The 57,671-nt window shown below is 71.7% G+C and carries 47 protein-coding genes (1 of these 47 running past the window's edge); 28 read left to right on the forward strand and 19 right to left on the reverse strand.

What is annotated here, in order from left to right; all coding sequences use genetic code 11:
• The 7 genes from DEJ32_RS10750 to DEJ32_RS10780 form a co-directional block, all read left to right on the forward strand.
• The coding region (locus tag DEJ32_RS10750) for a glycine cleavage T C-terminal barrel domain-containing protein (protein WP_110901292.1) at nucleotides 1–805 on the forward strand (805 nt) is incomplete at its 5' end.
• Between the two features lie 4 nt (nucleotides 806–809).
• Nucleotides 810–1,187, forward strand: a complete 378-nt coding sequence (gcvH, locus tag DEJ32_RS10755) for a glycine cleavage system protein GcvH (RefSeq protein ID WP_110890319.1) — start codon at nucleotides 810–812, stop codon at nucleotides 1,185–1,187.
• A complete protein-coding gene (gene gcvP, locus DEJ32_RS10760; protein WP_110901293.1) occupies nucleotides 1,184–4,123 on the forward strand; it encodes an aminomethyl-transferring glycine dehydrogenase in 2,940 nt (979 codons plus the stop codon). Before gcvH ends, gcvP begins: the two co-directional genes overlap by 4 nt.
• 375 nt (nucleotides 4,124–4,498) lie before the next feature.
• Entirely contained in the window at nucleotides 4,499–6,127 is a 1,629-nt protein-coding gene (locus DEJ32_RS10765; RefSeq protein WP_181419407.1) for an ABC transporter substrate-binding protein, read from the forward strand.
• A 231-nt stretch (nucleotides 6,128–6,358) separates the two neighbouring features.
• A complete protein-coding gene (locus DEJ32_RS10770; RefSeq protein ID WP_110823666.1) occupies nucleotides 6,359–7,288 on the forward strand; it encodes an ABC transporter permease in 930 nt (309 codons plus the stop codon).
• On the forward strand, nucleotides 7,278–8,228 hold the full coding sequence (locus DEJ32_RS10775) for an ABC transporter permease (protein WP_110823667.1): 951 nt from the start codon (nucleotides 7,278–7,280) through the stop codon (nucleotides 8,226–8,228). Before DEJ32_RS10770 ends, DEJ32_RS10775 begins: the two co-directional genes overlap by 11 nt.
• A complete protein-coding gene (locus DEJ32_RS10780) occupies nucleotides 8,225–9,970 on the forward strand; it encodes an ABC transporter ATP-binding protein (RefSeq protein WP_110890317.1) in 1,746 nt (581 codons plus the stop codon). The genes DEJ32_RS10775 and DEJ32_RS10780 overlap by 4 nt, the downstream gene beginning before the upstream one ends.
• A gap of 181 nt (nucleotides 9,971–10,151) precedes the next feature.
• On the opposite strand, the gene DEJ32_RS10785 is transcribed toward DEJ32_RS10780, so the two are convergent.
• The 3 genes from DEJ32_RS10785 to DEJ32_RS10795 all read right to left on the reverse strand — a co-directional run bounded on the left by DEJ32_RS10785 (nucleotide 10,152) and on the right by DEJ32_RS10795 (nucleotide 13,178).
• Nucleotides 10,152–10,700, reverse strand: a complete 549-nt coding sequence (locus tag DEJ32_RS10785) for a PH domain-containing protein (RefSeq protein WP_110901294.1) — start codon at nucleotides 10,698–10,700, stop codon at nucleotides 10,152–10,154.
• 175 nt (nucleotides 10,701–10,875) lie between these two features.
• Nucleotides 10,876–11,355, reverse strand: coding sequence for a peroxiredoxin (locus DEJ32_RS10790; protein WP_110823670.1), 480 nt, complete (start codon nucleotides 11,353–11,355; stop codon nucleotides 10,876–10,878).
• 143 nt (nucleotides 11,356–11,498) lie between these two features.
• Nucleotides 11,499–13,178, reverse strand: a complete 1,680-nt coding sequence (locus DEJ32_RS10795; protein ID WP_110901295.1) for an ABC transporter family substrate-binding protein — start codon at nucleotides 13,176–13,178, stop codon at nucleotides 11,499–11,501.
• A 144-nt stretch (nucleotides 13,179–13,322) separates the two neighbouring features.
• Between DEJ32_RS10795 and DEJ32_RS10800 the strand changes: the two genes are divergently transcribed.
• Genes DEJ32_RS10800 through DEJ32_RS10810 form a run of 3 tightly spaced genes read left to right on the forward strand, consistent with a single transcriptional unit; the run spans nucleotide 13,323 to nucleotide 17,525 of the window.
• Entirely contained in the window at nucleotides 13,323–14,306 is a 984-nt protein-coding gene (locus tag DEJ32_RS10800; protein WP_110823988.1) for an ABC transporter permease, read from the forward strand.
• 1 nt (nucleotide 14,307) lies between these two features.
• Nucleotides 14,308–15,318 carry an ABC transporter permease gene (locus DEJ32_RS10805; protein ID WP_110901296.1) on the forward strand — a complete coding sequence of 337 codons (1,011 nt, stop codon included), beginning with the start codon at nucleotides 14,308–14,310 and terminating at the stop codon, nucleotides 15,316–15,318.
• A 26-nt stretch (nucleotides 15,319–15,344) separates the two neighbouring features.
• Complete coding sequence (locus DEJ32_RS10810; protein ID WP_110901342.1) at nucleotides 15,345–17,525, forward strand: ABC transporter ATP-binding protein; 2,181 nt, start codon at nucleotides 15,345–15,347, stop codon at nucleotides 17,523–17,525.
• Between the two features lie 75 nt (nucleotides 17,526–17,600).
• On the opposite strand, the gene DEJ32_RS10815 is transcribed toward DEJ32_RS10810, so the two are convergent.
• The 4 genes from DEJ32_RS10815 to DEJ32_RS10830 form a co-directional block, all read right to left on the reverse strand.
• Nucleotides 17,601–17,903, reverse strand: a complete 303-nt coding sequence (locus tag DEJ32_RS10815) for a hypothetical protein (protein WP_146234138.1) — start codon at nucleotides 17,901–17,903, stop codon at nucleotides 17,601–17,603.
• A 41-nt stretch (nucleotides 17,904–17,944) separates the two neighbouring features.
• The gene (locus tag DEJ32_RS10820; RefSeq protein WP_146234139.1) at nucleotides 17,945–18,613 is read right to left on the reverse strand and encodes a hypothetical protein; all 669 of its coding nucleotides are present in this window, start codon (nucleotides 18,611–18,613) and stop codon (nucleotides 17,945–17,947) included.
• A 5-nt stretch (nucleotides 18,614–18,618) separates the two neighbouring features.
• The gene (locus DEJ32_RS10825) at nucleotides 18,619–20,442 is read right to left on the reverse strand and encodes an alpha/beta fold hydrolase (protein ID WP_110901299.1); all 1,824 of its coding nucleotides are present in this window, start codon (nucleotides 20,440–20,442) and stop codon (nucleotides 18,619–18,621) included.
• 167 nt (nucleotides 20,443–20,609) lie between these two features.
• A complete protein-coding gene (locus DEJ32_RS10830; RefSeq protein WP_110901300.1) occupies nucleotides 20,610–21,362 on the reverse strand; it encodes a CPBP family intramembrane glutamic endopeptidase in 753 nt (250 codons plus the stop codon).
• Between the two features lie 172 nt (nucleotides 21,363–21,534).
• Between DEJ32_RS10830 and typA the strand changes: the two genes are divergently transcribed.
• The 7 genes from typA to DEJ32_RS10865 all read left to right on the forward strand — a co-directional run bounded on the left by typA (nucleotide 21,535) and on the right by DEJ32_RS10865 (nucleotide 29,639).
• Nucleotides 21,535–23,457 (forward strand): translational GTPase TypA, encoded by a 1,923-nt coding sequence (gene typA, locus DEJ32_RS10835; RefSeq protein ID WP_110890310.1) that lies wholly within the window; start codon nucleotides 21,535–21,537, stop codon nucleotides 23,455–23,457.
• A gap of 133 nt (nucleotides 23,458–23,590) precedes the next feature.
• Nucleotides 23,591–24,784 carry an amidohydrolase gene (locus DEJ32_RS10840; protein WP_110901301.1) on the forward strand — a complete coding sequence of 398 codons (1,194 nt, stop codon included), beginning with the start codon at nucleotides 23,591–23,593 and terminating at the stop codon, nucleotides 24,782–24,784.
• A gap of 68 nt (nucleotides 24,785–24,852) precedes the next feature.
• Entirely contained in the window at nucleotides 24,853–25,398 is a 546-nt protein-coding gene (locus DEJ32_RS10845) for a hypothetical protein (protein ID WP_110890308.1), read from the forward strand.
• Between the two features lie 60 nt (nucleotides 25,399–25,458).
• Nucleotides 25,459–26,685 (forward strand): PIG-L family deacetylase, encoded by a 1,227-nt coding sequence (locus DEJ32_RS10850; protein ID WP_110901302.1) that lies wholly within the window; start codon nucleotides 25,459–25,461, stop codon nucleotides 26,683–26,685.
• A gap of 38 nt (nucleotides 26,686–26,723) precedes the next feature.
• Nucleotides 26,724–27,038 carry a ferredoxin gene (gene fdxA / locus DEJ32_RS10855; RefSeq protein ID WP_110823681.1) on the forward strand — a complete coding sequence of 105 codons (315 nt, stop codon included), beginning with the start codon at nucleotides 26,724–26,726 and terminating at the stop codon, nucleotides 27,036–27,038.
• A 5-nt stretch (nucleotides 27,039–27,043) separates the two neighbouring features.
• Nucleotides 27,044–28,162, forward strand: coding sequence for a succinyldiaminopimelate transaminase (dapC, locus tag DEJ32_RS10860; protein WP_110901303.1), 1,119 nt, complete (start codon nucleotides 27,044–27,046; stop codon nucleotides 28,160–28,162).
• 178 nt (nucleotides 28,163–28,340) lie between these two features.
• Nucleotides 28,341–29,639, forward strand: coding sequence for a citrate synthase (locus DEJ32_RS10865; RefSeq protein WP_110901304.1), 1,299 nt, complete (start codon nucleotides 28,341–28,343; stop codon nucleotides 29,637–29,639).
• Nucleotides 29,640–29,748: 109 nt separating this feature from the next.
• On the opposite strand, the gene dapD is transcribed toward DEJ32_RS10865, so the two are convergent.
• Nucleotides 29,749–30,723 carry a 2,3,4,5-tetrahydropyridine-2,6-dicarboxylate N-succinyltransferase gene (gene dapD, locus DEJ32_RS10870; protein WP_110901305.1) on the reverse strand — a complete coding sequence of 325 codons (975 nt, stop codon included), beginning with the start codon at nucleotides 30,721–30,723 and terminating at the stop codon, nucleotides 29,749–29,751.
• Nucleotides 30,724–30,855: 132 nt separating this feature from the next.
• Here dapD and dapE point away from each other — a divergent pair, with 132 nt between their 5' ends.
• The 3 genes from dapE to DEJ32_RS10885 all read left to right on the forward strand — a co-directional run bounded on the left by dapE (nucleotide 30,856) and on the right by DEJ32_RS10885 (nucleotide 33,459).
• Nucleotides 30,856–31,938, forward strand: a complete 1,083-nt coding sequence (dapE, locus tag DEJ32_RS10875) for a succinyl-diaminopimelate desuccinylase (protein WP_110901306.1) — start codon at nucleotides 30,856–30,858, stop codon at nucleotides 31,936–31,938.
• On the forward strand, nucleotides 31,935–33,182 hold the full coding sequence (locus DEJ32_RS10880; RefSeq protein WP_258369013.1) for a hypothetical protein: 1,248 nt from the start codon (nucleotides 31,935–31,937) through the stop codon (nucleotides 33,180–33,182). The genes dapE and DEJ32_RS10880 overlap by 4 nt, the downstream gene beginning before the upstream one ends.
• 106 nt (nucleotides 33,183–33,288) lie before the next feature.
• Nucleotides 33,289–33,459: a DUF3117 domain-containing protein gene (locus DEJ32_RS10885; RefSeq protein WP_017887054.1), complete on the forward strand. Its 171-nt coding sequence runs from the start codon at nucleotides 33,289–33,291 to the stop codon at nucleotides 33,457–33,459.
• A 229-nt stretch (nucleotides 33,460–33,688) separates the two neighbouring features.
• Here DEJ32_RS10885 and DEJ32_RS10890 read toward each other — a convergent pair whose 3' ends face one another.
• Nucleotides 33,689–34,321, reverse strand: coding sequence for an O-methyltransferase (locus tag DEJ32_RS10890; RefSeq protein WP_110823687.1), 633 nt, complete (start codon nucleotides 34,319–34,321; stop codon nucleotides 33,689–33,691).
• A gap of 63 nt (nucleotides 34,322–34,384) precedes the next feature.
• Here DEJ32_RS10890 and DEJ32_RS10895 point away from each other — a divergent pair, with 63 nt between their 5' ends.
• Complete coding sequence (locus tag DEJ32_RS10895; RefSeq protein ID WP_110890303.1) at nucleotides 34,385–34,756, forward strand: twin-arginine translocase TatA/TatE family subunit; 372 nt, start codon at nucleotides 34,385–34,387, stop codon at nucleotides 34,754–34,756.
• 22 nt (nucleotides 34,757–34,778) lie between these two features.
• Here DEJ32_RS10895 and DEJ32_RS10900 read toward each other — a convergent pair whose 3' ends face one another.
• From DEJ32_RS10900 to DEJ32_RS10910, 3 genes are read right to left on the reverse strand one after another with little or no spacing between them, the layout of a single operon-like run.
• Nucleotides 34,779–35,939, reverse strand: coding sequence for an Mrp/NBP35 family ATP-binding protein (locus tag DEJ32_RS10900; protein ID WP_110901307.1), 1,161 nt, complete (start codon nucleotides 35,937–35,939; stop codon nucleotides 34,779–34,781).
• On the reverse strand, nucleotides 35,932–36,444 hold the full coding sequence (locus DEJ32_RS10905) for a DUF1003 domain-containing protein (protein WP_110823991.1): 513 nt from the start codon (nucleotides 36,442–36,444) through the stop codon (nucleotides 35,932–35,934). Before DEJ32_RS10905 ends, DEJ32_RS10900 begins: the two co-directional genes overlap by 8 nt.
• Nucleotides 36,445–36,490: 46 nt before the next feature.
• Nucleotides 36,491–37,822, reverse strand: coding sequence for a magnesium transporter MgtE N-terminal domain-containing protein (locus tag DEJ32_RS10910; RefSeq protein WP_110823690.1), 1,332 nt, complete (start codon nucleotides 37,820–37,822; stop codon nucleotides 36,491–36,493).
• 92 nt (nucleotides 37,823–37,914) lie between these two features.
• Between DEJ32_RS10910 and DEJ32_RS10915 the strand changes: the two genes are divergently transcribed.
• The gene (locus tag DEJ32_RS10915) at nucleotides 37,915–39,213 is read left to right on the forward strand and encodes a general stress protein (protein WP_110901308.1); all 1,299 of its coding nucleotides are present in this window, start codon (nucleotides 37,915–37,917) and stop codon (nucleotides 39,211–39,213) included.
• Between the two features lie 300 nt (nucleotides 39,214–39,513).
• On the opposite strand, the gene DEJ32_RS10920 is transcribed toward DEJ32_RS10915, so the two are convergent.
• Entirely contained in the window at nucleotides 39,514–39,987 is a 474-nt protein-coding gene (locus tag DEJ32_RS10920) for a GNAT family N-acetyltransferase (protein ID WP_220032820.1), read from the reverse strand.
• 10 nt (nucleotides 39,988–39,997) lie between these two features.
• Nucleotides 39,998–41,482: an aminopeptidase P family protein gene (locus tag DEJ32_RS10925; RefSeq protein ID WP_110901309.1), complete on the reverse strand. Its 1,485-nt coding sequence runs from the start codon at nucleotides 41,480–41,482 to the stop codon at nucleotides 39,998–40,000.
• Nucleotides 41,483–41,658: 176 nt separating this feature from the next.
• Between DEJ32_RS10925 and DEJ32_RS10930 the strand changes: the two genes are divergently transcribed.
• The gene (locus DEJ32_RS10930; protein WP_110823693.1) at nucleotides 41,659–42,531 is read left to right on the forward strand and encodes a PHP domain-containing protein; all 873 of its coding nucleotides are present in this window, start codon (nucleotides 41,659–41,661) and stop codon (nucleotides 42,529–42,531) included.
• 148 nt (nucleotides 42,532–42,679) lie between these two features.
• Here DEJ32_RS10930 and DEJ32_RS10935 read toward each other — a convergent pair whose 3' ends face one another.
• On the reverse strand, nucleotides 42,680–44,203 hold the full coding sequence (locus tag DEJ32_RS10935) for a DEAD/DEAH box helicase (protein ID WP_110901343.1): 1,524 nt from the start codon (nucleotides 44,201–44,203) through the stop codon (nucleotides 42,680–42,682).
• Between the two features lie 87 nt (nucleotides 44,204–44,290).
• Here DEJ32_RS10935 and DEJ32_RS10940 point away from each other — a divergent pair, with 87 nt between their 5' ends.
• Nucleotides 44,291–45,001 carry a ferritin-like domain-containing protein gene (locus tag DEJ32_RS10940; protein ID WP_258365742.1) on the forward strand — a complete coding sequence of 237 codons (711 nt, stop codon included), beginning with the start codon at nucleotides 44,291–44,293 and terminating at the stop codon, nucleotides 44,999–45,001.
• Between the two features lie 93 nt (nucleotides 45,002–45,094).
• On the opposite strand, the gene DEJ32_RS10945 is transcribed toward DEJ32_RS10940, so the two are convergent.
• Together DEJ32_RS10945 and DEJ32_RS10950 are read right to left on the reverse strand one after the other, a co-directional pair.
• Nucleotides 45,095–45,391, reverse strand: a complete 297-nt coding sequence (locus DEJ32_RS10945; protein WP_110823694.1) for a hypothetical protein — start codon at nucleotides 45,389–45,391, stop codon at nucleotides 45,095–45,097.
• Between the two features lie 11 nt (nucleotides 45,392–45,402).
• Nucleotides 45,403–45,627, reverse strand: coding sequence for a DUF3107 domain-containing protein (locus DEJ32_RS10950; protein ID WP_110823695.1), 225 nt, complete (start codon nucleotides 45,625–45,627; stop codon nucleotides 45,403–45,405).
• 131 nt (nucleotides 45,628–45,758) lie between these two features.
• Between DEJ32_RS10950 and DEJ32_RS10955 the strand changes: the two genes are divergently transcribed.
• Nucleotides 45,759–48,914, forward strand: a complete 3,156-nt coding sequence (locus tag DEJ32_RS10955; RefSeq protein WP_181420655.1) for a UrvD/REP family ATP-dependent DNA helicase — start codon at nucleotides 45,759–45,761, stop codon at nucleotides 48,912–48,914.
• Nucleotides 48,915–49,006: 92 nt separating this feature from the next.
• On the forward strand, nucleotides 49,007–52,249 hold the full coding sequence (locus DEJ32_RS10960; protein ID WP_258369015.1) for an ATP-dependent DNA helicase: 3,243 nt from the start codon (nucleotides 49,007–49,009) through the stop codon (nucleotides 52,247–52,249).
• A gap of 24 nt (nucleotides 52,250–52,273) precedes the next feature.
• Here the strand turns inward: DEJ32_RS10960 and DEJ32_RS10965 are convergent, their stop codons facing one another.
• Entirely contained in the window at nucleotides 52,274–53,272 is a 999-nt protein-coding gene (locus DEJ32_RS10965) for a phosphotransferase (protein WP_110890474.1), read from the reverse strand.
• Nucleotides 53,273–53,353: 81 nt separating this feature from the next.
• Here DEJ32_RS10965 and nudC point away from each other — a divergent pair, with 81 nt between their 5' ends.
• Entirely contained in the window at nucleotides 53,354–54,289 is a 936-nt protein-coding gene (gene nudC, locus DEJ32_RS10970; protein ID WP_110823697.1) for an NAD(+) diphosphatase, read from the forward strand.
• Nucleotides 54,286–56,031 carry an ATP-dependent helicase gene (locus tag DEJ32_RS10975; protein ID WP_181420656.1) on the forward strand — a complete coding sequence of 582 codons (1,746 nt, stop codon included), beginning with the start codon at nucleotides 54,286–54,288 and terminating at the stop codon, nucleotides 56,029–56,031. The genes nudC and DEJ32_RS10975 overlap by 4 nt, the downstream gene beginning before the upstream one ends.
• 869 nt (nucleotides 56,032–56,900) lie before the next feature.
• Here DEJ32_RS10975 and DEJ32_RS10980 read toward each other — a convergent pair.
• Nucleotides 56,901–57,671: the 3' portion of a zinc-dependent metalloprotease gene (locus DEJ32_RS10980; RefSeq protein ID WP_110823700.1), read on the reverse strand. Its footprint extends 666 nt past the window's final position; the window shows 771 of its 1,437 coding nt (coding positions 667–1,437); its start codon lies beyond the right edge, outside the window; the stop codon is at nucleotides 56,901–56,903.

A 57,671-nucleotide genomic window follows, 5' to 3' on the forward strand; every position in this document is an offset into this window, starting at 1 on the left:
CCGCACCGGAGAGGACGTCTTCCTCGTCGTCGCGAACGCCGGCAACCGGGACGTCGCCGTCGCGGCCATGCAGGACCGTGCCGCCGGGTTCGACGTCCTCGTGACGGACGACTCCGACCGGACGGCCCTCGTCGCGATCCAGGGGCCGGCCGCAGCGGGCACGCTCGACGCCCTCGTCGTCGCCGACCGTCTGCAGCCGGAGTCCCCGCTCGACGAGCTCCGGTACTACCGCGTCCTGCACGCCCTGTTCGACGGCAGCGAGGTGCTCATCGCCCGCACCGGGTACACGGGCGAGGACGGCTTCGAGCTGTACAGCGACACCGAGGTCGCCCCGGCGATCTGGGACGCCCTGCTCGCCGCCGGGGCCGAGCGCGGGGTGGTGCCCGCCGGGCTCGCGGCGCGTGACACCCTCCGCCTCGAGGCCGGCATGCCGCTCTACGGCCACGAGCTCGACACCTCGGTCCGACCCGCACAGGCCGGACTCGGCCGGGTCGTCGCCACCTCGGGGTCCTTCGTCGGCGACGCCGGCGTGCAGCCGGCCCCCGACGCCCGCGTCCTCGTCGGCATCGTGATGGAAGGACGCCGTGCTGCCCGTGCCGGGTACGACGTCCTGCGCGACGGGGTCGTCGTCGGCACCGTGACCTCCGGCGCGCTCTCGCCGACGCTCGGCCACCCGGTCGCGATGGCGTTCGTCGACCCGGACTGCGCCGACGGGGGACAGGTCCTCCACATCGACGTCCGTGGCACCGCCATCCCCGGCACCGTGACCGCGCTCCCCTTCTACCGCCGCGCCTCGAAAGGCTGATCCCATGACCGACCAGACCGCACTGCAGTACACCAAGGACCACGAGTGGATCCTCGTCGAGGGCGACGTCGTCACCGTCGGCATCACCGACCACGCGGCCGAGCAGCTCGGTGACGTGGTCTACGTCGAGCTCCCCGCCGTGGGCACCACCACGACCGCCGGCGAGCAGCTCGGTGAGATCGAGTCCACCAAGAGCGTCGGCGAGCTCTTCGCCCCCATCGAGGGCGAGGTCGTCGAGGTCAACGAGGCCGTCGTGGCGACCCCGGACACCGTCAACCACGACCCGTTCGGCGCCGGCTGGCTCGTCAAGCTCAAGGTCGACGGCACGTCGTTCCCCGAGGACCTCATGGACCACGACACGTACCGGGCCTCGATCGCATGACCGCGGACCAGGACCGCACCACGTCGACGAACCTGCAGACCACCTTCGCCGACCGCCACATCGGCACGACGTCGGCCGAACAGCAGGCCATGCTCGACGTCGTCGGCCAGCCGTCGCTCGACGCCCTCGTCCGGGCAGCCGTCCCCGAGTCGATCCACGCCGCACCGGTCGCGCACTCGAGCGTGCCGACCGCGGTGGGGGAGACCGAGGCGCTCGCCGAACTGCGGGCCGTGGCCGGGCGCAACACCGTCCGCCGGGCGATGATCGGCCTGGGCTACTCCGACACGCACACGCCGGCGGTCATCCAGCGGAACGTGCTCGAGAACCCGAGCTGGTACACGGCCTACACGCCGTACCAGCCGGAGATCTCGCAGGGCCGGCTCGAGGCGCTCATCAACTTCCAGACGATGGTGTCCGACCTCACCGGCATGGCCACCGCGGGCGCCTCGATGCTCGACGAGGGCACGGCCGTGGTCGAGGGCATGCTCCTCGCCCGTCGCGCCTCGAAGGTGAAGGGTGACGCGTTCCTCGTGGACGCCGACCTCCTGCCGCAGACCGCCGCGATCCTCGGCCACCGCGCCGAGGCGGTCGGCATCACCCTGCGGTCCTTCGACGCCGCGGACGGCCCCACCGACGAGCAGCTCGACGGTGCCTTCGGCGTCGTCCTGCAGTACCCCGGCGCCTCCGGCCGGATCGTCGACCCGAGCCGTACCGTCGAGCGCGTCCACGCGGGTGGCGGCATCGCCGTCGTCGCGGCGGACCTGCTCGCGATGACGCTGCTCGCGAGCCCCGGTGACCTCGGTGCCGACGTCGCGGTCGGGACCAGCCAGCGCTTCGGCGTCCCGCTCGGGTTCGGCGGACCCCACGCCGGGTACCTCGCCGTCCGCGCGGGCCTCGAGCGTCAGCTGCCGGGCCGACTCGTCGGGGTGTCCTTCGACGCCGACGGCAGCATGGCCTACCGGCTCAGCCTCCAGACCCGCGAGCAGCACATCCGCCGCGAGAAGGCGACGAGCAACATCTGCACCGCGCAGGTGCTGCTGGCGGTCATGGCGTCGATGTACGCGGTCTACCACGGGCCCGAGGGCCTGCGGTTCATCGCGTCCCGGGTGGCCCGGACGGCCACGGCCCTCGCCGACGTCGCCCGCGCAGCCGGCGCCGAGCTCGTGCACGACGCCTTCTTCGACACCGTCACGCTCCGGTTCGCCGGCCGCGCGGAGTCCGTCGTCACGGCAGCGCACGAGGCCGGGTACCTGCTGCACCTCGTCGACGCCGACACCCTCCAGCTCTCCGTCGACGAGACCACCACGCCCGAGGACGTCGTCGCCCTCGCCCGGGTGTTCGGCGCGACCGACGTGACCGTCCCGGCGATGGAGACCGCCGTGCGGGACGCGACCACGGGCGTCGCGTCCGGGCTGGAGCGCGCGAGCGCGTTCCTGACCCACCCGGTGTTCAGCGCCCACCGCAGTGAGACGCGGATGATGCGCTACCTCAAGCACCTGTCCGACAAGGACTACGCGCTCGACCGCGGCATGATCCCGCTCGGCAGCTGCACCATGAAGCTCAACGCGGCGACCGAGATGGCCGCCGTGACGTGGCCCGAGTTCGCCCGACTGCACCCCTTCGCCCCGCGCGGGGACGTGGAGGGGTACCTCGACATGATCGGGGACCTCGAGACCTGGCTCGCCGAGGTGACCGGCTACGACACCGTCTCGGTGCAGCCGAACGCGGGCAGCCAGGGCGAGCTCGCCGGACTCCTCGCGATCCGCGGCTACCACCGCTCCCGCGGCGACGAGGCACGCACGGTGTGCCTCATCCCGTCGAGCGCGCACGGCACGAACGCGGCGTCGGCGGTCCTCGCCGGCATGCGGGTCGTCGTGGTGGCCTGCGACGAGGACGGCAACGTCGACCTCGACGACCTCCGGGCGAAGACCGCGCAGCACGCCGAGCAGCTCGCCGCGCTGATGATCACGTACCCGTCGACCCACGGGGTGTACGAGCACGACATCACCGCGATCTGCGACGCCGTGCACGACGCCGGCGGCCAGGTCTACGTCGACGGCGCGAACCTCAACGCGTTGCTCGGGCACGCCCGCTTCGGGGACTTCGGCGGGGACGTCTCGCACCTCAACCTGCACAAGACCTTCTGCATCCCGCACGGTGGTGGCGGTCCGGGCGTCGGGCCGGTCGCCGCGAAGGCGCACCTGGCACCGTTCCTGCCCGGGCACCCGATGGCGCAGGAGGCCGACCGGCGGACGGGTGCCGAGGCGTCGACCGAGGACGGCCGGCTCGCGCACGCGGGCGGTCCGGTCTCCGCCGCGCCGTACGGCAGCCCGAGCATCCTGCCGATCACCTGGACCTACGTCCGGATGATGGGCGTCGAGGGCCTCACCCGCGCCACCGAGGTCGCTGTGCTCGGCGCGAACTACCTGGCGGCGCGGCTGCGCGAGGCGTTCCCGGTCCTGTACACGGGCGAGTCGGGTCTGGTCGCGCACGAGTGCATCCTCGACCTCCGACCGCTGCGGGAGGCGACGGGGATCACCGTCGACGACGTCGCGAAGCGGCTCATCGACCACGGCTTCCACGCCCCGACGATGTCGTTCCCGGTCGCGGGCACGCTCATGGTCGAACCGACCGAGAGCGAGGACCTCGCCGAGCTCGACCGCTTCGTGGACGCGATGCTCGCCATCCGGGCCGAGGCGGACGCGGTCGGCCGGGGGGAGTGGCCGGCGGAGGACAACCCGCTCGTGAACGCCCCGCACACGGCAGCGTCGGTCATCACCGGCGAGTGGGACCACGCCTACACGCGGAAGCAGGCGGTCTACCCGTCGGCCGGGCAGGCGACGCGCAAGTACTGGCCGCCGGTGCGCCGCATCGACCAGGCGTACGGGGACCGCAACCTCGTGTGTGCGTGCCCGCCGATCGAGGCGTTCGCGTAGCCGGATCGCCATCCTGACGACGACGGACGTGAGGCCCGTGGCGGATCCGCCACGGGCCTCCCGTCCGTCGTCGTCCTGCCATCGCCGACGGTGGAGCGCTCCGACCACGAGCCGCTCTCGACCACACCTGTGGTTCACCGGGACGTCACCTGGACGATGCACGGACCTCGATGCAAACGCAACAGATCACCTGATCCCGGCTCGCACGCGCGGGGAAGTTGCACTTTGCCGCAACGATCCTGCAACTTGGTTTCAGACGTGTAACCGATGTGCGCTGGGTTTGGACGGGCCCCTCAGCACTGCCTACAGTTCAGGAGTCAAACGCGGCGGGAGGGACCTCTGTGCCCGGCGCGTCCCATGCACCAGGAGGAACTCTTGATCAAGAAGCGCGCTGGGCTCTCTGCCCTCGCCGTGCTCGGGGCCACAGCTCTCGCCCTGACCGGCTGCTCCGGCAACGGTGGCGGAAGTGGCTCGGGCTCCGGCTCCACGAACGCCAACGGCATCGTCACCACCAACGGCAGCGAGCCGCAGAACCCGCTCATCCCGTCGAACACCACCGAGACCGGTGGCGGCAAGATCATCACGTCGCTGTTCGACGGTCTGTTCACCTACGACGCCGACGGCAAGCCGGTCAAGGAACTGGCGAAGAGCGTCGAGACCGACGACTCCAAGACCTTCGACATCACGATCAACACCGGGTGGAAGTTCACCAACGGTGAGGAGATCACCGCCGAGTCCTTCACGAAGGCGTGGAACTGGGCGGCGCAGAAGTCGAACGCCCAGGGCGCGAGCTACTTCTTCGAGAACATCGAGGGCTACGACGCCGACAAGGACTCCGAGCTCACCGGCCTGAAGGTCGTCGACGACGACGAGTTCACCGTCACGCTCAAGTCGGCGCAGTCGGACTTCCCGCTGTCGCTCGGCTACAACGCCTTCGTGCCGCTCCCCTCGGCGTTCTACGACGACCCCAAGGCCTTCGGTGAGAACCCGATCGGCAACGGTCCGTACAAGCTCGACGGCAAGAAGGCCTGGACCCACAACCAGGACATCAAGCTCGTCGCGAACGAGGACTACCAGGGCAAGCGCAAGCCGAAGAACGGCGGTCTCACGATCACGTTCTACAGCACCCAGGACACCGCGTACTCCGACGCCCAGGGCGGCAACCTCGACGTCCTCGACGCCGTGCCGGACGCCGCGTTCTCGACCTACAAGTCGGACTTCCCCGACTCGAACGTCAACCAGGCCGCCGCGATCTTCCAGGCGATCTACCTGCCCTACTACCTCGACCACTGGAAGGGCGAGGAGGGTCAGCTGCGTCGCGAGGCGATCTCGATGTCGATCAACCGCAAGCAGATCACGGACAAGATCTTCCAGGGCACCCGCACCCCGGCGAAGGACTTCACCTCCCCGGTGATCGACGGCTGGACCGGCGACCTGAAGGGCTCCGACGTCCTGAAGTACGACCCGGACGAGGCCAAGAAGCTCTGGGCCGAAGCCGACAAGATGTCGAAGTACGACGACACCCTCACCATCACCTACAACGCCGATGGTGGCCACGAGGCATGGGTGACCGCCGTCACGAACTCGATCTCGAACACGCTCGGCATCAAGGCCGAGGGCAACGCGGTCCCGACGTTCGCCGAGGCGCTCGAGCTCCAGACGGACGACAAGCTCAAGGGCGGAAGCCGTACCGGTTGGCAGGCCGACTACCCGTCGCTGTACAACTTCCTCGGCCCGACCATGGGTGAGGGTTCGTCGAACAACTACTCGCGCTACGACTCGGCCGAGTACAACGAGCTGCTCGCCAAGGGCCGTTCGGCCGCGACCGTCGAAGAGGGCAACAAGTTCTTCGACCAGGCGCAGGAGCTCCTGTTCCAGGACCTTCCCGAGATCCCGCTGTGGTACTCCAACGTCACCGGCGTGTGGTCCGCGGACAACGTGAAGAACGTCAAGTTCGGCTGGGACTCGGTGCCGCTGTACTACGACATCGAGGTCACCAAGTAACACCGGTCCTCGCGGAGGACCCATCGCGAGCAGGTATCCTGCTCCGCGGCCAACCGGACGGGGGTTCGGGGACCACACGGTCCCCGAACCCCCGTACCACGGCGGCTACACCTTCCCCCACGACCGCGGGCGCCGCCGCCCGCACCGGACACCCGTGCCGACCCTCGGACCGTCCACCCCACACGACATGAACCTGAACGACATGCGCGCTCCGTACCAGGCAGGGATCTGATGCTCTGGTACCTCGGCAAGCGCCTCCTGCAACTCATCCCCGTGTTCTTCGGGGCCACGTTCCTCATCTACTTCATGGTCTTCTCGCTGCCCGGCGACCCGATCGCCGCGCTGTTCGGCGACCGCCAGCCGTCGCCGCAGGTGATCGAGCAGCTCCGGGCGCAGTACAACCTGGACAAGCCGTTCATCATCCAGTACCTGCTGTGGGTCGGCGGTCTCTTCCGCGGTGACCTCGGGGTCACGTACTCGGGCCTCCCGGTGAGCCAGCAGCTCGCCCAGGCGTTCCCGATCACCGCCCGTCTCGCGATCCTCGCGCTGGTCTTCGAGGCCGTCGCCGGCATCCTCGTCGGCGTCATCGCCGGGCTCCGCAAGGGCAAGTGGTTCGACGCCACCGCGCTCGTCGTTTCGCTGCTGCTCATCTCGGTGCCGACCTTCGTCGTCGGCTTCCTGCTGCAGTACGTCTTCGGCATCAACCTCGGGCTGTTCCGTGTCACGGTCTCCGGTCAGGCGCCGTGGTCGGAGCTCGTGCTGCCGGCGATCGTGCTCGCGACCGTGTCGTTCGCCTACATCGTGCGCCTCACCCGCGCGAGCGTCGCCGAGAACATGAGCGCCGACTTCGTGCGCACCGCGACCGCGAAGGGCCTGTCCCGTCGTCGCGTCGTGACCGTGCACATCTTCCGGAACTCGCTCATCCCCGTGGTCACCTACCTGGGCGTCGACATCGGCAGCCTGATGGTCGGTGCGATCGTGACCGAGGGCATCTTCAACATCAACGGCGTCGGTGGGACGGTCTACAAGGCCGTCACCCTCGGCGAAGGCCCGACGGTGGTGTCGTTCGTCGCCGTGATGGTCATCATCTTCATGCTCGCCAACCTCCTGGTCGACCTGCTCTACGCCGTCCTGGACCCGAGGATCCGCTATGCCAAGTAACACCGAACCGCGATCGGCCACGCACTACGTCGCCCCGATCGAGGAGACACCGCTGCAGGCGGTCGACCAGGTCAACGTCGACGAGAAGACCCGTTCGCTGTGGACCGACGCGTGGGAGTCCATGCGTCGTCGTCCCACCTTCTGGGTCTCCGCGGTCCTCATCCTGCTGATCCTCGTGGTCGCGATCGTCCCCGGGCTCTTCACGCACGTGGACCCGCGCGCCGCGAACCTCGACTACAGCGACGAGGGTGCCCGTGCCGGACACCCGCTCGGGTACACCCGCCAGGGGTCCGACGTGTTCGCCCGCGTCATCTGGGGTGCACAGAATTCGCTGCTCGTGGGGCTGCTCGCGACCGTGCTCGTCACGATCGTCGGCGTCGTCATCGGCGCGATCGCCGGGTTCTACGGCGGCTGGCTCGACGCGGTCGTGTCCCGCATCGCGGACATCTTCTTCTCGATCCCGACCGTCCTCGGCGCGATCGTGATCATGTCGGTCATCCCGCAGCGCAACGCCATCACGGTGTCGCTCGTGCTCGCCGTGTTCGCCTGGCCGCAGATCGCCCGCATCATGCGCGGTGCCGTGCTCAGCGCGAAGCAGTCCGACTACGTCACCGCCTCGGCGGCGCTCGGTGTCAGCCGCTTCCAGACGCTGGTCAAGCACGTCATCCCGAACTCGCTCGCACCGGTCATCGTCGTCGCGACCGTCTCGCTCGGGACGTTCATCGTCGCGGAGGCGACCCTGTCGTTCCTCGGCATCGGTCTGCCGCCGTCGGCGCTCAGCTGGGGTCTCGACATCGGCACGGCGCGCACCTCCATCCGCACGAACCCGTCGACCATCTTCTGGCCGTCCGCCGCCCTGTCCATCACCGTGCTCGCGTTCCTCCTCCTCGGTGACGTGGTCCGCGACGCGCTCGACCCGAAGGCGAGGGCCCGCCGATGAGCGAGACACTCACCCAGCCGAACGCCCGGACGTCCGGTGCCGCCGGCGCCCCGCTGCTCGAGATCACCGACCTGCACGTCGGCTTCCGGACGCAGAGCGGTCTCGTGCAGGCCGTGCGCGGCGTCAACATGACGCTCGAGCAGGGCGAACGCCTCGCGATCGTCGGCGAGTCCGGATCGGGCAAGTCGACGAGCGCCCAGGCGATCATCAAGCTCCTGCCCGGCACCGGCCAGATCACCGGCGGCTCGATCAAGCTGAACGGGCGCGAGCTCGTCGGCATGGACGAGAAGCAGATGGCTGAGATCCGCGGCACCGAGATCGGCTACGTCCCCCAGGACCCGATGTCGAACCTGAACCCGCTCTGGAAGATCGGTTTCCAGGTCGAAGAGGCGATCAAGGCGAACGGGATGGCGACGGGCAAGGCCGCCGTCCGCGCCCGTGCCGTCGAGGTCCTGCAGGAGGCCGGACTCGGCGACGCCGAGAGCCGGCTCAAGCAGTACCCGCACGAGTTCTCCGGCGGCATGCGCCAGCGCGTGCTGATCGGGATCGGCCTGTCCAGCCGGCCGAAGCTGCTCATCGCCGACGAGCCGACCTCCGCGCTCGACGTCACCGTGCAGCGCGTCATCCTCGACCACCTCGAGAGCCTGACGCGCGACTTCGGCACCTCGGTCCTGTTCATCACCCACGACCTCGGTCTCGCCGCCGAGCGTGCCGAGAAGCTCGTGGTGATGTACAAGGGCCAGGTCGTCGAGGCCGGTCCGTCGAAGGAGATCCTGGCCGACCCGCAGCACCCGTACACGCAGCGCCTCGTCGCTGCGGCGCCGTCGCTCGCGAGCCGTCGGATCCAGTCCAAGGTGCAGCACCAGACGGTGGACATCGCGTCCGGCACCGGCAGCGAGGACGACGAGCTCCTGTCCCGCGCCCACGAGCGCGAGAGCAAGCCGACCGAGGACCTGATCGTGGTGAAGGACCTGCAGAAGGTCTACAAGCTGCGTGGGCAGGGCATCGCGACCCGCGAGCTCAAAGCCGTCGACGGTGTGTCGTTCTCGATCCCGAAGGGCACCACCACGGCGCTCGTCGGCGAGTCCGGCTCCGGCAAGTCGACGGTCGCCAAGCTCGTGCTGCAGCTCGAGTCGATCACCGCCGGCTCGGTGCAGTTCGACGGCATCGACATCGGCGCGCTCAAGGGCAAGGACCTGTTCGACTTCCGTCGCCGGGTGCAGCCCGTGTTCCAGGACCCGTACGGATCGCTCGACCCGATGTACAACGTCGGGAACACGATCGCCGAGCCGCTCAGCACGCACAAGGTCGGTGACAAGGCGTCCCGCCGCGCGCGGGTGCTCGAACTGCTCGACCAGGTGTCGCTGCCGAAGTCGATGGTCAACCGGTACCCGAGCGAGCTGTCCGGTGGCCAGCGGCAGCGCATCGCCGTCGCGCGCGCGCTCGCGCTCAAGCCCGAGGTCATCGTGCTCGACGAGGCCGTGTCCGCACTCGACGTGCTCGTGCAGGGGCAGATCCTCGACCTGCTGACCGAGCTGCAGTCCGAGCTCGGCCTGACGTACCTGTTCATCACGCACGACCTCGCGGTCGTCCGTCTGGTCGCGGACAACGTGTGCGTCATGCGCAAGGGCCAGATCGTCGAGAAGGCGACCACCGACGAGGTGTTCGCGAACCCGCGGGAGCAGTACACGAAGGACCTGCTGGCAGCCATCCCCGGCGCCGGCTTCGAGTTCGGACGCTGACCCGCCGCACCTCGCGACCGCCGGAACGCGCCGCCCCGATCACGGGACGGCGCGTTCCGTCGTTCGCGGCCGGCAGCTGCGGTGGCCGGAGCGGAGGCACGTGTCAGATGAAGCGTGCGGCTCGGGTCGGTCAGGGCGTCGGGCCGGTCAGGGCGTCGGGCCGGTCAGGGCGTCGGGTCGGTCAGAGGCGCGCGCCGGCGAGGCTCGCGGCGATGCCCAGCACGACGAGCGCGGTGATCGACCAGCCGTGGACGCGGTGCACGATCGGGGCCGCGGTCACCGTGGCCGGGGGAGCACCGTCGTACACGACCGGCGCGGGGGCGGACGCGCGGATCTCGTCGGCCGCAGCGGCGACGCCCACCGGCACCGGGCCTCCCGGCTGGAGCACCGCCAGGCGGGCGTCCGGACGCGGCGCGATCCAGACGCGCTGCTCGCCCTGGTCGGTGACCACCTCGAGCCCGTACTTCGTCCGGACCTCCCGGACGCGCCGCCACGCGAACCGGGTGGTGCGGCGCACGTCGACGACGACCAGGGCGTCCTCGGTGATCTCGATCCGCGGACGCCACAGCACGACCCACGCGAACCAGGCGGTGAAGAGCGACGGCACGGGGACGAGCAACGCGGCGCCCGGCCCGTTCGTGACGAAGCCGATGACGACGAGGGCTGCGGCGACGATCCAGAGGACGACGGCGAAGCGGCGCATGTTCGTCGCGACGATCCGGGCGGGCATGGGGCAAGCCTAGGAGACCCGGCCTCGGGCGGTGACGAGAGCGCCTCCTCGGGACCACCAACCGAGCGGGCCAGACGGGCCGTGCGCGTACCGGCGGACCTGATGTCCCGAGGAGGCGAACCCGGGGGTCGTCGTCCAGACCATGGTCACGCCGACACGGCCGGCTGTCAACGGGTCAGACGACGAGCGCCTCGATCTGGCCGCGGATGACCTGGGCGCTCGGGAAGCGCAGTCCGACGAGCCCGACGTGCCGCCAGCGGATGACGCCGTCCGGACCGATGACGAAGACGGAGCGACGGAGTCCGATCCCCGGCAGGTGGACGCCGTAGGCGCGGATGACGTCACCGCCGACGTCCGACAGCAGCGGGAACGCGAGCGAGGCGCCGCGCGCGAACCCCTCGTGCGAGTCGAGTCCCTGCGGGCTGATGCCCCAGACGACCGCGCCGAGGTCGCGGAAGTCGTCGAGCTCCTCCTGGTACGAGCAGAGCTGCGCGGTGCACACGGGCGTCGCATCGCCGGGGTAGAAGGCGAGGACCACCGGGCGACCGATCTCGGAGGCGAGCGAGTACTCCGCGTCGGTGCGGACGCCCTGGCGGACGAGCATGCCGGGCAGGGTGAAGCCGGGGGCGGCGGAACCGATCTCGGGGATGGCCATGAGGCAGATCGTACGGTCCAGGGGCCCGTCGATCCGTGGACCGCACCGAGGATCCCCTGCGAGCGCGCGCACCGGATCGACGAAGGGGCCGGACGCAGTGCGTCCGGCCCCTCCCTCGATCAGCGGGCGCCGCCCGTGGACGGTCAGTCGGTGAAGCCGACCTTCGTCCAGTCGATGTTCTGCGCCCCCGCGAACGCGCCGTAGTTGGCGAGCTTCGGGTTCTGCGCGACGAGCGCCGGCTTCGCGGTGATCGGCATGGAGTGTCCGATCGCCCAGACTTCCTCGTCGATCTGGTTCCAGATGGCGTTCGCCTTGTCCGTGTCCGGCTCGGACAGGGCCTGCTTCGTCAGGTCGTCGATCTCCTTCGAGCTGACCCGGCCGTAGTTCTGGCCGACGTCACCGGAGGTGTAGATCGTCGCGCTGCTCGAGTGGAAGCCGGTGCCACCCCAGACGAAGATCGTCATGTCGTAGTTGCCCGGCGTGACGTACTGCTCGAAGAAGTCGTCCGTGGCGACCGACTTCAGCTTCAACTCGACGCCGACTTCCTTCAGCTGCTGCTGCATGACCTGCGCCAGCTGCTGCGACGTGGGAGCGCCGGACGGGATCGTGATCGCGATGGAGAGCTTCTTCCCGCCCTTCGAGCGGTACGCGCCGTCGGTCTTCCACCCGTCGTCGAGCAGCTGCTTCGCCTTCTCGACGTCGAACGTCGCGTTCGGCTTGGTGTTCGACGTGTAGCCCTTGTCCGTGGACAGGAACAGGTGATTGTCGAGCGTGCCGAGCTTGTACGGGAGCGTGCCGCCGATGACCTGCGCGAGCGCGTCACGGTTCACGGCGTGCTGGATCGCCAGCCGGAGCTGCTTGTCCTTGAGCAGGCCGTTCGACGAGAAGTCGACGTGCGTGTACTGCGCGGACGTCGACGCGAGGATCCTCGTGTTCTTCGCCTTCTTCACGCGGTCGAAGCGCTCGGAGGTCGTCGTGAGGACGGAGTCGATCTCCTTGTTGAGGTAGGCGTCGACGTCGGCGTTGCCGTCCAGCGACCGGAAGATCACCTGGTCGAGCTTCGGCTCGTCGCCCCACCAGTTGTCGTCCGGCTTCATCGTGACGGTGCCGGCGGTCTCGTCGAGATCGGTGATCTCGTACGGCCCCGAGGAGACCGGGACCTTGCCCTTGTAGCCGTTGTTGAACTGCTCGGGCGTGCTGGTCTGGCTGGCGGGGTAGAGCGGGCTGAAGAGCGACTTCCAGTCCGAGAACGGGGTCGAGAACGTCACGACGACGTCCCGGTCGGTCGCGCCCTTCGTGACGGACTCGATGTCCTCGTAGCCGGTCGAACCGGCGATGAGGTACGCCTCGTCCTCGCCGTTGGTGGTCTTCCACTCGTTCTCGAAGTCACGCCACGTGATCGGCGTGCCGTCGTTCCACTCCGCCTGGTCGTTGATCGTGTACTCGATGGTCAGCGGGTCGTCGCTCGTGACCTCGGCCTTCGTCACGTAGTCCTGGTTGAGTGCCGGGGCGCCCTTCGCGTCGATCGTGTAGATGAACGGCATCGTCGCCTGTTCGATCGTCGACGCGTCGACGAGCGGGCCGTCGACCTGGTTGTAGTTCCACTGCGAGACCCATTGCGAGATCGGCAGACGGAGCGTGCCGCCGTCCTGCAGGTCGGAGACCGGTGTGGCGTTGATCTGGGCCGAGGTCGGCAGTGACTTCTTGCCCGAGTCGTTCCCACCGGTCCCGCCGGAGTCGCCGGAGCCGCCCGAGCAGCCGGTGACGGCGAGGGCGATGCCGGCGAGGGCCGCCGTCACCGCGAGGACTTTCCTGTGCTTCATGTGGTTCCCCTCTGGAAGTTGTCGTCGAGCCTAGGGCCCTCCGAAGGGGGTAGAGCGCGTTTTCTGCTGTCGACGTCCTTTCGTTACGCGGCGGGACGCCGGACGACATGTACCGGAAACAAACCAGGCCCTATGGTGGCCTCCATGATCCGCTTCCTGGGGCGGCGACTCGTGTACTACGTCGTGCTCGTGTTCCTCGCGACCTCGCTGACCTACTTCCTCGCGTCAGCGACGTTCAGTCCCCGTTCCGTGTACGCGCAGCGCAATCCGGCTCCGTCAGCACAGGTCATCGACGCGAAGCTCGACGACATCGGCGTCAACGACAAGACGCCCATCGTGATCCGGTACACGCACTGGCTCGGTGATGTCGCGCACGGTGACCTCGGACAGACGATCCAGGACCGCCCCGTCAACGAGCAGTTCTTCCCGCGGCTCGGGGTCAGCCTCCGGCTCCTGCTCGTCGGGTCGGTCGCGGGCATCGTGCTCGGCGTGCTCGTCGGCGTGTGGAACGCGATCCGGCAGTACCGGATCTCGGACCGGGTGAGTGCGGCGATCTCGATCGTCCTGTTCTCCACACCGGTGTTCCTGACGGCCGTGTTCCTGAAGATCGGAGCGACGAAGCTCAACCAGGACGCCGGCAGCCAGCTCATCAACTTCACGGGGGAGGCGACGCCGGGGCTCGACGGGACACCGTGGACGCTGCTCCTGGACCGCGGCGCGCACCTGCTGCTGCCGACGATCTCGATCGCCGTCGGTCTCATCGCGATCTACAGCCGGTACCAGCGGGCGACGATGCTCGACGTGCTCGGCTCGGACTTCCTCCGGACCGCGCGGGCGAAGGGCCTCACCCGCGGCCGGGCGACGTTCAAGCACGGTCTCCGCACGGCGCTCATCCCGATGACGACGCTGTTCGCCTACGGGTTCCTCGGCATCCTGACCGGTGCGACCCTGACCGAGAAGATCTTCGCCTGGAACGGGCTGGGGTCGTGGTTCATCGACGCGGTCAACAACAACGACGTCAACGTGGTCACGGCGTACACGCTGTTCGCGGCGGTCGTGGTGCTCGTCGCCGGCTTCCTCGCCGACCTCGCGACCGCTGCGCTCGACCCGCGCGTCAGGAGGGCATGACATGACCGACACCCGGATCGAACCCGTCGACCCGTCGCTCGTCGCGCGCAGCGACGTGCCGGCGCGTCCGACCGCGCAGGGCAACCGACTCCTCCAGACGGTGCGCCGGCTCTTCATGAACCGCGGCGCCGGGATCGGCGTCGTCGTCGTCCTGCTGCTGTTCGCCTTCGCGTTCATCGGGCCGCTCGTCAGCCCGTGGCAGTACTCCGAGATCGACTACACCTCGTTCACCCGGCCCCCGAGCGGTGCGCACTGGTTCGGGACGAACGGCATCGGGCAGGACGTCTTCGCCCAGACCGCGCGCGGCATGCAGAAGAGCCTGCTCATCGGGCTGCTCGTCGCGGTGTTCTCGACCGCCATCGCCGCGATCACCGGGGCAGCGGCGGGCTACTTCGGCGGCTGGGTCGACCGCATCGTGATGTTCTTCGTCGACATGCTGCTCGTCCTGCCGTCGTTCCTCATCATCGCGATCATCAGCCCGCGCATCCAGAACGCCGGGTGGATCGTCCTCGTGGTCCTCATCACCGTCTTCGGCTGGATGATCACGGCACGGGTCGTGCGGGCCATGACCCTGTCGGTGAAGGAGCGCGAGTTCGTGCGGGCCGCCCGGTACATGGGCATCGGGCCGTTCCGGATCATCTTCCGGCACATCCTGCCGAACGTGGCGTCCTTCCTCATCATCGACGGCACGATCCAGGTCGCGACCGCGGTGCTCGGCGAGACGACGCTGAGCTACTTCGGGTTCGGCGTGCAGGCACCGGACGTCTCGCTCGGGACGCTGATCGCCCAGAACCAGGACAACGCCCTCACGAGCCCGTGGCTCTTCTACTTCGCCGCCGGGGCCCTCGTGGTGTTCGCGATCGCCGCGAACCTCATCGGGGACGGGCTCCGCGACGCGCTGGACCCGACCTCGACGACCGGGAAGCGCCAGAAGCAGAACCGTCGTCGTGACCAGAACCAGGCGGCCGTCGACGTGGCCGCGCTGAACACACAGGCCGGATCGGGCGCATGAGCGTCGCGGACGACCGGGGAAGCAGCATGAGCACCATCACGAACGGCTCGACCACGGGCGCGACCACCACGGAGCCGATCCTGCGGGTCCGGGACCTGCACGTCCGGTTCCCGACCCCGCGGGGGACCGTGCACGCGGTCCGCGGCGTGGACCTCGAACTCCGCCGCGGAGAGGTACTCGGCATCGTCGGCGAGTCCGGGTCCGGCAAGTCGGTGACGAGCATGGCGGTCCTCGGGCTGCTGCCCGACACCACGGAGGTGAGCGGGTCGGTCGAGCTCGACGGCGAGGAACTGCTCGGCCGGTCGGACAAGCAGATGAGCCGGCTCCGCGGGCACAAGGTGGCGATGGTCTTCCAGGACCCGCTGTCCGCGTTCACGCCGGTGTACACGATCGGCGACCAGATCGCGGAGACGGTCCGGCTGCACCGCGGCGCCTCGAAGGCGGAGGCGCGAGCACGGGCGATCGAACTCCTCGAACTCGTCGGCATCCCCGAACCGGGTCGCCGCGTGGACGCCTTCCCGCACGAGTTCTCCGGCGGCATGCGCCAGCGCGCGATGATCGCGATGGCCATGGCGAACGACCCGGACGTGATCCTCGCCGACGAGCCGACCACGGCGCTCGACGTGACGATCCAGGCCCAGATCATCGAGGTGCTCCGGACCGCCCAGCGCGAGACCGGGGCCGCGCTGGTGTTCGTCAGCCACGACCTGGGCGTCATCGCCGGGATCGCGGACCGCATCGCGGTGATGTACGCCGGCCGGATCGTCGAGTCGGCCACGGCCGAGGAGCTCTTCGCCCGACCGCGGATGCCGTACACGATCGGGCTCATCGGTGCCCTGCCGCGGCTCGACGCCTCCGACCGGTCTCCACTCGTGCCGATCCCGGGCGCACCGCCGTCGCTCATCGGGCTGCCGGACGCCTGCCCCTTCGCGGACCGGTGCCCGCTGGTCAGTGCGGTCTGCCGGTCGACCGAGCCGGTGCTCGCCCCGCCCGTCGACGTCGTACCCGGTGCCGACACGGCCGCTGCCGGCACCGCCCGCACCGTGCCGGTCGGGCACACCGCCGCCTGCCACCGCACCGCCGAGGTCGCCGCCGCACACGCGGACGCCGGCCGCATCTTCTCGCTCCCCGTGATCCCGGACCACAGCGCCCGGATCGAGGCCACACGGACCGACCGCGAACCCGTCGTGCACGTCGAAGGGCTGACGAAGACCTTCCCGCTCGTCAAGGGCTCGGTCTTCCGCCGCAAGGTCGGAGACGTCTACGCCGTCGACGGGGTCGACCTGGACATCCGCCGCGGGGAGACCCTCGGCCTCGTCGGGGAGTCCGGCTCCGGCAAGTCGACGACCCTCCACCAGCTCATGGACCTCGAACGGCCCGAGGCCGGCACGGTCGAGCTGTTCGGGGAGTCACTCGCCGACGCCACCGCGCGCGGGGCCGCCGGCACCCGGGCGCTCCGGCAACGCATCTCGATGGTGTTCCAGGACCCGTCCGCCAGCCTCGACCCGCGCATGTCGGTGTACGACGTCGTCGCCGAACCGCTCCGGGCGGTCGGTGCCCCGTCCTCGCGCATCGCCGACCGCGTGCCGGAGCTGCTCGAGCTCGTCGGTCTGCGAGCGGCCGAGGCCGACCGGTACCCGCACGAGTTCTCCGGTGGTCAGCGGCAGCGCATCTCGATCGCCCGTGCCCTCGCCGTGGAGCCGGACCTGGTGGTGCTCGACGAGCCGGTCTCCGCGCTCGACGTCTCCATCCAGGCGGGCGTGCTCAACCTGCTCGCCGAGCTCAAGGCGCGGCTCGGACTGTCGTACCTGTTCGTGTCGCACGACCTGTCCGTCATCCGGCACGTGGCCGACCGCGTCAGCGTGATGTACCTCGGTCGGACCGTCGAGGAGGGCGCCGTCGACGAGGTCTTCGAACGCCCGATGCACCCTTACACGGCCGCACTCATGTCGGCCGTGCCGGTGCCGGACCCGGTCGTCGAGCGGGCACGGAGGACGATCCTGCTGCCGGGCGACCCGCCCAGCCCGACCGAGCGGCCGACCGGGTGCCGGTTCCGGTCGCGCTGCCCGCTCTACGCGCTCCTCCCCGAGGACGAGCGGCGCCGGTGCGAGCAGGAGGAGCCGGAGAAGGCGCCGCGTCGCGGCGAGGACGTCGACCACCGGGCTGCGTGCCACTACCCGGAGAAGGTGCCCTCGATCGCGGCGTAGTCGGCTGCCGGGCGGGAGGCGGTGCGCACCGACCGCGCGCCGCCTCCCGTTCGTCAGCCGGGCGCGCCCGCCTGCTCAGGTCTTCGGGTGGTTGACGACCGGGTCGTCCCACGTCGGCGGCGTCGGGTACTCACCCGGTCGGGACTCGGTCGGCCAGTCCAGCGTCGCTCGGCCGTAGACGGCTGCGGACAGCGCGTCGGAGTCGTTGGTCCAGAACGGTTCGCTGTAGACATCGAGGGAGTACCGGCCGTCGACGTCGAGGGAGTACTGGATCTGCCCGTGCAGCGTGAGTACCGCGACGTCGTCCTGCGTCAGTCCGGCTGCGTCCTTCGTCTGCTGCGCTGCTCCCGCCGCGCAACCGGCTAGGAGCACGGTCATGACGAGGGCGACGAGCGTGAGCGGCCGTCGTCGTGGCTGCATCAGATTCGGGGGCGGTTGATGATCGGCGCATCCCACTCGGGCGGCTCCGGGTACTCACCGGGAGAAGAGCGATCCGGCCATCGCAGTGATGCTCGGCCGAACACTGCCCTGGCGAGTGCGTCGGCGTTGTTGGTCCAGAAGAGGTCACTCGACACGGTGAGGGAGTAGCGGCCGCTCGGTTGGATGAAGTACTCGACGTGCCAGCCGTCACGGACGCTGCCGTCGAGGTAGTAGGTGTCGGCGACCCGCTCGATGTGCATGTTCGCGCCGCGGTGCTCGAAGTAGTCGATCATCGGATCGAGGTCTCCTCTGGAACCCGTGGCTCCCTCCGGGGTCCAGGCTCTGCTCGACTCAAGGAAGTAGCTGTTGTCGACGTCCGCGCCGGGAAGGGGAGTGCGGCCGTCGCCACCGATCTGCGGGTTGTCGTCGCCACCGTTCCAGTCCCACTCTCCCTCGTGGACCGCGCGCTGTGCCGCAGCCAGTACTCGTTGCATCTCCTCGTAGTGCTCCCGGTACCGGTTGAATTCCTGGCGCAAACTGAGTTCCGAGACATCGGCACGTGTCAGACCGGCTGCGTCCTTCGGCATGGATTTCCCTCCTGCTGTGCAGCTGACCGTCCCCCCGAGGATCAGGGCAGCGACGACGATCGCGAGCAGTTTCGTGGTCATGATCTTCATCCTGGCTTCCCGTTCGCGATGATCTCGGCGATGTGCCGTGCAGCCGTTGACCCGGACGAGAGGTACCCGACTCCGTGCTCTGGGTACATGTCGTGGCCCGTGACTGCCTTCGTACCGGGGGCGGCTTCGGATGAGAAGACCTCGACCTCGGGGAGATCCCGAGGATCCGTTCGCGTTGACCGACCGAGGGCCGCAACGTGGTCGTTCTCACCCTCGGTAGCGAACACACGGTCGACGTTGAGCTGGTCCGGCTTCGTCGCGTCGGTGAACCCGACCGAGCCGTACGTGACGAATGAGTCGATCCGGTGACGTGTCTGGGCTAGTGCTTCCGCAGCTGTCGTCGATCCGTAGGAATGCCCGAGGACGGCGATGGAGCGCGGTGGGCTTCCCGCGCGACTGTCGACGGCGCCGTCGAGGAACGAAGCCAGGTTCGCCCCACCGGTGGTTGCTCGCCCTTGGCCGGGTACCTCGGGGAAGGACGGCGCGCGGTAGCCGAACCAGGAGACGACAGCGAACGACGATCTCTGGTCCTGACGTGCTGCCGTCGAGAGGAGCCCGTGTGCAGCACGTACCTTCTCCGGAGCACTCCCGACCGTCGTCGTCGCGCCCGGTACGTTCACCGTCACGTTCGACGCCGTGGCGAGGTCCCCGAGCGAGATCGCCGCGACGAGCGCGCCGTTCGAAGTCCCGAACCCGACCAGCTGACCGACCTGCGCCGATGGCGGGGCGAGCCTGGCCGCAGACTGGTCAGCGCGCTCGAGCCCGTCCCGCAGCGCCAGGACCTGCCGCGTGAACTCCTCGAGGCCGACCGCGCCGTACGTGTACGGCAGCCCGAGCATCCGGTACACCCGCCCCGGGTTCGCGACCGCTGCACGGAGCACCGCGCGCGAGGCGATGTCCCGCGCCACGGCCGGGAGCCCGTCGATCCCGGCGAGCTGCAGCTTCGTCCTCAGCGGCAGCGCCTCGACGTCCTGGTCGGACAAGCCGAGCGCATGCCAGGCCGCCGCGACCTCGACGGTGGTCGACGACGGGTCGAGGACACGCTGGAGCTCCCGGGGCAGTCGAGACGCCCCGGCCGCGTCGAGCACGCCGTCGGACAGCGACCCTCCTCCCGCCGCGGCGAAGGCGTCCGCGATCCGGTCCAGCCAGGCAGCGTCCGCGGCGTTCTCGGCGAGGTGGTCCTCGAACCCCGGCACGAGGGACGCATCGTCCACGGGCACCCAGGCGCACGTCCGGGTGAAGGTCACCCAGGCGTTCCGCACACGGGTGAGTTCCTGGGCGGTGGCCGCGTCCTGCGCGCGGGCGCGCGCAGCGACCCGGCGTAGGCGGTCCGGGTCCGCGCCGCTGCGTCCGCCGGAGCCACCGCTGCTCGTCCGGACACGAGTGCGCGCGTGGAACCGTGCCGTGAGTGGCGTCGGGCGGACCGGCGTCTCCGACGGCTTCGGGTCGACCACCGCGTCGCTCCAGTCCAGCGCGGGTCGCAACGGGGCCCCGACGCCGACGAGCACCTCGTCGCGCTGCCGTTCACGCTCGTGCCACGCTGCCAGGTCGTGCTGTCGACGCTGTTCGTCGTGTGCCTGGCGCCGGACGACGTGGAGCTGCCCGGCGAGGTCGTCGAGCGCCCGGACCAGGCGGACCCGGTCCTCCGACTCGACCGTGTGCGCCTGCTCGTGAAGTCGTGCGTAGGCGCCGTGGAAGTCGCGCAGCGCGTCTTCGGCGCTGGCGCGTCGTCCGGCGGAACCCGCCCGGAGTGACAGCGCGACCTCCGACGCGCACGCGAGCAGCCGCACGGCCGCGGCGTCTTCGAACTCGATCCCCATCGTCCCCCCATCGCTCGTGCTGATGCGTAGAACGTAGCATTTCAGACGCAGGGCTACGAGCGGTCGGGCGAGCTGTGGAGAACGGGAGACCGGCGGACGGGAGGCGCGTCGCCGAGCTGGCCCCGCGCCTCCCGTCGGGTGGGCGGGGTGCCGCAGGACATCTGCCGCTAGGAGAACAGTCCGGGGAACGCCCGCGCGACGAACGGGTAGCCGACGAAGACCGTCGCGTCGAGGAGCACGTGCGTGATGACGAGGGGGAGCAGCCGCCCCCACCTCGTGTAGATCCACCCGAAGACGACGCCCATCACCGCGTTGCCGATGAACGCGCCGAAGCCCTGGTACAGGTGGTAGCTGCCGCGCAGGACGGCCGTGGACAGGATGACCTGCCAGCGTCCCCACCCGAGGTCGTCGCGGAGTCGGGCGTACAGGTAACCGACGACGATGACCTCCTCCTGCAGCCCGGACCGGACGGCGGAGAGCAGCAGCACCGGGATCGTCCACCAGTACGAGTCGAGCGCCGCCGGGTCCACGGCGACGGTGATGCCGAGCGCCCGTCCGGTGAAGTAGAGCGCCAGCCCGGGGATGCCGATGCCCAGGGCGATGAGCGCCGCGCCGCCGAGGTCGGGCCGGACGCGGAAGCGGTCGATGCCGAGCCGGCCCAGGTGGGGGCGGGACGACTCCCAGAGCAGCATGCACACCAGCGCGACGGGTGCGAGGTCGACGGCGATGCCCAGCAGTTGCCGCGCCAGGTCGACGTACTGGACCGTCGTCGTGGAGCTGTTCAGCGCGGTGGACTGCTCGCCGAGCGGTGTCGTCTGCGACAGGTCGTCGATGATCTGCAGGACCGAGTACAGCGCGCTCGCGCCGAGCGAGAGCATCAGCACGACGGCGATCTCGGTCCACGTTCGCCGTCGGCTCATCGGCTGTACTCCTCCTGGTTGCAGAACTACCGGTAGACTGGCGAGTCGGGCATGGTCCCGAACCCCGTCGGGCACCGTCCCGCACTCCTCGGGCTGGTCCCGAACCCCTTCGGGCCGGTCCCGAAACCGGGCGCTCGCCCGATCTTCTTCCGAACACAAAAGGATGTCCTGTATGGCGCTCGCCACTCGGTCCGACCTGCGCAACGTCGCCATCGTGGCACACGTCGACCACGGCAAGACCACCCTCGTCGACGCGATGCTCACGCAGACCAACTCGTTCGACGCCCACTTCGAGGGCGAAGACCGCATGATGGACTCGAACGACCTCGAGCGCGAGAAGGGCATCACCATCCTCGCGAAGAACACCTCGGTGCTCTACAACGGGAAGCACGCCGAGGAGTTCAACCCGGGCGGCCGCATCACGATCAACGTGATCGACACCCCCGGCCACGCCGACTTCGGTGGTGAGGTCGAGCGCGGCCTCTCCATGGTCGACGGTGTCGTGCTGCTGGTCGACGCGTCCGAGGGCCCGCTGCCCCAGACCCGCTTCGTGCTCCGCAAGGCGCTCGCCGCCAAGCTGCCGGTGATCCTGCTCGTCAACAAGACGGACCGCCCGGACTCCCGGATCGACGAGGTCGTCTCGGAGAGCCAGGACCTGCTCCTCGGGCTCGCCTCCGACCTGGCGGACGAGGTCGACGACCTGGACCTCGACGCGATCCTCGACGTCCCGGTCGTGTACGCCTCCGGTCGCGCCGGTGCCGCGAGCCGCAACAAGCCCGAGGACGGCACGCTGCCGGACAACGACGACCTCGAGCCGCTCTTCGAGGCGATCCTCCAGCATGTCCCGGCCCCGACGTACGACGACGAGCACCCCCTGCAGGCGCACGTCACGAACCTCGACGCGTCGCCGTTCCTCGGCCGCCTCGCGCTCCTGCGCATCTTCCACGGCACGATGAAGAAGGGCCAGACGGTCGCGTGGGTCAAGCACGACGGCTCCGTCGTCAACGCACGCATCACCGAGCTCCTCATCACCAAGGCGCTGAACCGCTTCCCGGCCGAGTCCGCCGGCCCCGGTGACATCGTCGCCGTCGCCGGCTTCGACACGATCACCATCGGTGAGACGCTGAGCGACCCCGAGGACGTCCGCCCGCTGCCGACCATCACGGTCGACGACCCGGCCATCTCGATGACGATCGGCACGAACACGTCGCCGCTCGTCGGCAAGGTGAAGGGCCACAAGCTCACCGCGCGTCTCGTGAAGGACCGTCTCGACCGTGAGCTGGTCGGCAACGTCTCGCTCAAGGTCGTCGACATCGGACGCCCGGACGCGTGGGAGGTCCAGGGCCGTGGCGAGCTCGCACTCGCCATCCTGGTCGAGCAGATGCGTCGTGAGGGTTTCGAGCTCACCGTCGGCAAGCCGCAGGTCGTCACCAAGCGTGACGAGAACGGCAAGCTGCAGGAGCCGTTCGAGCACATGACGATCGACACGCCGGAGGAGCACCTCGGCGCCATCACCCAGCTCATGGCCGCCCGCAAGGGCCGCATGGAGAACATGGTGAACCACGGCACCGGCTGGATCCGCATGGAGTTCATCGTCCCGTCGCGCGGCCTCATCGGCTTCCGCACGTCGTTCCTCACGGAGACCCGCGGCACCGGCATCGCCAACGCGATCTTCCACGGCTACGACGACTGGGCCGGCTCGATCCAGACCCGCATCAACGGCTCGATCGTCTCCGACCGCTCCGGTGTGGTCACCCCGTTCGCCATCACGAACCTCCAGGAGCGGATGACGTTCTTCGTCAACCCGACGGAGGAGGTCTACGAGGGCATGGTCATCGGCGAGAACTCGCGCGCCGACGACATGGACGTGAACATCACCAAGGAGAAGAAGCTCACCAACATGCGGTCGGCCAACGCCGACACGTTCGAGTCGATGACGCCGTCCCGGCAGCTCTCGCTCGAGGAGTGCCTGGAGTTCGCCCGCGAGGACGAGTGCGTCGAGGTCACCCCGGACGCGGTCCGCATCCGCAAGGTCGAGCTCGACGCGCAGGCCCGCCAGCGCAGCTACGCCCGCCTGAAGCGCCAGGACGCGTAAGCAGCCGAGCACCATCCAGGAGGCCCGTCCTCCGTCCGACGGCCCGGTCACCGCTCCAGGTGGCCGGGCCGTCGGCGTCCGTACCGTCGGCGCCCGTGCCGTCCGGACCGGGACCGGGGGATACGGTGGTCCGGTGACTCTCGACCTGCTCTCGATCTACCAGGACCTGCACGCCCACCCGGAGCTCGGGTTCCAGGAGCACCGCACCGCCGGCGTCATCGCCGACCGGCTGGCGGAGATCGGCGGCATCACGGTCACCACCGGGGTCGGCGGCACCGGGGTCGTCGGGGTGCTCGGGAACGGGGACGGCCCGGTGCTCTGGCTGCGCGCCGACATCGACGGGCTGCCGGTGCAGGAGCGCACCGGCCTGCCGTACGCCAGCACCCACCGCGGGGTGGACGAGGACGACAACGAGGGGCCCACCATGCACGCCTGCGGCCACGACATCCACGTGACGTGGCTGCTCGGCGCCCTCGAACGGCTCGTCGCCACGACCGCGGACTGGCACGGCACGGTCGTCGCCGTGTTCCAGCCTGCAGAGGAGGTCATCTCCGGCGCGCGGGCCATGATCGAGGACGGTCTCGTCGACCGCTTCCCCAAGCCGACCGTGGTGCTCGGGCAGCACTCCGCACCGGCGCCGGTCGGTGTCGTCGCGGTCGGGTCCGGAGCGGTCATGGCGTCGAGCGACCGGTTCACCGTGACCTTCACGGGCCGTGGCGCGCACGGCTCGGCACCGCAGGCGTCCCTGGACCCGATCGTCACCGCCGCGTCCGCCGTCGTGCGCCTGCAGACGATCGTGTCGCGGGAGGTCGCCCCGAGCGACGCCGGGGTCGTCACCGTCGGGTCGTTCCACGCCGGCACGCGGCCGAACATCATCCCCGACACGGCCGTCATCGAGATCTCGACGCGCGCCCGCAACGAGGAGACGCGAGCGCGGATCGTGGCCTCGATCGAGCGGATCGTCCGTGCCGAGAGCGAGGCCGGGGGACTGGCCGCTCCGACGATCGCGCGTGCGCCGGGGGCGGACGTGCTCGTCAACGACCCCGAGCAGGCAGCGGTCGTCCTCGACGCCGTCCGTGCCGTCGTGCCGCACGCCGTCGACATGGAGTCCGGACTGGCGATGGCGTCCGAGGACGTCGGGCAGCTCGCCACCGCCGCGGGTGCCCCGATCGTCTACTGGTTCACCGGCATCACCGACCCGGAGCTGTTCCGCAGCGGCGCGGAGATCCCCAGCAACCACTCGCCGTTCTACGCACCGCAGGCCGAGACGGCGATCCCGGTCGGGGTCGACGCGCTCGTCGCGGCCGCGCGGGCGTACCTCTCCTGACTCCGGTCCGGGGCGACTTCCCAGCGAACGCACCACGACTCCGCCGTCCGGCCGGTTACGGTACCGGCATGCGCCGCCCGATCCGCACCTCGCTCACCGCTGCCGTCGCCGCCGGCGTCGCCCTCGCCGGTCTGAGCGGCTGTTCGTCCGACGCCGTCCGCCAGGCGACCGACCTCGGTTCCTCGGTCGCGTCGACCGTCTCGGAAGGGGTCCAGGGCATCGACGGAGCCGCGATCGAGCGCGGCATGGCCGACGTGGCGGGCGGGATCGACGGAGCGCTCGACACGGCCCTGCGCGGGACGCACGTGACGAGCGACGGCCAGGTCCCCGACGGGTTCCCGTCCTCGTCCGTCCCGCTCGTCGACGGCACCGTGCTCGGCGGTGGGGCCGGCCCGGGAGGCTCGGGCTGGGTCGTGCAGGTCCGCACCGCGTCGGTGGGGGACTTCAGCACGGCGGCGCAGCAGCTCGCCGACGCCGGCTTCGCCGAGTCGGCTGAGCGGGCCGACAGCTCGAGCGCGTTCGGGTTGTTCCGGAGCGACGACCACCGCGTCGTCCTGACGTTCTCCGCGGCCGACGGCGGCGCCACCGCCACCTACATCGTCACCTCGCGCTGACGCCCGGGGGCGATCCGCCGGCGCGCGGCGCCCGGAGCCCTTCCCGTACGCTTGCAGGCGATGTCCACGGCACCGGCCACGCGCCCCGAACGCGTCCTCTTCGTCCACGCGCACCCCGACGACGAGACCCTGTCGTCCGGCGGGACCATCGCGACCCTGCTCGAGCTCGGCGCACACGTGACCGTGCTGACCGCCACCCGGGGGGAGCGCGGCGAGATGCTCACGGCGGAGCTCGCACCGCTCGCCGGCGACGGCCCACGCGTCGCCGCGCACCGCGAGACCGAGATCGCGGCGGCCCTCGCAGCCCTCGGCGGCCCGGCCCACCTGTGGCTCGGCGGCCCCGGTGCCCGGCCGACCGATCTCCCGACCCGCCGCTACACCGACTCGGGCATGCAGTGGGGGCCGGACGGCCGCGCGACCGCGGCCGGCGACGCACCGGAGGACTCCCTGACGCGCGCCGACCTGGGCGAGGTGGTCGACGACGTCCGTGCGGCGATCCGGTCGACCGGTGCCGACGCCGTGGTCACCTACGACGACGACGGTGGGTACGGACACCCCGACCACGTCCGCGTCCACGCCGCCGCCCGGTACGCCGCGCGCGCCGAGGAGGTCGCGTTCTCGATGATCGTCGACGCGGACTCCGGCCGCGCCGACGTCACGGTCGACGTCCTCCCGGTCCGCGGCAAGGTCCGGGCAGCGCTCGAGCAGTACCGCAGCCAGCTCACCGTGGACGCCGCCGATCCGCGCGAGCCCGGTGCGCTGTCGTACGTCCTGCCGCACGGAGCCCGGCAGGCCGTGCCCGCGCTGGAGGGCTTCCGGCACGACGTGCCCCCGGTCCCGACCGCGCCGCAGTCGTTCGCCGAGATGTCGGGCCCGGGCCGAGCCGCCGCACTCGTGGTCGCCGCGGCCGTCGGCCTGATCGTCGGCGGCCTCGGCACCGTCACCCACCAGCAGACCGTTCCCATCGGGTCGTGGAGCGCAGCACCGATCGGCATGGTCCTCACGATGCTGATCGTCATCGGCGTGGTCGTCGGCGTCCGCCTGCTGTACCGGTCGCGGCTGCTCGTCGCGGCCGTCGGGGTCGGCGTCATCCTCGCCACCCAGGTGCTCGTCGCCGTCGCCGGGACGAGTTCGCCCCTCGTCCTCGCGAACGCCGCCGGGTACGTCTGGACCTTCGGCCCCGCCGTCGTCGCGATGCTCGTGCTCGCCTGGCCCGACCTCTCCGGACTGCGCGCAGACCCGGCACGGCAGGCCGACCGGTCCGAGGTCGCAGCACCGCACGGGTAGACTCGCAGTCGCTCAACCCCGGAAGGGAGCACCCGCTCGTGACCTACGTGATCGCTCAGCCCTGTGTCGACGTGAAGGACCGCGCGTGCATCGACGAATGCCCCGTGGACTGCATCTACGAGGGTGACCGGTCGCTCTACATCCACCCGGACGAATGCGTCGACTGCGGTGCGTGTGAGCCGGTCTGCCCGGTCGAGGCCATCTACTACGAGGACGACCTCCCCGAGGAGTGGGCTGACTACTACAAGGCCAACGTCGAGTTCTTCTCCGAGATCGGCTCGCCCGGCGGAGCGGCCAAGGTCGGCGTGATCCACAAGGACCACCCGGTCGTCATGGCACAGCCCCGGGCCTGACACCCGTGGCGCTCGACCTCCCCGACTTCCCCTGGGACCAGCTCGCCCCGTACAAGCAGCGAGCGACGGCGTACGAGGGCGGCATCGTCGACCTCAGTGTCGGGTCGCCGGTCGACCCCACGCCCGAGGTCGTCCGTCGCGCACTCGCCGACGCGACCGACGCCCACGCCTACCCGCAGGTCGCCGGCACGCCCGCGCTCCGCGAGGCGATCGCGGCCTGGTACGGCCGTCGCCAGGGCGTCCGGCTCACCGCCGACCACGTCCTGCCGACCATCGGGTCGAAGGAGTTCATCGCCGGGCTCGCGCTCTGGATGGGACTCGGACCGGGTGACACGGTCGTCTTCCCCGAGGCCGCCTACCCGACCTACGAGCTCGGCGCCGCACTCGTCCGCGCCGACGCCCTGGCCGCCGACGACCCGGCATCGTGGCCGACCAGCACGAAGCTCGTCTGGCTGAACTCCCCGGGCAACCCGGACGGGCGGGTGCTCTCGATCGAGCAGCTCCGCGCCGCGGTCGCCCGCGCGCGGGAGCTCGGCGCCGTCATCGTCGGCGACGAGTGCTACGCCGAACTCGGCTGGGACGCCCCGTACGACACCGGACCCACCCCGACGATCCTCGACCCGCGCGTGGTCGGTGACTCGTTCGACGGCGTCCTCAGCGTGTACTCCCTCTCCAAGCAGTCGAACCTCGCCGGGTACCGCGCAGCCTTCGTCGCCGGGGATGCCGCACTGCTCGCCGACGTCCTCGCGATCCGCAAGCACACCGGCATGATGCCGCCGCTGCCCGTGCAGCAGGCGATGGTCGTCGCACTCGAGGACGAGACGCACGTGCAGCAACAGAAGGCTCGCTACCGCACCCGGCGGAACGTGCTCCGGACGGCATTCGAGCGGGCGGGGTTCCGCATCGACGCCAGCGGTGCCGGACTCTACCTCTGGGCCACGCGGGACGAGCCCGCCCTGGACACCGTCGCGTGGCTGGCCGACCGCGGCATCCTCGTCGCGCCCGGCACGTTCTACGGCGCTGCCGGTGCCCGTCACGTCCGCGTCGCCCTGACGGCGACGGACGACCGCATCGCCGCCGCTGCCCAGCGCCTCGCCAGCGCGGGTCGCATGGCGGGCGGCTGACGGGCCTCCCGGCCGGGATCGACCCACGGGCGGCGCGTCCGCGCAACCGTGGTTGCACACCAACCGACCGTCCCCGGGCTGTACCCGATCGACAGTCGCCGCCGTTAGGCTGTCCAGCGTGACTGACACTGCCAACGACGCTCAGAAGACGGCCACACCGCCCACGACGCCCATCCCGGTGAGCCCCGGTGCCGAACAGGCGACCGAGACGGCCACGCTGTCGTACCCGGGGGGTCAGGCGGAGTTCCCGATCCTGCAGAGCGTCGACGGCGCGTCCACGATCGACATCTCCTCGCTGAAGAAGCAGACCGGGCTGAACACGCTCGACTACGGCTTCGTCAACACCGGCTCGACGAAGAGCGCGATCACGTACATCGACGGCGACCAGGGGATCCTCCGCTACCGCGGGTACCCCATCGACCAGGTCGCGTCGAACTGCACGTTCCTCGAGGTCGCCTGGCTCCTCATCTACGGCGAGCTCCCGTCGCCGACCGAGCTCGAGGCGTTCGACAGCCGGATCCGCCGGCACACCCTGCTGCACGAGGACCTGCGCCGCCTCTTCGACGCGTTGCCGCACTCGGCCCACCCGATGTCCGTGCTCTCGAGCGCCGTCAGCGCCCTCTCGACGTACTACGAGGACGACATGGACGTCGACGACCCCGAGAAGGTCGAGCTGCAGACCGTCCGGCTCCTCGCGAAGCTGCCGGTCATCGCCGCGTACGCGCACAAGAAGGCGATCGGACAGGCCTTCCTGTACCCGGACAACTCGCTGTCGTTCGTCGACAACTTCCTCCGGCTCAACTTCGGCACCATGGCCGAGCCGTACCAGCCGGACCCGGTGCTCTCGAAGGCGCTCGACCGGCTGCTCATCCTGCACGAGGACCACGAGCAGAACGCCTCGACGGCGACGGTGCGGCTGGTCGGCTCGACGAAGGCGAACATGTTCGCGTCGATCTCCGCCGGCATCAACGCGCTCTACGGCCCGCTGCACGGCGGCGCGAACGAGGCCGTGCTCGAGATGCTCCAGCAGATCAAGGACTCGGGGGAGCCCGTCACCCGTTTCGTCGAGCGCGTGAAGAACAAGGAGCGCGGGGTGAAGCTCATGGGCTTCGGACACCGCGTGTACAAGAACTACGACCCCCGCGCGAAGCTCGTGAAGGAGTCCGCCGACGAGGTCCTCGAGGCGCTCGGCGTGCAGGACGACCTGCTCGACATCGCGAAGGAACTCGAGCAGATCGCGCTCGAGGACGAGTACTTCGTCAGCCGCAAGCTCTACCCGAACGTCGACTTCTACACCGGCATCATCTACAAGGCGATGGGGTTCCCGCCCCGGATGTTCACCGTCCTGTTCGCCATCGGTCGGCTGCCCGGGTGGATCGCCCAGTGGCGCGAGCTGAACAACGACCCGCTCAACAAGATCGGCCGCCCGCAGCAGCTGTACGTGGGGTACCCGGAGCGGCACCTGCCGCAGCGCTGACGCGCTGACGCACGGCCTGGAGGCCCGGAGCCGGTCTCGTCGACCGGCGCCGGGTCGGGACGCTCAGGGCGCGTCGGAGGACCCCGCCTCTGGCGCGGTCTCCTCGGTGTCAGGCGTGCAGCGCCGTGTTGAGCTGGATCCCCTCGCCCTTCCGCTGCAGCGCCTCGACCGCACCCGTGACGGAGTTGCGCCGGAACAGGACGTTCGGCGCGTCCGACAGCTCGGCGGCCTTCACGGTCCGGGGCGTGCCGTCCGGGCCCGGAGCCGCCCCGACCAGGACGACCTTCGTGCCCGCCGTGACGTACAGCCCCGCCTCGACGACGGAGTCGTCGCCGAGCGAGATGCCGAGGCCGGCGTTCGCGCCGAGCAGGGCACGGGCGCCGAGGCGGACACGGTGCGTCCCGCCGCCGGAGAGCGTGCCCATGATCGAGGCACCACCACCGATGTCGGTGCCGTCGCCGACGACGACGCCCTGGGAGACGCGGCCCTCGATCATCGCCTCGCCGAGGGTCCCGGCGTTGAAGTTCACGAAGCCCTCGTGCATCACGGTCGTGCCCGGTGCGAGGTGTGCGCCGAGCCGCACGCGGTTGGCGTCGCCGATGCGGACCCGGTCCGGGACGACGTAGTCCACGAGCCGGGGGAACTTGTCGATCGCGTGCACGGCGATGCCGGCGCGCTGCAGGGTCGGCCGGAGGCGGGTGAGCGTGTCGGGGTGCACCGGGCCGGCGTTCGTCCAGGCGACGATCGGCAGGTGCCCGAACACGCCGTCGAGGGAGACCTCGTTCGGCCGGACGTGCAGGTGGCTGAGCAGGTGGAGACGGAGGTAGGCGTCGGGCGTGCTCGTCGGGGCCTCGTCGATCACGATGTCGACGGTGACGACCTCGAGCCGGACCTCGCGGCGCGGGTCCTCGCCCGCGGCGGCCTGCAGACCGGCCGGCACCGCTGCGTCGGCCGGCCGCTCACCGAGGTGCGTCTCCGGGAACCAGGTGTCGAGGACGGTGCCGTCGGCGGCGATCGTCGCGAGGCCGTGGCCCCAAGCAGAGGTCGGGCGGGCGTCGGCGGACGTGTCGGTCGTGTCGGTCACCGCACCAGGGTACCGAGGCGCCGGACCCGACTCCCGGACCGGCCGGACGGACGTTGCGGGGTCGGGGCGGGCCTCCCGGCCGGGCTGCGACCGCGGCAGCGGGACGACAGGGCCGGCGGATAAGGTGACCGCATGCCGCAGCCGCTCGACCTCAGTGCCTCGTCCATCGACATCACCCGCGCCATCTGCGACATCGAATCGGTGTCCGGGAACGAGGGTGCGCTCGCCGACGCGATCGAGGCCGCCCTCGCCCCGCTCGCGCACCTCGACGTGGTGCGCGACGGGGACGCGATCGTGGCGCGGACGGACCTCGGTCGGGAGCGCCGGGTCGTCATCGCGGGGCACATCGACACCGTGCCGCTCAACGACAACCTGCCGACCGAGTTCCGCACCACCGAGGACGGCACCGAGATCCTCTGGGGTCGCGGGACGGTCGACATGAAGGCCGGTTGCGCGGTGCAGCTCAAGCTCGCGGTGGACCTCGTCGCGCCGAACGTCGACGTCACCTGGGTCTTCTACGACCACGAGGAGGTCAGCGACGCGCTGAACGGCCTCGGTCGTCTGGCCCGTACCCGACCCGAGCTCCTGGCCGGCGACTTCGCGATCCTGGGCGAACCCTCGGGAGCGCAGATCGAGGGCGGCTGCAACGGCAACCTCCGGGCCGAGATCCGCACCTCCGGGAAGCGCTCGCACAGCGCCCGGAGCTGGATCGGCGACAACGCCATCCACAAGACCGCCCCGATCCTCGCGACCCTCGCGGCGTACGAGCCCCGGACCGTGACGGTCGACGGGCTCGAGTACCGCGAGGGCCTCAACGCCGTGGGCATCTCGGGCGGGATCGCCGGCAACGTCATCCCGGACGAGGCGATGGTCCACGTCAACTACCGCTTCGCGCCGTCCCGCTCCGCCGACGAGGCCGTCGCGCACATCCGCGAGCTCTTCGACGGGTACGACGTGACGATCGTCGACCTCGCCGCTGGAGCCCGCCCGGGTCTCGACGCGCCGCTCGCCCAGCAGTTCGTCGCGGCCGTCGGCGGACCGGCCCCGCGCCCCAAGTACGGCTGGACGGACGTCGCCCGCTTCTCCGCGCTCGGCGTCCCCGCGGTCAACTACGGCCCCGGTGAGCCCGTCTTCGCACACCACGACGACGAGCAGGTCCCCGTCGCCCAGATCACGGCCGTCGAGGACGGACTGCGGCGGTGGCTGACGGCGTGACCACCGCCTCCACGGCCGTGCCCCGTCCGCGGGCGTCGAGGGCGGCACTGACGTGGGTCGTCGTCCGGTGGCGGCTCGTCCCGTGGTGGCTGCGCATCACGGTCGTCTACACCCTCTCGCGGGTCCTGACGACGGTGATGATGTCCGGCTTCGCCCGGATCCAGGCGGCGAACTCGTTCACCGTGCAGAACCCGACGTACCTGTCGTTCGCCTCGATCTGGGACGGCGCCTGGTACCGGGTGATCGCCGCGAGCGGGTACCCGTCGACCCTGCCCGTCGACGCCGCGGGACACGTGACGGAGAACGCGTGGGCGTTCATGCCCGCGTACCCGTTCACGGTCCGGGCGCTGATGGCCCTGACCGGAGCGTCCTTCGAGTTCGTCGCCGTGTGGGTCTCCCTGCTCTCCGGCTGGGGTGCCGCGCTGGTGTTCCGCCGGCTGATGGGCCGGTTCCTCGACCCGACCCGCGCGACCTTCGCCACCGTGCTGTTCTGCGTCGCGCCGGTCTCCGTCGTGTTCCAGGTCGCCTACGCCGAGGCGATGGGGGTCCTGCTGCTGCTCGTCGCCCTGCTGCTCCTGGTGCAACGGCGGTTCTGGGCGATGCTGCCCGTCGTCCTGCTGCTCGGGATGACCCGGCCGACCGGGCTCGCCTTCGCGCTCCTCATGGTCCTGTTCGTGCTCGTCGGGGTCCTCCGACCGGCCTGGCTGCGGATGCCGGAGCGACTGACCCTCCGCACCGCGGTCGCACCGGCCACGGTCGCGGTGGTCTCCGGACTCGTCGGGCTCGCCTGGCCCGCGGTCGCCTGGGCGGTCACCGGTGTCCCGAGGGCCTACACCGACACCGAGCTCGCCTGGCGGTCGTCGTACATCGGTTGGGGCGAGCTCGTCCCGTTCACCCCGTGGGTGCAGGGCTTCGGGTGGTGGTTCCACCAGCCGGCGGGGGCGATCCTGTTGGTCGCGGTGCTCCTGGGGTTCGCCGCCGTCGTCTTCCAGCCCGCCGCCCGGCGCATCGGCCTCGAGCTGCGGCTCTGGGGCGTCGCGTACCTCGTGTACCTGCTCGCGGTGTTCTTCCCACAGTCGAGCACGTGGCGGATCCTGCTCCCGATCGCACCCCTGCTCGGCGTCGTCGCACTGCCACGGTCGCGGGTCTACCGGGTCGCGCTCGTGGTCCTCGCGGTCGTGCTGCAGTGGACCTGGCTGTACTTCTGCTGGTGGGTCGACGGGTACGACTGGACCCCACCGTGACGCCCTGACCCGTCCGCTCGGAGCACCCCCGACCGGGGCGGTTTCGCAGTCGCGCCTGTCTACGGGATAATGGCCCCTGTTCGTACTGCACGAAAGGGGACATCTGATGGCAGCGATGAAGCCGAGGACCGGCGACGGGCCGATGGAGGCTGTCAAGGAGGGTCGACTCATCATCGTGCGGGTTCCGCTCGAGGGTGGAGGCCGCCTGGTGGTCTCGGTCAACGACGCCGAGGCCAAGGAACTCCACGACGCACTGGCAGAGGTCGTCTCGGCCTAGTACGTCGACGCACCACCACGGAAGGCCCGGGACGCGTACGTCCCGGGCCTTCCGTGCATCCGGGCCTGCCGCTGAGCGGGCCTCCGGCAACGCCCCGGCGCCCGGCCCGAGACGCGGTACCACGACCCTGCAGGACCCGGGACGGTACCTGCGGCACCTGGAGTGAGGCGGCCTCTCGGCCGACGGACCGACCCGACTGACCGGATCAGACCGAGCGATGCCGACCGCGTCAGGCCGTGAGCTTCGTCATCTGCAGCAGCCCGTCGCCCGCGGGGGAGAGGGCGCTGCGGACGGCGCCGGAGGTGGAGACCTCGGTGAGCAGCAGGCGGAAGTCCGTCGTCGCCCGGTCGCGCTTGACCGGGTCGGCGACCTTGCCGCGCCACAGTGCGTGCGGGACGAGCACGGTACCGCCGGTCTTCGCCAGGCGCAGGCCGTGCTCGACGTACTCGATGACGTGCTCCGGGTCCGCGTCGATGAGCACGACGTCGTAGCTGGCGTCGTTCATGCGCGGCAGCACCTGAGCGGCACGACCCGGGATGAGCCGGACCCGACCCGGCGCGGTGCCGGCGGCGATGAACGCGTCCCGGGCGTACTGCTGGTGGTCGATCTCGACGTCGATCGTCGTCAGCGTGGCATCGGGCGCGCCCGCGAGCAGGTACAGCCCGGACACGCCGAGACCCGTCCCGATCTCGATGATGCTCGTCGCCCGGGACGCCGCGGCGATGACGCTCATCTGCGCACCGATCGCCGGGGAGACCGGTTCCACCCCGAGCTCGAGGGAGTGCTCACGCGCACGGGCGACACCATCGGGTTCGGAGACGATGTCCTCCGCGAACTTCCAGTTCGAGTCTTTCTCTGACACGCACACTCCTCGTCGGTCAACTCTACGGGTGACTCGCCGGGTCCACGCGTTAGGCTCGCTCCCGTGAACATCCAGCTCGACAAGATCCTGATCATCGGGATCATCGCCGTGCTGTTGCTCGGGCCGCAGCGGCTGCCCGTGTACGCCCAGAAGCTCGCCGAGTTCGTGAAGGCCGTCCGCCGGTTCGCGGACAGCGCCAAGGAGCGGATGCGCGAGGAGATGGGCCCCGACTTCGACGACGTGGACTGGCAGAAGCTCGACCCGCGTCAGTACGACCCGCGCCGGATCATCCGGGACGCCCTGCTCGACTCGCCCTCGTCCGGCGCCGAGACAGCGACGGCGGCGACCGTCACCGCCGCGAAGGTGCGGGCACCGGCGCCGGTCGTGCCACTGGCTGCGGGCGAGCCCGCGCCGTTCGACGTCGAAGCGACCTGACCCGGACCTCGTCCGTCGTCGCTCAGGACAGCGACAGGCCGAGCTTCCGGCCGGCGAGTCCCCGACCCATCGCGGTGAGCCGGTCGGCCACCGCGTCGAGCGCGACCGCCGCGGGGTCCGACGGGTCACCGAGGACGACCGGGAGGCCCGCATCGCCGCCGGCACGCAGCGGCACCGAGAGCGGGACCCGGCCGAGCACCGGCACGGGGGCGTCCTGACCGCGGGACAGTCGTCGGGCGGTCTCGTCGCCGCCGCCCTCGCCGAACAGGTGCAGCACGCTGCCGTCGGGCTGCACGAGCCCCGCCATGTTCTCGACGACGCCGATGACCTTCTGCCCGGTCTGCCGCGCAACGATCCCGCTCCGCTCGGCGACGTCCGCCGCGGCCGCCTGCGGGGTGGTCACGACGAGCACCTCGGCGTGGGGGAGCAGCTGGCCGACGGAGATCGCCACGTCGCCGGTGCCGGGCGGCATGTCGAGCAGGAGCACGTCGAGGTCGCCGAACCACACGTCGGACAGGAACTGGTTCACTGTCCGGTGCAGCATCGGCCCGCGCCAGGAGACCGCGGTCGAGACGTCGTCGACGAACATCCCGATCGAGACGACCTTCACCTCGTGGGCGACCGGCGGCAGGATCATGCTGTCGACGCGGGTCGGCCGCGGGGCGACGCCGTGCTCGTCGGTGAGCCCCATGAGCCCCGGGATGCTGAAGCCGTGCACGTCGACGTCGACGATGCCGACCCGCTGCCCCCGACGCGCGAGCGCCGCCGCCAGGTTCGCCGTCACGGTGGACTTGCCGACGCCGCCCTTGCCGCTCGTCACCGCGATGACGCGGGTCAACGAGTCCGGGGTGAACTGGACGCCCTGGGGACGACCCTCGCGCAGCCGCTCCGTGAGGGCGCGACGCACGGCGGGGTCCATCACGGACACGTCGACGTCGACCGCCGCGACCCCCGCCACGGAACCGGCGGCGGCGCGGACGTCCCGCTCGATGGTGTCGGCGGCCGGGCACCCGACGATCGTGAGCTGCAGGTCGACGCGCACCGAGCCTCCCGGCTGGACGTCGACGCCCCGGATCATGTCGAGCTCGGTGACGGGCCGGCGGATCTCGGGGTCGAGGACACGGCCGAGCGCAGCGAGGACCGCGGCGCCGAGCTGGTCCTGCGCGGTGGCGCCGTCAGCCACGCGTCACCGAACGCTCGTGGCCGCGGTCGTCCAGGTCGTCGAGGTCCTCGGGGTCGCCGTCGCGGCGGTCCAGCTCCTCGAGCAGGGAGCGGAGCTCGGCACGGATGAAGTCCTTCGACGCCATGTCCCGCATCGCCAGGCGGAGGGCGACGACCTCGCGGGCGAGGTACTCGGTGTCCGCGAGGTTGCGCTCCGCCCGCTGCCGGTCCTGCTCGAACTGCACGCGGTCCCGGTCGTCCTGCCGGTTCTGCGCGAGCAGGATGAGCGGCGCCGCGTACGAGGCCTGCAACGACAGCACCAGGGTCAGCGCGGTGAAGCCGATCGCCGCCGAGTCGAACTGCCACGACTTCGGCGACAACGTGTTCCACCCCATCCAGAGCACGCAGAACAGGGTCAGCCCGATCAGGAACCAGGGCGTGCCCATCGCACGGGCGATGCCCTCGGTGGCGCGACCGAACGCGTCGCCGCGTCCGCGTCGGCGGGTGGGCAGCACACGCGTGCGCATGCCCTTCGGGGAGTCGAGGCGTTCCTCGGGCCGCTCCCGGCGGTTCTCATCTGGGCGTGCCACGATTCGTCCTCCTTCCCGAGGGGATCGCCGTGCGGCGGGTGCGGGTCCGTGGTCGCGACGCGGCGCCGGGGTTGGCGTCGGCCGCGTCCTGACTCCGCCAGTCGTCCGGGAGGACGTGGTCGAGGACGTCGTCGATGGTCACCACCCCGACGAGTCGGTGGGCGTCGTCGACCACGGGGACGGACAGGAGGTTGTAGGTCGCCATCACCCGTGTGACCTCGGCCGCGCTCGCGTCGACCTCCACCGGCTCGGTCTGCTGGTCGATGAGGGTGCCGAGGCGTTCGTTCGGCGGGTACCGGAGCATGCGCTGGAAGTGCACGAGCCCGAGGAACCGTCCGGTCGGCGGCTCGTACGGCGGGAGCGTGACGCACACCGCGGCGCCGAGCACCGGGGCGAGCTCGTGCCGACGGACCAGGGCCAGGCCCTCGGCCACGGTCGAGTCCGCGGACAGGATCACCGGCTCGGTCGTCATGAGACCACCGGCGGTGTCCGGCTCGTACTCGAGCAGCATGCGGACGTCCTGCGCCTCCTCCGGCTCCATGAGCTCGAGGAGGGCTTCGCTGCGCTCGTCGGGCAGCTGGGCGAGGAGGTCCGCCGCGTCGTCCGGCTGCATCTGGTCGAGGACGTCGGCGGCACGGGCGTCCCGGAGCGCGGACAGGATCTCGATCCGCTCCTGGTCCGGCATCTCCTCGAGCACGTCCGCGAGGCGGTTGTCCGGCAGCTCCTCGGCCACCTCGAAGCGGCGCTCGGACGGCAGGTCGAGCAGGGTCGACGCCAGGTCGGCGGGCACCAGGTCGGAGTAGGCGGCGATGACGTGCTCGGCGGACTGGGACTCGCCGGGGAGCTCGTCCTCGGTGACCTCGTTCCAGGTCGCGAACGTCGTCGGGCCCTTGCCGAACGGCGACGGCGTGGTCTTCGGCTTGCGGAGGAAGAGCTGCGCGATCGACCAGTCGCCCTGCCCGTGGTCCTCGATCGCCACGTCCTCGATCGTCGCCCGGATCTGCTCCTTCTTGATGAGGACCTTGCGGCCGAGGATCTCCGCGATCACCCGGACCTCACCACCGCGCTGCTCGAAGCGGCGCATGTTGACGAGCCCGGTCGTGATGACCTGCCCGGCGCCGATCGAGGTGATCCGGCCGATGCTGACGAAGATGCGGCGCTTGCCGGGGACCTCGACGATCAACCCGACGACCTGTGGGGCGTCGACGCGGCGGTACACGACGAGGACGTCACGCACCCTGCCGACACGGTCGCCCGCGGGGTCGAAGACGGAGCACCCGGCGAGGCGGGCGACGAAGACCTTCGAGGCGCTCACCCGTCCAGCGTAGTCGCTCGCCCGGGCGTGCTCGCCGCCCCTTCCCTGGTGGTTCTCGTGTGATCGCAAGGACTCCGGTGGATGATGACTGGGTGAGTACTCAGAGCCCCTTCGGCGGCCGCACGGCACAGGCGTTCCCCACCCTGCCGCGCGGTGACGTCCTCGGCACCTACGACAGCTACCCCGAAGCACAGCGCGTGGTCGCGAAGCTCGCGGAGTCGGACTTCCCGGTCGCGAAGCTGTCCATCGTCGGCAACGACCTCAAGACCGTCGAGCGCGTGACCGGCAAGATGACCTACGGACGAGCAGCACTCGCGGGCGCACTGTCCGGGCTCTGGCTCGGGTTCTTCTTCGGCATCGTGCTGACGCTCTTCTCGCCGCAGGCCGGCGGGCTCTTCCTCCCCGCCGCCGTCATCGGTGCCGGGTTCGGCATGCTCTACGGCATCGTCTCGTTCGCGATCACCAAGCGACAGCGGGACTTCACGAGCATCCACCAGGTGCTCGCCACCACGTACCAGATCGTCGTCGACCCGCAGCTGTCCGGTCAGGCGCAGCGGATCCTCGGCCAGGGCGGTGCGATCCAGCACACGTCGTGGGACCAGCCGAACGCCGGCGGGTACGGCGGACAGCCGGGACCCGGGCAGAAGGGGCAGGACCAGCTCGGGCAGCGCCCGGGACAGCAGCAGTGGCGTCCGGGGCCCGGTGGGGTGCCGCCGCAGCAGGGGCAGTACGGTCAGCCGGGGCAGTACGGTGCGGGCCAGCCGGGCGCAGGTCAGCCGGGACAGTACGGTCAGCCGGGACCGTACGGTCAGCCGGGCGGGGGCGCGGGCGCGGGCCAGCCGCCGCAGTACGGTCAGCCGGGCGCCGGCCAGCCGGGCCAGTACGGCCAGCCGAGCCAGCAGCAGTGGCGCCCGGGCGGTGCGCCGCAGGGCTCGCCCTACGGTGGGCACGCCACCCCGCACCAGCCGGGAGGCCCGGCGCAGTCCGGCGGCCCGGCTCGGCCCGGCGACTCGGCTCAGCAGCAGGGCGGGGACGGGTCATCGCGGCCGGACGACACCCGCGGACAGGCGCAGGCCGGGCCGCGGTACGGCACGAACGACGGGCCGCGGTACGGCACGAACGACGGCGGTGCCCGGACGGCGCCGACCGGTGACCCTGCCCCCGGGGCCGGCCAGCGCTCCACCGCACCGCGGTACGGCACGAACGAGGGCGCTGCCCGCACGCCGGACGCCGACGCGACCGCTGACCAGACGCAGCGTCCGTCAGCGGCGACCCGCAGCTACGGCACGAGCGACGGCCCGCGGTACGGCGAGCAGGCCCCGGCGCCGTCGGACACGGACGGCGCCGCGGACGACACGAACCGGCGCGAGGACGACGACAGCCGCGCGTGAGCGGTCCCGCTCCGGACGGTGCCACCGTCGGGAGTGAGCGGACGACGACGGGCTCCTGGCCGGTGCTGCACCGACCGGGAGCCCGTCGTCGTGTCCGGTGTCGCGCATGAGCGGTCGCGGCCCGCTGGGCGCGGCCCGCTGGGCGCGGCCGCTGGGCGCGGCCCGCGGGCTGGTCCGGACTGGCGGGCTGGTCCGGCCTGGCGGGCTGGTCCGACCCGGCGGGCTGGTCCGACCCGGCTGGCGGGTCGGGCTCGGCGGACTGGTGCGGCCTCGCTCGCCGTGTCGGCGGAGCGTGTGGGCTCAGAGGATCTTCGAGAAGCAGACCGACCGGGCTGCGCCGACGTACGGTCCGAAGTTCGCGATCCGTCGGAAGCCCTCGCGCTCGTAGAACCGGATGGCGCCCTTCTGCTCCGTACCGGTCTCGAGGACGAGCGCCGGTGAGCCGAGGTCGAGCGCCGCTTCCTCCAGCCGACGCAGGATCAACGCGGCGACGCCGGAGCCGCGGGACTCGGTCCGGACGTACATGCGCTTGACCTCCGCGATGCCGTCGTCGACCAGTCGCAGCCCGCCGCACCCGACCGGGGTGCCCGCCTCGTCGCGCGCCACGAAGAACACCGCGATCGAGTCGGCCGTCGGCTTGGGGCCCGGCTCGGTGTCCGCCCCGTACGTGCTGTCGATCTCGATGCGCTGGGCCGCTCGCAGCCGCTGGGCGTCGGGCGAGTCGAAGTGCTCGACGTCGATCAGGAAGGTGCCCGAGGGGGCTTCAGCGCTCACGAGGCCCAGGCTAGCGCGCGGACCTCGCGATCCACCCCTCCACTTCCGAGGGGGTCCGGGGGATGTGCACCGACAGGTTCTCGGCGCCGTCCTCGGTCACCAGGATGTCGTCCTCGATCCGGACACCGATCCCACGGAACTCCTCCGGGACGGTCAGGTCGTCCTGCTGGAAGTACAGGCCGGGCTCGATCGTGAACACCATGCCGGGCTGCACGATGCCGTCCAGGTACATCTCCCGGCGGGCCTTCGCGCAGTCGTGCACGTCGAGGCCGAGGTGGTGGCTCGTGCCGTGCACCATGTAGCGGCGGTGGAACTGGTTGTCCGGCTGCAGGGACTCCTCGGCGGAGACCGGCAGGAAGCCCCACTCGGCGGTCTTGCGCGCGATGACCTCCATCGCGGTCGCGTGCACCTGCCGGAACGTGATGCCCGGCTCCACGATCGCGAACGCGGCGTCGGCGGCCTCGAGCACGGCCTCGTACACCATGCGCTGCACGGGTGAGAACGTGCCGCTGACCGGCAGGGTACGGGTGATGTCCGCCGTGTAGAACGAGTCGACCTCGACCCCGGCGTCGATGAGGATCAGGTCGCCGGGCTGTACGGCACCGTCGTTCCGGGTCCAGTGCAGGATGCAGGCGTGGTGGCCCGCGGCGGCGATGGTGTCGTAGCCGACCGTGTTGCCGTCGGCACGGGCGCGACGGTTGAACGTGCCCTCGACGATGCGCTCGCCGCGGGGGTGTGCGAGCACGGCGTCGAAGTCCGCGATGACGTCGTCGAAGCCGTGGCGGGTCGCGTCGACGGCCTTGCGCAGCTCGTGTACCTCGTAGGCGTCCTTCACGAGGCGGAGTTCGGACAGGTCGCGGGACAGGACGTCGTCCGTCGCGGGCGCACCGTCCTGCTCCGGCGCGCCTCCGACCGTGGTGCCGAGGCGCTCGTCGAGTGCGCGGGTGAACCCGGGGTCGGCGTCGCGGACCACGAGTACGGAGGCGTCGAGCCCGGCGAGTGCGGCGTCGAGCGCACCGAGGTCCGCCGTGGCGACACCGAGGTCCGCGGCGACCTCGGCCAGGGAGGGGCGCGGTCCGACCCAGAACTCGCCGATCTCCGGGTTCGCGTAGAACTCCTCGGAGTCACGGCCGGCCGTGGCGCGGAAGTACAGGGTGGCGTCGTGGCCGTCGCCGTTCGGCGTCAGGACGAGCACGGAGCCGACGACGGTGTCGGTGCCCCAGCCGGTCAGGTGGGCGAACGTCGAGTGCGGGCGGAACGGGTAGTCACAGTCGTTCGAGCGGACCTTCGCCTGGCCGGCGGGCACCACGATCGTCCGACCGGGGTGCAGTCCGGAGAGCCGGGCGCGACGCGCGGCGGCGAAGGCGGACTGCTCGCGCGGGGCCGGCAGCGGGCGCTCACGCTCGGCCCAGTTCGCAGCGATGTGGTCCTTGAAGACGGACGAGCCGGGGGTGGTGGAGCGGTTGCTCGTCGCGCGGGGAGTGGTGTCGGCCATGTCCCCATCATCGCACCGCTGCACCGAGCGGGGTCCGGCAGCGCAGTCCGGAACCGCAGGGACCCGCTACGGGGTCGCAGCCGTGCGGTGGTGCGAGCGCAGCGCGAGGAACGGCGCGCGGGGAGGGGCTGTGAACGGCGTCCGACCGGCCGTCGACGTGTCGGTAGCATTGCCGCGTGCCTGATCCGTTCATCGACCTGCACGCTCACTCGAGCGTCTCCGACGGCACCGAGCGCCCGGCCGACCTCGTCCGCGCGGCGGCGGCGAGCGGACTCGACGGTGTCGCCCTGACCGACCACGACACCACGGCCGGGTGGCACGAGGCCGCCGAGGCGGTCCGGCAGCTGCCGATGACCCTGGTGCCCGGGCTCGAGCTCAGTACGCGCATCGGATGGCGGAGCGTGCACGTGCTCGGCTACCTGGTGGACCCGGCGGATCCCGGACTCGCGGCCGAGACCACCGCGATCCGTGACGGCCGCCTCACCCGTGCCCGCAGCATGGTCGACGCCATCGGCCGCGACCACCCGGTCACCTGGGACGACGTCCTGGCGGAGTCGAGCGAGGGGGCGACGATCGGACGTCCGCACATCGCCGACGCCCTGGTCCGACTCGGCCTGGAGCCCGATCGCAGCGCAGCGTTCCGCGGCATCCTGCACCCCTCCTCCGGCTACTACCAGCCGCACGACGCCCCGACCCCGCTCCGTGGCGTCGAGCTCATCCGTGCCGCCGGCGGTGTGCCCGTCATCGCGCACCCGGCTGCGTCATCGCGGGGGATCGTGATCGACGAGCCGATGCTCCGCGAGCTCGTCGACGCGGGCCTCGGCGGACTCGAGGTCGACCACCGCGAGAACAGCGCGGACGGCAAGCGGACGCTCCTGGACTGGACCGGTCGGTACGGCCTGTTCGTCACGGGTTCGAGCGACTACCACGGCGAGGGCAAGCCGAACCGACTCGGCGAGCACCGCACGGCCCGACGCTCCTTCGACGCGATCGTCGACCAGGCGACCGGCAGTGCGCCCGTCGTCGGGCCCGGATCCCGCCTGTCCTGACCGTCGGCCGGTCCGTCGGACCAGGCTCGGGCCTCCCGTCCTCGTGGAGCGGGGGCGGCCGGTGCGGCGTCGGCGCCGGGCTGCGTCCCGGACCCGGGGACGACGAAGGCCCCGTCACGCTCGTGACGGGGCCTTCGGCCTGGAGGCGCTACTCGCCGTCCGTGGAACCCTGCGGTGCCGAGGCGGTCGCCTCGGACGAGCCGGTGCCGCCACGACGTCGGCGGCGGCGACGGCGCTTCTGGGCGCCGTCGGCGGTCTCGTCACCCGCGGGGGAGGCGGGGGCGGACGCACCGCTCGGGGCAGTGGCTTCCGCTACGGGAGCGGAACGCTCCGGTCGGTCTGCCGAGGTGCGGCGCGAGCCGGACTCCTCGGAGCCCGACGACCGGGTGCGGCTGCGTGACCGCGAACCGCCGGCGCTGCCGGAGGCGGAACCCGAGCGACCTCCGGACGCCGGCTTCTCGCTTCCGGCGGTCGCTGCGCGCGGCGAGGTGCCGGGCAGGCGACCCTTCGTGCCGGCCGGGATGTCGAGGTCGGTGAAGAGGTGCGGCGACGACGAGTACGTCTCGACGGGCTCGGGGATGCCGAACTCGAGCGCCTTGTCGATGAGCGTCCACTTGTGCAGGTCGTCCCAGTCCACGAACGTGACCGCGATGCCCGTCTTGCCGGCACGGCCGGTGCGACCGGCGCGGTGCAGGTACGTGTCCGGGTCGTCCGGGATCGTGTGGTTGATCACGTGCGTGACGTCGTCGACGTCGATGCCACGGGCGGCGACGTCGGTGGCGATGAGGACGTCGCGCTTGCCGGCCTTGAAGGCGGCCATCGCGCGCTCGCGCTGCTCCTGGTTGAGGTCACCGTGGACGGCGGCGGCGTTGAACCCGCGGTCCTTCAGCTCCTCGACGATGCGGGCGGCGGCGCGCTTGGTCCGCGTGAAGATGACGGTCTTGCCGCGGCCCTCGGCCTGGAGGATACGGGCGATGACCTCGTCCTTGTCCAGGGAGTGCGCGCGGTAGATGACGTGCTTGATGTTCGCCTGCATCAGACCCTCGTCGGGGTCCGTCGCGCGGATGTGCACCGGACGCGACATGAAGCGGCGTGCGAGGGCGACGATCGGGGCGGGCATCGTGGCCGAGAAGAGCATCGTGTGCCGGACGGCCGGGACCGCCTGGAAGATCCGCTCGATGTCGGACAGGAAGCCGAGGTCGAGCATGCGGTCGGCCTCGTCGAGGACGATCTCCTGCACGTGCGACAGGTCGAGGAGACGCTGCCGGTGCAGGTCGATGAGTCGACCGGGCGTGCCGACGACGATCTGGGCGCCGGCCTTGAGCTGCTCGACCTGGCCCTCGTACGCCTTGCCGCCGTAGATCGACACGAGCTTCGTGGGGCGGTTGACCATCGCGGACTCGAGGTCCTCGCTCACCTGCACGGCGAGTTCGCGGGTGGGGACGACGACGAGCGCCTTCACCCCCGGCCCGGGGTCGGCGCCGATGCGCTGGATCAGTGGCAGGCCGAACCCGAAGGTCTTGCCGGTGCCGGTCTTGGCCTGACCGATGATGTCCTGGCCGGTCAGGGCGAGCGGGATCGTCTGCTGCTGGATCGGGAAGGGCTCGATGATGCCCTTGCTCGCGAGCGCATCGACGATGTCCTGCTCGATCTGGAGTTCTGAGAAAGTCAAGAAGTTCACCCTGTTCGTGGGGAGGAGTCCCGCCCAGTCTACCGACGTGCCGGACGAGGACGAGCCGACCCGTATGCTGGTCGTGTGGTGTCGTGGTGGAACCGGAAGCGCGCTGCGCAGCTCGCCGCGGCCTGGCTCGCGTCGCGGAACCCGCGCGGCGGTGCCGTCGAGCGTCTCCGGCTCGACGACGTCAGCCCCGAGCTCGACGTGTACCTCGGCCAGGCCGCCTACCTCCAGCTGTCGCTGTACGAGACGATGGGCCGCGCCGGAGCCGGTGCCCCGACGCTCTCCGGCCGGCTGGTCACGGGCGTGCTCGCGACCACCGCACTCGAGCGGCACCGTGCCATCGTCGCGGAGATCGAGCGGGGCGGGCAGGAGCCGGCCGACCTGATGGCGCCGCACCGCGAGGCGATCGACCGGTTCCTCGAGCGGACGAACGGTGCCGACTGGTACGAGTCGATGCTCACCGGGTACGTGACCGCCGGCATCCTCAACGACCTGTTCGCGAACCTGCTCCGGTCGCTCCCGATCGACGTCCGGCAGCGCCTGCGCACCGTGTTCGACGCCCGGGAGGAACCGGCCGTGGTCGAGGAGCTCACGGCACGCATCGACGAGGACCCGGTCGTGGCGTCCCGTCTCGCGATGTGGGGGCGCCGCCTGGTCGGGGACACGCTCCTCGTGGCGCGGTCGGCGCTCGCCTCGCACGCCCGCGAGGACCAGGAGCGGCTCGAGCCGGTGTGGACCGAACTGATCGCGGCGCACACCCGGCGGATGGACGCGCTCGGCCTCACGGCCTGATCGGCCTGCTGGCTGGACCCCCGCGCGTCGACGAGAGCGAGCAACGGTCCGCCGATCACGGTGAGCAGCGCCACGGCGAGCAGCCGGACGGGCTCAGGCGCCCTGCTTGACCAGACGCTCGTAGTGCGCTTCGTCGGCAGCGGTCCGACGGCGGCCGAGCACCACCTGGACCACGAGGGCGACCGCGGCGGCCCCGAGCAGCGCGACGACCCAGATCCAGGTGCCGTCGTACGGCCATCCGGCCCAGGTCAGGACCTCCCAGAGGACCGCCGCGGCGATGCCACCGACGGCCGGTCCGACGAGCACGCCACGGGTCGTGCGCAGCGGCACGACCACGTGGGCGACGGCCCCGAGCAGGATCCCGCCGAGGACGGCGAAGAGGAGCTCCACGCCCGGGAGGGTCAGGCGACGAAGCCGATGCGGCGAGACTCCTCGGAGCCCACCTCGACGTACGCGAGCGACGCGACCGGCACGATGAACCGGCGGCCCTTGTCGTCCTTGAGGGACAGGTGCGTGGCCTTGGCCGCGAGGGCCTCGGACACGGCGGTCTCGATCTCGTCGGCGGTCTGGGCCGTCTCGAAACCGATCTCACGCGGGCTGTTGATGATGCCGATCTTGATGTCCACGAGGTCAGCGTAGTCGAGCGCCCCCGGGCTGCCCGGAGCGTTCGCCGCGGGCGCACACCCGGTCCCGCACCCGGTCCCCGCATCCGGCGCGGGTGGCGCGCGATGTCGGCAGCGCTGGGTACCGTACGTGCGTGCCACCGACCACCCTGACGCCCGCGCCGGACCTCAACTCGGTGTCGCGTGCGCTCGTCGAGGACCCTGCGCAGCAGGCGGTCCTGGCCCTGCCGGACGGCGAGCACGCCGCGGTGTTCGGCGCGCCGGGAACGGGCAAGACGAGCACACTGACGCGGCTCGTGGCCGACCGGATCGCCAGACCCGGTGCCGTCGACGCCGCTGGGCACGCCACCGTGCTCGCGCTCACCTCGGCCCGCATGGCGGCCACGGCGCTCCGGGACCGGCTCGCCGCTGCGGTCGACCGGGTCACACCGGGCGCGCTCGCCCGGACCGTCAACTCCCTGGCCTTCCAGGTCGTGGCGCACGCGGCGACCGTGCAGGGCCAGGACGCTCCCACCCTGCTGACCGGCGGCGAGCAGGACCGCATCCTCGCCGACCTGCTCGCCGGACACGAGCTCGACGGCGGCGGACCGGACTGGCCGGCACCGATCACCGCGGTGGTCCGCGAGCGGGCGGGCTTCCGCACGGCGCTGCGTGACCTCATGATGCGTGCGGTCGCGGCCGGCATCGAACCCGACGACATGCGGGAGCTCGGGGACGAGACCGGGCACCCCGAGTGGCGTGCCGTCGGGGACCTCGTCGACGAGTACCGCGCCACCGTGACCGCGTTCCGGACGACCGCGCTGGACGCGGCAGAGCTCGTGGCGTTCGCGACCGCGGCCGTGCTGCGGGGGGACCTCCCGCCCGCGGTGGCCGCGCTGCGTCTCGTCGTCGTCGACGACGTGCAGGAACTCGTCGAGGGCGAGATCGCCCTGCTCGGTGCCCTGGCCCGTTCCGGCGTGCAGGTCGTCGCGTTCGGCGACCCGGACATCGCCGCCTCGGCCTTCCGCGGCGCGGAGCCGGACGTGCTCGGCCGCCTCGGTCCGCGCCTCGGCGTCACCGGCGTCCGGGAGATCGTGCTCGGCACGGTGCACCGGCACGCCGGACCGGTCCGGGCGCTGGTGACCGGCGTCACCGGCCGCATCGGTACCGCCGCCGCGGGCCGACAGCGCTCCGCCGTCGCCCGGGAGGCCCGTGGCCGCTCCGACGCCGTCCTGCACCTGGAGGCCCCGAGCCGGTCCGCGATGGTCGCCGCGGTGGCGAGGCGCCTCCGCGAACACCGGCTGCTCGACGGTGTGCCGTGGCACCGGATGGTCGTCGTCACCCGCAGCGGGGCGGCGATCCCGGAACTCGTCCGGGCGCTCTCGGTGGCCGAGGTGCCGGCGACCGCGGGTGCCGCGCCCACCCGACCCCGGGACGAGACCGCGTCCCGGGCGCTCGTCGACGCGGCCGCCGTCGCCCTCGGTGTGGTGCCGCTCGACGCCCAGCTCGCGACCGCGTTCGCGACCGGACCGCTCGGCGGACTCGACACCCTGGCGATGCGACGGTTGCGGCTGGCGCTCCGGCGCGAGGAGCTGGCGGGCGGCGGGACCCGCACGTCCGACGAGCTCCTGGTCGACGCACTCGGTGCCCCGGAGCGACTCGCGACGATCGACGCGCCCTTCGCCCGCCGTGCCGCACGGCTGGCGAGGAGCTTCGCGGCCGCGCGGCACGACGCCGAGACCGGGGCGAGCATCGAGGAGGTCCTCTGGGGGCTGTGGGAGCGCAGCGGTCTCGCGGGCACCTGGCGTGCCCAGTCGGTCGCCGGAGGTGTCGGAGCGGCCGAGGCCGACCGGCACCTCGACGCCGTGGTCGGGCTCTTCACGGCCGCCAAGCGGTTCGTCGAGCGGACGCCGGACGCCCCGGCGCGCGTCTTCGTCGACGACCTCCTCGGTGCCGACCTGCCCGAGGACTCCATCGGACCGGACCGGACCGCCGGGCGGGTCCGGGTGCTGACCCCCTCGGCCACCGTCGGACTGGAGTGCGACGTCGTGGTGGTGACGGGCCTCCAGGACGGCGTCTGGCCGAACACCCGCGTGCGGGGCAGCCTGCTCGACCCGGACGGGCTCGTCCGCGCCGCCGCCGGCGTCCCGCACTCGCCGACGGACGACCGGGCGGCGGTGATCGGCGACGAGCTGCGCCTGTTCGCCCGGGCCGTGTCCCGGGCGACGACGCAGGTCGTCATCGCGACCGTCGCGAACGACGACGAGTCCCCGTCGCCGTTCGTCCGGCTCGTGCCGGTCCCGCCGGACCGACAGCCGTCGGCGCACCCGCTGTCCCTGCGCGGCCTCGCCGGCTCGCTGCGTCGGCGCGTGGTCGCGACCGGCGACTCCGAGGCGGCGTCCGCACTCGCGCGCCTCGCCGCCGAGGACGTGCCGGGGGCGTCGCCGGACGACTGGTACGGCCTGGCCGAGCCGACGACCGACGCGCCGCTCGTCGACCTCGACGCCACACCGGTCGTGCCCGAGGACGGCGACGAGCCCGTCCCGCCGACGGTGTCGGTGTCGCCCTCCCGCATCGGCACGTTCGAGGAGTGCCCCGTGCACTGGTTCGCGCAGACGTTCGGCGGCGGCGCCCCGAGCCCCGCGATGGGCATCGGGACGATCGTGCACGAGGCGATGGAGCACGCGACCGAGATCGACGTCGAGTCACTGTGGCAGCGGGTCGAGGGCCGGTGGGACGAGCTGACGTTCGAGTCGCCGTGGATCGCGGACCGTGAGCGCGCGAGGACCCGACGGATGATCGAGGGGCTCAGCGACTACCTCCGGACCACCGCCAGCGCCGGGCGACGACTGCTCGGGGCCGAGTCCTCCTTCGCCCTGGTGACCGGCCCGGCCCGGGTGCGGGGGAGCATCGACCGGATCGAGGTCGACCCCGACGGCCGGATCAGCATCGTCGACCTGAAGACCGGGCGGTCGATGCCGAGCGAGAAGAACGACATGCCGGCCCATCCACAGCTCGCCGCCTACCAGCTCGCGGTCGCCGACGGCGCGGTCGAGGGCGTCCCGGTCGGAGCGGAGACCACCGACGCCCGGCTCGTCTTCGTGCAGAACCCGAAGGGCGCGCACGCGTACTCGGAACGGACCCAGCGCGCGCTCGACCCGGAAGCGCGCGAGGCGTACCGCGAGCGGTTGCACGGCGTCGCGCGCGGCATGGCGGGACGGACGTTCCTGGCGGCGGTCGACGAGCACTGTGACCGCGCCCGCACGGGCACCGAGTGCCGGATCCACGTCGTCGGCGAGGTGACCTGGTGAGCGCGGACGAGGCGCCGACAGCGGTGGACGGCGCCGGGACCGGTCGGACCGGGTCGGACCCCGCCGTCCCTGTACCCGGACCCGAGCACCGCGTGCCCGACGGAGCCGTCCCGCTGACACCGCGGGTCGGTGCCGACGCGATCGCGGACGCCCTCGGGAAGCCCCGACCCACCGAGCAGCAGCGGGCCGTGATCGAGTCACCGCTCGCGCCGGCCCTCGTCGTCGCCGGTGCCGGCAGCGGGAAGACCGAGACGATGGCCTCCCGTGTCGTCTGGCTGCTCGCGAACGGGTTCGTGCAGCCGGACCAGGTGCTCGGCCTGACCTTCACCCGCAAGGCCGCGGGCGAGCTCGGCGTGCGCATCAACGACCGGATCGCCGCGCTCGAGGACGCCGGGCTCATCGCTGCCGGCGACGCCTTCCTCGCGCCCACGGTGTCGACCTACAACGCCTTCGCCAACGCCGTCTTCCGCGAGAACGCCCTGCTCGTCGGCCGGGACGGCGAGTCACAGGTGCTCACCGAGCCGTCCGCCTGGCAGCTCGCCCGTCGGGTCGTCGTCGCCGCACGGGACGACCGCCTGGCCGGGCTCGACCGCAACGTCGACACCGTCACCGCGGCCGTGGTGGCGCTCGCCGGGGCCGCGTCCGAGCACCTCGTGGACCCGGCGGACCTCCGTCGGTTCGCGATCGACTTCGGGGAGCTCCTGGAACTGCCCGGCTCGACCAGGGGCACGCCCTACAAGGCCGTCACCGACGCCGTCGCCGCGATCGGGTCGCTCGAACCCCTGGCCGACCTGGTGGAGGAGTTCCGTCGGCAGAAGGTCGACCGCGGCTTCGTCGAGTTCTCCGACCAGATCGCCCTGGCGCTCGCCGCGGCCGACGCCGCCCCGCGGGTGGCCGCCGACCTCCGAGCCCGCTTCGCGGTGGTGCTGCTCGACGAGTACCAGGACACCTCGGTCGTGCAGACGCGCTTCCTCGCGCGGCTGTTCCGGGACCACCCGGTGATGGCGGTCGGGGACCCGCACCAGTCCATCTACGGCTTCCGCGGAGCGAGTGCCGCGAACCTCGCCCGGTTCCCGGCGGACTTCGGCGCGCCCGCCGCCGACCCCGTCGTCACCTACGCCCTGTCGACGAGTTGGCGGAACCCCGTCGACGTGCTCGCCGCGGCGAACGCGGTCGTCTCCCCGCTCTCCGCCGCGTCCGACGTCCGGGTGGAGCAGCTCGCACCGCGACCGGGAGCGGACCGCGGCACGGTGGCGGTCGCCTTCCCGGAGACCCTGCCCGACGAGGCGGACGCCGTCGCCGCGTGGTTCGCGGACCACCGCGGGCGGAACCCGGACGGCTCGATGGCGCTCCTGCTGCGCGCCCGGAAGGACCTGGCGGCGTTCACCGCAGCGCTGGCCGCCCGCGGGGTGCCGTACCACGTGCTCGGGACGGGTGGGCTGCTGCAGCGGCCGGAGATCGTCGACCTGGTGGCCTGCCTCCGCGTGCTGCACGACCCGGCGGCGGGCAACGACCTCATCCGCCTGCTCGCCGGTGCCCGGTGGCGGGTCGGCGCGGCGGACATCGTCGCGCTGCACGGTCTCGCGCGCTGGTTGTTCGGCCGCGACCACACGCACAAGCGCCTCGACGACGACGTCACCGCGGCCTTCCGGACGTCCGTCGCCGCGGGGGAGCAGGGCTCCGTGGTCGACGCGCTCGACTTCGTCACGACCGCGCCCGACGACCACTCCGCCCTCGCCGACATCAGCCCGGCCGGCCGCGAGCGGATGCGCGCGCTCGGCGCCCAGCTCGCCACGCTGCGCTCCCGTGCTGGCGGGGACCTGGTCGACTTCGTCACGCTCGTGGTGCAGGAGATGCGGCTGGACATCGAGGTCGCCGCGCACGAGCAGGGCGGGTCGGCGTACCTCGACGCCTTCGTCGACGAACTGAGCGGCTTCGTGCAGACCGACGATCGTGCCGACCTCGGCGCCTTCCTCGGCTGGATCGACGCCGCAGCCCGCCGCGACGACATGGGGCCGCGGTCGGAGGAACCCGAGGGCGGGACCGTCCAGATCCTGACGATCCACGGCTCGAAGGGCCTGGAGTGGGACGCGGTCGCCGTGCCGCGGATGGTCGAGGGCGCCCTGCCCGCCCGGCCCCAGGAGGGGTCGACGGGGTGGCTCGGGTTCGGCCGGTTGCCGTACGAGTTCCGCGGCGACGCCGAGGAACTGCCCCGTCTGGCCTGGCGCGGGCAGGAGACCCAGAAGGACGTCGTCACGGCGATCGACGCCTTCAAGGACGAGGTCCGGGCGCGGAACGAGGACGAGGAACGCCGCCTGACCTACGTGGCGCTGACCCGCGCGAAGCACGAGCTGCTCGTCACCGGGTCCTCGTGGTCGACCGGGGTGAAGCCGACGGCCCCGAGCCGGTACCTGCTCGACCTCGTCGACGCCGGGGTACTCCCCGCCGACCGGATCCCGGAGGGCACCGCGCACGAGTCGAACCCGCTCGGCGACCAGGGAGCGACGCAGACCTGGCCACACGTGCCGTTCGGCTCCCGCGGTCCGCGGGTGCTCGCCGCCGCGGAGCGCGTGCGCAACGCGAACCCCGGCGCCGCCGGTCGCCACGCCGCCGACATCGACCTGCTGCTCGCGGAACGCCGGGCGGCCCGGTCGGCCGCGCACGCGGTGGTCGTCCCGCACCGCGTCCCGGCGTCCGGTTTCAAGGACTACCTCGGCGAGCCGGACCGCGTCGCCGAACGGCTGCGCCGTCCGATGCCCGAGCGGCCGTACCGGGCCACCCGCCTCGGCACCCTGTTCCACCAGTGGGTCGAACAGCGTGCCCGTGGCGGTGGCGCCGCGGCGCCGCTCGGCGGGTGGGACGGCGGGCTCGACGCCTGGGCCGGCGAACTCGACCTCGACGTCGGGGAGACCGCTCCCGCCACCGACGGTGACCTCGCCGTCACGGACGACGACGCCCGACGGCTGGCCGACTTCCAGGAGGCCTTCGCCCGGTCACGCTGGGCGGGTCTGACGCCCCTCGAGGTCGAACGCGAGATCCACATCCCGTTCCTCGGGCACAGCGTCGTGTGCAAGCTCGACGCCGTCTACGAGATCGACGGGCGGATCGAGGTGGTCGACTGGAAGACCGGCAAGGCCCCGACCGGTGCCGAGGACCTGGAACGCCGGCAGGTGCAGCTCGCGCTGTACCGGGTCGCGTACGCCGAGTTCACCGGCCGGCCGATCGAGGACGTCGACGCGGTGTTCTACTTCGTGGCGGACGACCTCGAGGTCCGACCGACGTCGCTGCTCGACCGTGCCGGGCTGGAACGCGCCTGGCGGGACGCGATCGGCTGAGGCGAGCCGCGCCTCCAGGCCGGATCAGCCGTGCCGGCGCTCGGTGGAGGAGAGCAGCTGCTCGACCTCGCCGATCTCCATCGTCTCCGGCGACACCGCCTGCAGCGGTGCGGCCGACGGTGCGTGGACGGCCTCGGCCAGGCGGTGCATCATCGCGACCGCGTCGTCGACGACCTCGGTGCTCTTCACCTGCACGCCGTGCAGCAGCCACTGGGCGGTCTCGAGCTCGTGGTGCACGCGGGCGCGTTGCCCGAGCTGCCGGTCCCGACCGCCACCGCCGGCGGTGTAGGCGCTGAGGACCGTGTCGAACGCCTCGCGGCGGCCGGCGAGCACCCAGGCCAGGTCCTTCGCCGGGTCGCCGAGGCGGAGTTCGCCCCAGCCGAGCACGCCCGTGACCTCGTCGCCCTGCACGAGCAGCGAGTCGACGCCGAGCGAGCCGTGGACGACGGTCGGCGTGAACTGCCAGAGCTGCTGGTCGCGCGCGGCACCCTCCCAGCGCTCCTGGAGCGCGGCCGGCACGAGCTTCGTCGCGACGGCCCGGTCCATCACGGAGACCGCGGAGCGGAGCACCTCGAAGGGCGTCAGGGACGGCAGGCCGGCGTCCGTCACGAAGCTCGTGGGCAGGACGTGGAGCGCGGCGACCGCGCGGCCGACGCTGGTCGCCAGCTCCGGACGTTCCGTCAGGTCACGGAGCGCGGGGTGCTCGCCCTCGACGAACGTGGTGAGGATGGCGCGGGTCGACCCGATCGGCGCCTGTCCGCGGTACTCCGGGACGGCGAACGGGAGGCGCGTGCGGATCCCGGCGCTGAGCGCGCGGATTGCCACCAGGTCGGCGGACTGGCGGGCCTCGGCGCGCTGGTTCCGGGGCCGGCGGATCGCCGAGCTGTGGCCCTCCGCGTCACGGACGACCGCCGACTCGTAGTCACCGGCGGCCACCGAGCCGAGCGTGCGCGTCCCGGTCAGGACGAGCCCGGGCACGGCCGTCGTCGCCAACGCGGCTAGAGTGAACTGCGATCCCGCCATGCCCATCAGGGTAGGTCCGCGGCACACCTGATCGGTGCGCGCCACGCTGACCCGGGACGTGTCGACCACGAGGAGATCCGCGTGACCGTGGAGTTCGCCGCCCGGCTGCCGCTCGCCCGCAACGAGCTCGACCGCGATGCCGAGTACCGCGCCACCCCCGACCTCGACCGCGTGCTGCGGGACGACCCGGCGACGCGGTTCCTGCCCGTCCACGCCGGCGCGATGCTCCGGGGCGGCGACGGCGCGCTCCGCTTCGTCGACGCCGGACAGGTACCCGAGGACGCGACGCTGCTCTACCTCGGACGCGCGGTCGCCGACGCCGCCGACGCTCCGGCCGGCACCCGCTTCGTCGCGGCGCTCGTCGACGACGACGCTGCAGCCGCCATCGAACCGGACACTGCGGCGTGGGAGAACCTGCGCATGTTCGGCACCGAGCTGTCCGCCCGGGACCAGGGCCTCGCGGTCGAAGCGGTCGCGATGGCGAACTGGCACGCGGTGCACGGCTTCTCGCCGCGGACCGGCTCGGCGACCGAGTCGACCTCGGGCGGGTGGGTCCGCCGCGACCCCGAGGGGCACCAGCACTTCCCGCGGACCGACGCGGCGATCATCGTCGGCATCACCGACGGCGAGGACCGCATCCTGCTCGGCTCGAACGCCGCCTGGGACGCGAACCGGTACTCGCTGCTCGCCGGGTTCGTCGAGCCGGGGGAGTCGCTCGAGGACGCCGTCCGGCGTGAGGTCTTCGAGGAAGCGGGCGTCACCATCGAGGAACCGGAGTACCTCGGCTCGCAGCCGTGGCCGTTCCCGGCGTCGCTCATGGTCGGGTTCCGCGCACGTGCCGTCGACGGCGACCCCTCCGCCGCCCGGCCGGACGGGGTCGAGATCCTCGACGTCCGCTGGTTCTCCCGCGACGAGATCCGCGAACAGGCCGGGGACACGATCCTGCTGCCCGGCCGGACCTCGATCGCCCGCGTGATCATCGAGGAGTGGTACGGCGGGCCGCTCGACCTGCCGTGACGGACGCACCCGGCGCTGGCGAGCCGTCGACCCCGACCCCCGACGCGCTGCTCGCCGCACTCGACGCCGAGCAGCGGACGGTCGCACGGACGCTCCTCGGTCCGGTGGCCGTGCTGGCGGGCGCGGGGACCGGCAAGACCCGCGCGATCACGCACCGCATCGCCTACGGGGTCGCGACCGGCACGTACTCGCCGAACCACGTCCTCGCGCTGACCTTCACCACCCGGGCGGCGGGAGAGCTGCGCTCGCGGTTGCGCGCACTCGGCGCCGGAGCCGTCCAGGCCCGGACGTTCCACGCCGCGGCGATGTCCCAGCTCGGGTACTTCTGGCCGGACACGGTCGGCGGGCACGCCCCCGGGCTCGTCGAGTCCAAGGGCCGGATGATCGCGCACGCCGCGGACACCATCGGCCTGCGGGTCGACACCCCGACGCTCCGCGACCTGGCCGGCGAGGTCGAGTGGCGCAAGGTGCGGCGGCTCACGTACGACGAGTACGAGTCCGCCGCGACCGAGCGGACGATGCCACGCGACACCTCGCCGTCCCGCGTGGTCGACCTCATGCGCGCGTACGAGCGGCTCAAGGACGACCGTCGGCAGATGGACTTCGAGGACGTGCTGCTCGCGACCCTCGGCATGGTGGAGTCCGAGCCCCGGGTGGCGTCCTACGTGCGCCAGCAGTACCGGTTCTTCGTGGTGGACGAGTACCAGGACGTCTCGCCCGTGCAGCACGACCTGCTCCGCGCGTGGCTCGGCGGTCGGGACGACCTGTGCGTGGTCGGTGACGCCAGCCAGACGATCTACTCGTTCACCGGCGCGTCCAGCCGCTACCTGCTCGGGTTCGGCTCGGAGTTCCCGCGCGCGTCCGTGCTCCGGCTCGAACGGAACTACCGCTCCACCCCAGAGGTCGTGCACGCGGCGAACGCACTCATGCGCGGGCAGCCGGGGGCGCTCGACCTCGTCGCGCAGGAGACCGCCCCTGGTCCGGAGCCGACGGTGCTCGCCTGCGCGCACGACGGGGACGAGGCCGCGACGATCGCCCGCCGCATCACCGAGCTCGTGGACGGCGGGGCGGCGTACGGCGAGTGCGCCGTCCTGTACCGCGTCGGCGCGCAGTCCGCGGCGATCGAGTCGGCGCTCGCCCGCAGCGGGATCCCGTACCGGGTGCAGGGCGGGAAGCGCTTCTTCGACCGCCCGGAGGTGAAGCTCGCCGTGCACCACATGCGCGGCGAGGCGGTCCGGCAGACCGACGACGAGCTGCTGCGCCGGGTGGAGCTCGTGCTGCAGATCAGCGGGTGGACGCGCACCCCGCCGGAGGGCACCGGTGCCGTGCGTGAGCAGTGGGAGGCCCTGCAGGCGATCATGCAGCTCGCCGAGTCCGCGCCGGCCGGGACGACCATGCAGCAGTTCACGGCCGACCTGGTGGACCGTGCCGCGACCCACCACGAGCCGGAACTCGACGCCGTCACGCTCGCGACGCTGCACTCGTCGAAGGGCCTGGAGTGGCCGCACGTCGTGCTCGCGGGCGTCGCCGAGGGGCTGCTGCCGATCTCGTACGCGACGACCGACGACGGCGTCGACGAGGAACGTCGGCTCTTCTACGTCGGCATCACCCGTGCTCGTCGTTCCCTGACGCTGACGTGGTCCGGTCAGGGGTCCACACGGGGTGGGGCCCGGGTGGCGAGTCGGTTCCTGGCAGCCCTCGGCACGCACACCGCGGATGCGGAGCGACCCGCCGCACCGTGACCGACAGGTCCGTCCGGTCCACCAGGAGCTGCTGCGCGTCCGGGTACTGGGTCACCAGGGGGAGCCGCTCGAGGACCAGCCGGGTCACCGTCGTGGCGACCGTCGCAGCCCGGTAGGGCGACAGTGCGGCCACGGGACGGCCCCAGACCTGCGCGGCGATCGCCGGCCAGGCGGGGTCCGCGTCGGTGCGCTCGAGTTCCACGCACTGGAGGCACGGCCCGGCTCCCGGGACCAGGAACGGCCCGACGCGGACGCGTCCGTCGCCCACCACCACCGGCAGGTGCGGGACCGACCGGCGACACCAGGCGGCCCGGACCGTCGGGTCGGTCACGTGGTCGGCGACCAGGACGGCGAGCGTCGGCGGCGGGTCGGGCTCGGGGACCGGACCACCGCGCGGCACCGACGTCCGCACGACGGTCACGCCGTCACCGGTGAGCATCCGGTCGAGCTCCTGCGCGAGCGGCCCGGCACCGGACACCTCGACCCGGGCAGCCGGCTCCGCGCCCAGGTCGACCAGGGCCGGAGCGGCGTCCCCGAGCAACCGGGCCGCGACGGCGGGTGGGCACCCGACGCTCCGGGCGACCCCGGCCATCGCGTCCCGTCCGGTCTCGCTCCGGAGCGCGCAGAGGAAGCGCTCCTCGGCCGTCGTCGGGACGGTGACCAGCGCGCGCGGCGGGTCGACCCCGAGCTGGACCGTGCACGGATCGCGCCAGATGAACTCGAGCGTCGGGTCGATGCGGATGCCCATGCGTCCACGCTGGCGCAGGCACCGCCGACGGGGCAGTCCGGACGCCGATCTGTGGACAAGACGAGGCGGGCCGGACGGTCGGGACGCAAGGCGGGTCGCGCCTCCCGTCCCGACAGGGTTACTAGTGCCGCGGTCCGCCCTGCGGGTCGCCGTCGGCGGGCCCGGCCGTCGGGCCGTCGCCGGAGTCCTCGATGCCGGAGTCCTCGATGCCGCCGTCCTCGTCCTCGTGCGGACGGTCGGCGGTGGTGTCGTTGAGCAGGTCCTCGAGCGCTCGGTCGAACGCGTCGTCCTCCGGCGTCTGCGACGGGTCGCGGAGCCGGGCGACCAGGGACTCCGGCGCGTCGATGTCGTCCGAACCGGGCACCAGGTCGAACGCGGCCCAGAGCGCGTCGCGCTCGCCGGCACCGAGTTCGTCGGTGACCCGCTGCCACATCGCGGCCGCTTCACGGAGTCGGCGCGGGCGGAGTTCGAGACCGACCAGCGTCGCGAAGGCGGACTCGGCCGGGCCTCCTGCGGCGCGACGACGTCGCACCATCTCCGCGATCGCGCCGGAGCGGGGGAGACGGGCGGTCGCGGCGGCCGTGACGGTGTCGACCCATCCCTCGACGAGCGCGAGCATCGTCTCGAGTCGGGCGAGGGCAGCGTCCTGCTCCGGGGTCCGCGGCGGGATGAGCGCCCCGGAGGCCAGCGCGTCCCGCAGCTGCTCCTGGTCGGTCGGGTCGATGCCCGACAGGGACTCCTCGACCCGGTCGAACGGGATGTGCACGCCCTTGGCGTACTCCGTGATCGACGAGATGATGTGCAGCCGCAGCCAGCGTGCCGAGCGGAACAGTCGGGCGTGGGCGAGCTCGCGGACGGCGAGGTAGATGCGCACCTCGTCGGCCGGGACGTC

The organism is Curtobacterium sp. MCPF17_046 (assembly GCF_003224295.1).
Lineage (GTDB): Bacteria > Actinomycetota > Actinomycetes > Actinomycetales > Microbacteriaceae > Curtobacterium.

Bases quoted from the DNA above. Each gene is read 5' to 3' on its own strand.
- gcvH (WP_110890319.1), top strand. From the start codon at position 810: ATGACCGACCAGACCGCACTGCAGTACACCAAGGACCACGAGTGGATC.
- gcvP (WP_110901293.1), top strand. From the start codon at position 1,184: ATGACCGCGGACCAGGACCGCACCACGTCGACGAACCTGCAGACCACC.
- DEJ32_RS10770 (WP_110823666.1), top strand. From the start codon at position 6,359: ATGCTCTGGTACCTCGGCAAGCGCCTCCTGCAACTCATCCCCGTGTTC.
- DEJ32_RS10775 (WP_110823667.1), top strand. From the start codon at position 7,278: ATGCCAAGTAACACCGAACCGCGATCGGCCACGCACTACGTCGCCCCG.
- DEJ32_RS10780 (WP_110890317.1), top strand. From the start codon at position 8,225: ATGAGCGAGACACTCACCCAGCCGAACGCCCGGACGTCCGGTGCCGCC.
- DEJ32_RS10785 (WP_110901294.1), bottom strand. From the start codon at position 10,700: ATGCCCGCCCGGATCGTCGCGACGAACATGCGCCGCTTCGCCGTCGTC.
- DEJ32_RS10790 (WP_110823670.1), bottom strand. From the start codon at position 11,355: ATGGCCATCCCCGAGATCGGTTCCGCCGCCCCCGGCTTCACCCTGCCC.
- DEJ32_RS10795 (WP_110901295.1), bottom strand. From the start codon at position 13,178: ATGAAGCACAGGAAAGTCCTCGCGGTGACGGCGGCCCTCGCCGGCATC.
- DEJ32_RS10800 (WP_110823988.1), top strand. From the start codon at position 13,323: ATGATCCGCTTCCTGGGGCGGCGACTCGTGTACTACGTCGTGCTCGTG.
- DEJ32_RS10805 (WP_110901296.1), top strand. From the start codon at position 14,308: ATGACCGACACCCGGATCGAACCCGTCGACCCGTCGCTCGTCGCGCGC.
- DEJ32_RS10810 (WP_110901342.1), top strand. From the start codon at position 15,345: ATGAGCACCATCACGAACGGCTCGACCACGGGCGCGACCACCACGGAG.
- DEJ32_RS10815 (WP_146234138.1), bottom strand. From the start codon at position 17,903: ATGACCGTGCTCCTAGCCGGTTGCGCGGCGGGAGCAGCGCAGCAGACG.
- DEJ32_RS10820 (WP_146234139.1), bottom strand. From the start codon at position 18,613: ATGACCACGAAACTGCTCGCGATCGTCGTCGCTGCCCTGATCCTCGGG.
- DEJ32_RS10825 (WP_110901299.1), bottom strand. From the start codon at position 20,442: ATGGGGATCGAGTTCGAAGACGCCGCGGCCGTGCGGCTGCTCGCGTGC.
- DEJ32_RS10830 (WP_110901300.1), bottom strand. From the start codon at position 21,362: ATGAGCCGACGGCGAACGTGGACCGAGATCGCCGTCGTGCTGATGCTC.
- typA (WP_110890310.1), top strand. From the start codon at position 21,535: ATGGCGCTCGCCACTCGGTCCGACCTGCGCAACGTCGCCATCGTGGCA.
- DEJ32_RS10845 (WP_110890308.1), top strand. From the start codon at position 24,853: ATGCGCCGCCCGATCCGCACCTCGCTCACCGCTGCCGTCGCCGCCGGC.
- DEJ32_RS10850 (WP_110901302.1), top strand. From the start codon at position 25,459: ATGTCCACGGCACCGGCCACGCGCCCCGAACGCGTCCTCTTCGTCCAC.
- dapE (WP_110901306.1), top strand. From the start codon at position 30,856: ATGCCGCAGCCGCTCGACCTCAGTGCCTCGTCCATCGACATCACCCGC.
- DEJ32_RS10885 (WP_017887054.1), top strand. From the start codon at position 33,289: ATGGCAGCGATGAAGCCGAGGACCGGCGACGGGCCGATGGAGGCTGTC.
- DEJ32_RS10905 (WP_110823991.1), bottom strand. From the start codon at position 36,444: ATGCGCACGCGTGTGCTGCCCACCCGCCGACGCGGACGCGGCGACGCG.
- DEJ32_RS10925 (WP_110901309.1), bottom strand. From the start codon at position 41,482: ATGGCCGACACCACTCCCCGCGCGACGAGCAACCGCTCCACCACCCCC.
- DEJ32_RS10965 (WP_110890474.1), bottom strand. From the start codon at position 53,272: ATGGCGGGATCGCAGTTCACTCTAGCCGCGTTGGCGACGACGGCCGTG.